Raw genomic sequence first — 55,170 nt, forward strand, 5'->3', positions numbered from 1 at the left:
CCGAGACCCTGGGGTTGCGGGTCGGCTCTATAAAGAGCAGTCAGCTGGAGTGCTCGACGCGGGACCGGATCTTCCTGGAGGCCATGCAGCAATTCTGGCGACACTTCGGCAAGCTGCTGAAGGAACAGCGGCTGATCACCTTCAATACCGCCTTCGCCGTGCTGACGGATCGCCTGGAAAAGAAGCCCAGTCGCGCCCTGATTGCCCGTCTGCAGCCCTTCACCCATTTGCTGATCGATGAATTCCAGGACATCTCGCCGCAGATCGCCCTCTGGCTGCAGCAGGTACAGCGCAGGCTCGCCGAGGAGCAGGCCGCGCCTTCGCTGATGGCCATCGGTGACGACTGGCAATCCATCTATGGCTGGCGGGGCAGCTCGCCGGAGCTGTTCATTCACTTCGACCGCTGGTTTCCAGGCCAGACGCCCAGCCAGACACTGATGCTGGGGACCAACTACCGTTCTTCACCGGACATCGTGGCGGACGGCGAACGCATCCTGACGCAGGTACGCCACAAGCAGCCCAAGAAGACCCAGGCCTTTCACGCGGCGGATGACCAGGGTCATGGGGTCAAGGTCGTGCCGCAATTCGATATCGCCCGCCAGTTGGCTGCGTTGCTGTACGAGATCGAGGCGCAACGGACGTATGCCGCGGAACGAGAGCGGCCGGAGCGGTGCGCGGTCATGGTGATGAGTCGCCTGAACGCGCCCTTGAAAGCCATCAACGAGCAGTTGGGACGTCAGCCAGGCGTACGCACCTGCACCATTCACCGAGCCAAGGGCCTGCAGGCCGAGGTGGCGATCGTGCTGGACGATGGCCAGCCCCAGCAGCCCCATCCGCTGCGCAACGCCCTCTATGCGACCAGCGGACACTTCCAACAAAGCTATGACGACGCCATGGCGGACGAGGCGTTGCGCCTGAGCTATGTGGCGGTGACCCGTGGGGTCAGCCGGGTGCTGTGGTACACCCGGCAGCCACGAGGTGCGGCGGCGATATTGGCGGGTTGAGTCAGGTGGCGTGGCGAGTGCTGTCACCCGCCGCATGAACGCAGGATGGCTGCCGCACAGCACGGGCGGCAGCCAGACCAGACCAGACCACTACTCGATCACATCGAAATCCTTGAGGTGTTCTTCGGACAGTTCCAGGCCCAGGCCGGGTTTGTCGTCGTCGAGTTGCAGGTAGCCGCCGACGGGCTGGGGTTCGCCCTTGAAGACGTAGTAGAAGAGTTCGTTGCCTACCTCCACGTCGAATACCGGGAAGAACTCGGCCATGGGCGACGCGGTGCTGGCCATGGTCAGGTGGTAGTTGTGCATCTGGCCGGCGTGGGGAATGACCGGCACCGACCAGGCTTCGGCCAGGGCGTTGATCTTGCGCGCGGCGGTGATGCCGCCGACGCGGTTGGTGTCGTACTGAATGACGTCCACGGCGCGGCGTTCGAGCAGGTCCTTGAAGCCGTAGGAGGTGAATTCGTGCTCACCGCCGGAGATGGGCATGATGCCCATCTTCTTGAGTTCGACGTAGCCTTCGATGTCATCGGCGATGACCGGCTCTTCCAGCCAGCGCGGTTCGAATTCGGCCAGCTTGGGCAGCATGCGGCGGGCGTATTCCAGGGTCCAGCCCATGTAGCACTCCAGCATGATGTCGACGTCGGGGCCGGCCAGCTCGCGCAAGGCGCGCACCTGCTCGATGTTACGGCGCATGCCGGCGGGGCCGTCCTTGGGCCCGTAACCAAATCTCATCTTGAGGGCGTCGAAGCCCTGGTTGAGATAGCCCTGGGCTTCTTCCAGAAACAGATCCAGATTGTCATTGGCGTAGAGCTTGGAGGCGTAGCAGGGGATCTTTTCCTTGGTCCGGCCACCCAGCAACTTGAACACCGGCTTATCTACCGCCTTGCCCATCAGGTCCCAGAGCGCCAGGTCCACGGCGGAGATGGCGGCCATGCCGATGCCCTTGCGGCCCCAGGCGTGGGTGCGCCGATACATCTTCTGCCAGAGGTATTCGTTGTCGAAGGGATCCTGGCCCAGGACGATGGGGGTCAGGTAGAGGTCGATGATTTCCTTGGCCACCCGCGGCGCCAGGGCGCAGTTGCCGAGGCCGACCAGGCCGCTGTCGGTTTCGATCTCCACCACCAGCCAGCCGTGGAAGCGGAAGGAGCCCATGGCGTCGCCGCGCTCATAGAGGATGTCGGTGGCGTTGGTGCAGAAGTGCGCCTGAGGCGGAACGACCTTGCCCTTCCATTCGAAGACGCGGGTGCGAACGCTGGTAATTTTCATGGTGAGGTTCCTTTTTCGAGCATGAGTAAGGCCGTCCGGCCCCAGGGACCGGTTCGGCGGATTCGGGAGGCGCCTGGACGCCGCGGCAGCTATCAGTGGCGGGAAGCGCCCAGGCGGCAGGCGATCTCGAAGGCCTGACGGGTCGCACCGACATTGGCGCGGCCCTGACCGGCGATGTCGAAGGCGGTGCCGTGGGCGGGCGTGGCGATGGGAATGGGCAAGCCGCCCTGCACCGTGACCCCACGGGAGAAGCCCATCAGCTTGATCGCGATCTGGCCCTGGTCGTGGTACATGGTCACCACGGCGTCGAAGGCGCGGGCGTCGCCCTGGACCTTGAGAAAGATGGTGTCCGCGGGATAGGGGCCGTCGGCGGCGATGCCCAGCGCCCTAGCGCGCTCGACGGCCGGGCCGATGAGGTCGATCTCCTCGCGGCCGAAGCTGCCGTTGTCGCCATTGTGCGGATTGAGGCCGCAGACACCGATGCGCGGTCGCGCCAGGCCGCTGCGCTTGAGTTCGTTGTCGATCAGCTGGATGGCTTCGATCACCCGCTCCTGGCTAAGCAAGCCAGGGACATCCTTCAGGGCGACATGGGAGGTCACCCGCGAGGTCCAGAGATCGTCCAGCACGTTGAATTCGCAAAATGGCCCCTGGTAGCCGAGGTGCTCGGCGAACCAGTGCAATTCGTCGTTGTGGCCCATGCCTGCCAGGTGCAGGGAGGTCTTGTTCAGCGGACCGAAGAGGATGGCGTCGGTGTGGCCCGCCCGGGTCAGGTCGAGGGCGACGGCCAGGGTGTCCAGGCTGTAGCGGCCGCCGACGACACTGGCTTCGCTGCGGGGAAACGCGCCTTCCGCAGCGCCCCGGTAGGGATACAGCAGGGGTACGTCGTCCTGGAAATCGAGGGCGTCCAGGCTATCGATGGGGCGGTAGGGGTATTCGCAACCGGCGATGCGCATGCCGGTGCGGGCCTCCTCCTCGTCGGCGATCAGCACCAGGCGGGCGCGGCTGCGCACCTCGGGATCGGCCAGCAGGCGGGCGATCAGCTCGGGGCCGATGCCGGCCGGATCACCCAGCACCAGGGCCAGGCGGGGAAGCGTGGAATTGCTCATGCGGAAGTCCTCAGGTAGGTGTCCAGGCGAAAGACGTCGGCCACCGGGCGATACAGACGCTGGGCGGTGTCGTGGAAGAGGCGGCGCTGTGCCGTGATGGGCAGGTCGGCCACCAGATGCTTAAAGCCGCCGATGATGGTGTCGTAGCTGCCGCACAGACGATCGACGGGAAAGTTGCTGGCGAACATGGCGCGTTCCGCGCCGAAGACGGCGATGGCCTCGTGCACGATCCAGGCGTTGTCTTCGGCGCGCCACGGCTGGCCGGCGAGGCCCAGCCCGGAGATCTTCAGCGCCACGTTGGGCCATTCGGCGAGGCGGGCCAGGGCCGCGCGCCAGGCGGCCAGACCTTCGGCGCTGCGGTCGGACGGCAGCCCCGTATGGTTGAGGATCAGCTGGGTGGCCGGGAAGTCCCGCGCCAGGCGACAGGCTTCGTCGAGATTCCACCAGGGCGTCTGCAGATCGAAGTGCAGGCCGTGGCGCTGCAGTTCGGCGTAGCCCTGGCGCCAGCGCTCGTCGCTCATCAGGGTGCGCTGGCTGCCCACCTCTTCCGGGCGCGCCGGGCCACCGGGCTTGTGTCTGACGCTGCGCACCCGTTCGAAGGCGGCCTGGGCGGCGAGCAGCTCGGCGGCGTCTGCCGCATCCAGCCAGGCCTGGGCGACCACCGCATGGGGCGCGCCATGGCGGCGTGCCAGGTCATGGACGTAGCGGGTCTCGCCCAGGGGATCACGCGGATCCCACTCGGTCTCGACATAGACCGTCTGGACCACCTGGTGACCGGCCGCGTCGGCCAGGTAGTGCTCGGGCAGATAGTCACCCTTGATGGCGTTGTAGTCGCCATAGCGGAAGGGGATGGTTTCCGTGCCGGACAGCCAGGGGTGGAAGTTGCGCCGGGGCTCCCAGAAGTGATGATGGGCATCGACGATAGGGCCGTCATAGAGCTCAGCCATGCTGCACCTCCCGCTGGTCCAGGACGATCAACAGGGTGCCGAGGATGAACAGGCCCGAGCAGAGAGCGAAGAAGCCCAGCACCGCGGGATAGCCACCCAGGTGCTGCAGCAGCAGGCCGACCAGGATGGGTACGGCGATGCCGCCGAGGCTGCCGGCCAGGTTCATCACCCCACCGATCAGGCCGACGCGTGCCGGCACCGCCAGCAGCGCCGGGAAGCTCCAGTAGAGGCTGCCCCACATGAGGAAGAAGGCGGTGAGCGACAGCAGCGCCACGGCGGCATAGGGATCGCCCAGCCGCGGCAGCAGCAGGAAGGCCGCCAGCGCCACCAGGCCGGAGCAGGACAGCAGTCCCTTGGCGGCGAGGCCACGACGCACGCCCTTGCGCACCAGCAGGTCGCAGAGGAAGCCACCGACCAGGGAGCCGGCCGCCCCGCAGAGGAAGATGACGAAGGTAGCGGCGCCGATGCCCTTGATGTCGAAGCCGCGGGCCTGGGCCAGGTAGCTGGGCCCCCAGGTCAGCAGGCCGAAGAAGACCATGGCCCAGCTGGCGCGACCGATGAGGATGCCGGCCAGGGAGCGACGGGCGATGCCCAGGCCTCGAGCGCCGGCCTTGGCCGCCTGGGCCACCGAGGTGGTGCGACCTTCGTTGATGCGCGCCAGCTCGGCGGCATTGACCCCGGGGTGGGCGGCTGGGTCGTCCCGGAGATAGCGCCAGGCGAGCCAGGCCATGGCCAGGGTGGCGATACCGGCGATGAAGAAGGCGGTGCGCCAGGAACCGAAGACGGCGATCAGGTAGGCGATGAGCAGTCCGCCCAGGGCCACGCCCAGCGGTCCGCCGCAATCCATCAGCACCGCGCCACGGCCGCGCTCGCTGGAAGCCAGCCAGAGGGAATTAAGCTTGCCACCGGCCGGAAACAGCGGCGCTTCGGCAGCGCCCAGGGCGACCCGGACGAAGATCAGCGACAGCCCGCCGGTGGCGAAGGCGGCGAGGGTCTGGAAGACGCCCCAGAGCCCGGTGGACCAGCCGATGACGCGGCGCGGGCCGTAGCGGTCGATCAGCCAGCCGCCGGGAATCTGCAGGAGCGCATAGGCCCAGAAGAAGCTGCTGAGAATCAGCCCCTGGGTGGCCGGCGTCAGCTGGAATTCGCGGGCGATGGTAGGCATGGCGATGGACAGCGACACGCGATCCACCAGATTGATGACCGTAAGACCGAAGATGATGGCGAAGATGCGCCAGCGGACGCGGGAAGCCTGGAGCGCCGTGGGCACGGCGGCTTCGCCGAGGCGTGAGGAACGGGACGTCGAGAGCATGGCATGGACCCCTGGGATTCTTGTTATGGGTGTTCAGCTGCCGGCTGGCGAGGTCGACTATCAGCCGAGGGGCGATAACCGTCTAATCAAATCTGCGCATAGGTGTATAGCCGCAGGATATAGGTCGTTTTTCGCTCGTCACTACAGCCCTTTTGCCGTGCGGAGTCAGATGAAGAGCAGCGCCAGGCATAACCCCAGGCTATAGGTGCATGCCTTCTTTTGACTGGTCAGGATCGCCGGGTGCTGCGCACACTCGGCCCACCCAAAACAACGACAAGAAAGAGGTAGTCCCATGCGCAGCACTTCCCTGCTCGCCGCCCTCCCCCTGTGCCTGGCCGCTGTGGTGGCTCCCGTCGCCGAGGCTGCCTGGCAACCCGAGGGCAAGGTGGAGATCGTGGTCGCCGGTGGTCCCGGTGGCGGCACCGACCAGCTCGGCCGACTGATCCAGTCGATCATCACGCAGCACAGGCTGCTCGACGCCAGCACCGTGGTGATGAACAAGGGTGGCGGCAACGGCGCCGAGGCCTTCCTGGAGATGAAGATGGCCAAGGGCGAGGCGGACAAGCTGGTCATCGCCACCAACAACGTCTATCTGCTGCCGCTGACCGCCAAGCTCGGCTACCAGCTCGCCGACCTCACCCCGGTGGCGGCCATCGCCGAGGATGACTTCATCCTCTGGAGCTACGCCGACGCGCCCTGGAAGGACGCCCAGGGCTACCTCGACGCCATCAAGCAGGATCCGGCCGGCAAGCGCATGGGTGGCAGCCAGTCCAAGGACGTCGACCAGACCCTGACCCTGCTGCTCAATCGCACCGAGGGCACCAAGCTCACCTACATTCCCTTCAAGAGTGGCAGCGAGGCGGCGACCCAGCTGGCCGGCAAGCACATCACTTCCAACGTCAACAACCCCAGCGAGAGCCTGAGCCAGTGGCGCGGCGGCCAGGTGGTGCCGCTGTGCGTGTTCAGCCAGGCGCGCATGACCTATACCGCCAAGGTCACCGAGACCCAGGCCTGGTCCGACGTGCCCACCTGCAAGGAGCAGGGGCTGGGCATCGACCAGTACCGTTTCCCGCGCACCGTGCTCTTGCCGGGCGGGGTCAGCGAGGAACAACGGGCCTTCTATGTGGAACTGCTGCGCAAGGTCAGCCAGACGCCGGAGTTCAAGGCCTACATCGAGCGCAATGCGCTGGTGCCGACCTTCCTCGAAGGCCAGGCGCTGCAAGACTACATCGCCCAGGACACCGCCCGGGTCACCCCGGTGTTCGAGGACGCGGGCTGGCTCAAGCGCTGATCGGCGCACCGACACAGGAGAGACGGCCATGGCCGGAGATTCTCTGATCACCACCCGCTGGGTGGAACTGGGGTTGGCGGCCTTTACCGCTGGCCTTGGCGGCATCGTGATGGTGGGCAGCCTGGAACAGGGTATCGGCTGGGGCGATGCCGGCCCCGAGCCGGGCTACTTCCCCTTCTACATCGGCCTGCTGCTGACCCTGGCCAGTCTGGCCACGGCGCTGCAGACCCTGTGGCGCTGGCAGGCGCTGCGCACCAGCTTCGTCGAACGAGCCGCCTTCGGCCAGGTGCTGCGGGTATTCCTGCCGATGCTGGCCTTCGTCGTCGCCCTGCCCCTGCTGGGCCTCTATCTGACGGCCTTCCTGTTCATCGCCTGGTTCATGGCACGGGATCGCCAGCGGCAAAGGCGCTACGGCGCCTGGCAGATCCTCGCCACCGCCGGCGGCGTGAGCCTGGCCAGCTATCTGATCTTCGCCCTCTGGTTTAAGGTGCCGCTGGATGCCGGGCCCCTGGCCGACCTCGCCCGCCTGCTGAGGAGCCTGTCATGAGCGAATTCGACTCCCTGATGCACGGGATGGGGCTGATCCTGTCCTTCCACCACCTCGCCCTGATGGTGATCGGCGTGCTGCTCGGCATCCTGGTCGGGGTGCTGCCCGGCCTGGGCGCGCCCAATGGCGTCGCCCTGCTGCTGCCGCTGACCTTCACCATGAGTCCGACCTCGGCGATCATCCTGCTCTCCTGCATGTACTGGGGCGCGCTGTTCGGCGGCTCCATCACCTCCATCCTGTTCAACATCCCCGGCGAACCCTCGTCGGTGGCCACCACTTTCGACGGCTATCCGCTGGCGCGCCAGGGTCGTGCCGGCGAAGCCCTGACCGCGGCCTTCACCTCGGCGCTGCTGGGCGCCCTGGTCGGGGTGCTGCTGCTGACCTTCCTCTCCAGCCGCATCGCCGCCTTCGCCATGGAATTCAGCTCGCCGGAGTTCTTCGCCGTCTACCTGCTGGCCTTCTGCACCTTCATCGGCATGAGCAAGAATCCACCGCTGAAAACGGTGGCCGCCATGATGATCGGCTTCGCCATGGCGGCGGTGGGCATGGATACGGTGTCCGGCAATCTGCGCCTGACCTTCGACCAGCCGGCCCTGCTCTCGGGCATCAGCTTCGAGGTGGCGGTGATCGGCCTGTTCGGCATCGGCGAGATCCTCTGCACCGTGGAGGAAGGCCTGGTCTTTCGTGGCGAGCAGGCGCGCATCACCCTGCGCACCGTGCTCGGCACCTGGAAGCAACTGCCGCGCTACTGGCTGACCTGGCTGCGCAGCGCCCTGGTCGGTTGCTGGATGGGCGTGACGCCCGGTGGCCCTACCGCCGCCTCCTTCATGAGCTACAGCCTGGCGCGGCGCTTTTCGAAGAACCGCGAGGGCTTCGGCAAGGGCGAACTGGAAGGGGTGATCGCGCCGGAGACCGCCGACCACAGCGCCGGCACCAGTGCCCTGCTGCCGATGCTGACCCTGGGCATTCCCGGCTCCGCCACCGCCGCGGTGATGCTCGGTGGCCTGATGATCTGGGGCCTGCATCCGGGGCCGACCCTGTTCGCCGAACAGCACGACTTCGTCTGGAGTCTGATCGCCAGCATGTACCTGGGCAACGTGGTCAGCCTGATCGTGGTGCTGGCGACGGTGCCGCTGTTCGCCGCCATCCTGCGCATCCCGTTCTGCATCATCGCGCCGATCATCTTTACCGTCTGCGTGATTGGCGCCTACTCGGTGCACAACAGCCTGTTCGACGTCTGGCTGATGCTCGGCTTCGGCATCCTCGGCTATGCCTTCAAGAAGCTCGGCTATCCCATCGCCCCCTTGGTGCTGGCGGCGGTGCTTGGCGACAAGGCCGAAGACGCCTTCCGCCAATCGATGCTGTTCTCCGATGGCCAGCTGGGCATCTTCTGGTCCAACCCGCTGGTGGGCAGTCTGACCACCGCGGCGTTGCTGATGCTCTGCTGGCCGTTGCTCGCGCGGTGCCTGCAGGCGCTGCGCCTGGGCCAGCCGCGGGCCAAGGTACGGCCGTCGTGAACGCCCCGGCCTGGCGCGGACGCACCCCACCGACGCCAGGCCCGGGCTCATGCGCTACCCTAGCCGGCTCCCCTGCCCCAAGGTCCGCCAGCATGACGCGCATTCCTGATGCCCATACCATCCACAGCCGTCTGCGCCTGCGCCAGTTGCGGCTGGTGCTGGCACTGGCGGAATTCGGCTCGCTGCGCCGCGCCGCCGACGACATCGGCATGACCCAGCCGGCCGCCACCAAGATGCTGCACGAGATCGAGAGTCTGCTTGGCGTGGGGCTGTTCGAGCGGCTGCCGCGCGGCATGCGCGCCACGGCCTTTGGCGACACGGTGATCTACTACGCGCGGATGGTGTTCGCCGAACTCTCGGGCATGCGCGAGGAGCTGGTCGCGCTGGAATCGGGCAATCTGGGCCGGGTTGCGGTGGGCGCCATCCCGGCGCTGGCCTCGGGCCTGCTGACCCGCACCATCGCCACCCTAAAGCAGAGCCATCCGCGGCTGTCCATGTCCATCCAGGTGGATACCAGCGACGTGCTGGTCCAGGCGCTGCTGCAGGACCAGCTCGACGTGGTCCTGGGCCGCATTCCTACCGGGGCCCGCGCAGAAGAGTTGCTGTTCGACAGCCTCGGCGAAGAGGTGCTCTGCGTGATCGCCGGCGCCCAGAATCCCCTTGCCCAGGCCACTCATCTCACCTGGGGCGAATTGCAGGAGCACACCTGGGTGCTGCAACAGCACCCCAGCCCGATGAGGGCCATCATCAACCAGGCCTTCCACGACGCCCGGGTCGACATCCCCGGCAGCATCGTCGAAACCACCTCCATCATGACCCTGCTGGCGCTGCTGCAGCAGACCGACATGCTCGGCGTGACGCCGTTGTCGGTGGTCAACGACTATCCCGGTCGCCATCTGCTGGCGGTGCTGCCCATCGCCTTCGAACCACGACTGCCGCCCTATGGACTGATCCGTCGCCGCCACCGGGTGCAGTCCTCGGCCATGCAGACCTTCATGGCGGCAGTGCGCAGCGAGCATGGGCGACTGCGCCAAGATGACGCCTGAGCGGATGGCGACCGGCCTGGCCGCTGATCGCCCGAAACCCTTTGTTAGACGCCTTGCTTGGCCCGCCCCTTGCAAATTCCCCTGCAAGGCCGACCGCGATCGGCCAAGAACGAGTTCCGCTGCCCACCGACTATCCGCTGACTGCAGCCGCTATCCGCTGGCTGCAATCGGCAGGAAACAAAAGGGTGCGCGGGGCCACGCCTGTGTGCAAGGAGGTAACAATGACCCAAGACGTCACGCCCTCCGAAAGCGGAGAGCGCTTTCGCCAGACCCGGCTGTTCTGTTCGAGCAGCCTGCAATTTCTCGTGGCCGACCGGGATGCGGCCTGTCAGGGCGTCAGCAAGGTGTTCAAGCCCCATGAGCTGAAACCGGTGCAGCGCGGCGAGGTGGTCAGCGCCAGCCTGCACCACATCAGCCGCGGGCGACTGTCGCTCAATCGCCTGGAATACGGCACCGACGTCGATATCGATCCCCAGTGCCTGCAGGACTTCTATCTGGTCCAGATCCCGCTGACAGGAGGCGCCGACATCCATTGCGGCGCGGTGGATTTCCAGTCTTCGCCGCAGGTGGCAGCATTGCTGTCGCCGGAGTTGCCCGTGCGCATGAGATGGTATGGCGGCGCCGCGCAGCTGGTACTGCGCCTGGAGCGCGCCGACCTGGAGCATCACTGCGCCCAGCACCTGCCCCAGCAGGGTCGCCTGCCGCAATTCGATCCGCGGCTGGACCTGGGCCAGGCCGGTGGCGCCTACTTCCTGCAACTGCTCGGCCTGCTCATGGACGGCCTGGCCGATCCGGCGCATCCGATCCACCAGCCGCTGGTGCTCAAGCAATTCGAATCCTCGCTGCTCAATGCCCTGCTCTATGGCCAGCCGCATTCCCTGCACGGCCAGCTGGAAGGCACCCGCGAGCGCAATGTCTCGCCCTACTTCATCAAGCGCATCGAGGCCTATATCGCCGAACACCTGCACGAGCCGCTCAGCGTGGAAACCCTGGCCGAACATGGCGGCGTCAGCGTGCGCACCCTGTTCGCCGGCTTCCGCACCTATCGCGGCACCACCCCCATGCACTATCTGCGCGACCTGCGCCTGGAGCGGGTCAACGAAGAACTGCGCAGCGGCCGGGTGGAATCGGTGACGGACACCGCCTACAAATGGGGCTTCGCCCACCTCGGCAGGTTCGCTCAGGAATACAAGCGCCGCTACGGCGAGTCTCCTTCGGAAACCCGCCGCTTTCGCGGGGCGCTCTCCAGCTAGTTGAGACGCCGTCCCGCCAGGGTCTGCGACGGCGTCTCGCCGAACGCCTGGCGGTAGTCGCTGGCGAAGCGCCCCAGGTGCTCGAAGCCCCAATCCAGGGCGATGCGCGAGACGCTCGCGCCGTCACGACGCGCCAGCAGCAGGCGCCGCACCTCTTCCAGCCGTAGCCGCTTGAGATAGGCCATGGGCGGCTGGCCGTGATAGCGGCGGAAGCTGGCATAGAGCTTGGACCGGGATACGCCGGCCACGCGCTCCAGACTCTCCAGCGAGGGATTCTCCCGCGCATGGGCTTCGAGATAACGCCGCGCCCGCAGGAGAAACTCGGGATAGCCCGTCCCTACGCCTTCCTCCAGAGCCGCGGAGTAGTTGTGCGGCTGGGCCAGCAGCAGGCCCTTGAGCAGCATCACTTCCAGGTCGTTAGCCAGTGCCGGCTGGCCGTAGAGCGCCTGGACAGCGCTCCAGCCGTCCAGCAATTGGCGCACCCCCTGCCACCACGCCGCGACCGCCGGGCGCGCCAGTTCCATCTCGCCGGCAAAGCTCAGGGGCGCCGCCAAAGGCCGGCCCAGCAGGCCCTCCGCCACCTCCTGCAGGGCTTCGCGGCGGATCACCACCTGCAGCTTGAGGCAGTCGGCAGCCATGTCCAGCCGCTGCCATTCGTGGGGCGCGACGACCATTCCGCACTGGCTGTCGGAACGTATGCGCGCGCCGCGTCTGGCCAGCGACTGGCGCCCCTGCAGCGGCAGGCTGAGGCTGTAGGCATCCAGGGCGTCGATGCCGATCTGCACCGCGGCGCCATAGCCGATCCGCCCCAGCACCGTGGCTCGGCCCGGCAGTCGCAGTCCTTGGTGATGGAAACTCAATTCGGCGCCGCTGCGGGTTTCCAGGCGATGCGGACCGGCCACCGCGCTCATCCAGCGACACACCTCGGCGACCTGGCCACTGTGCGTCTGCACCTCGAAATTCGTCTGCTGCATGCTGGGCTCCTCCGCTGGCTGGTTCCATGCTGCACGCCGCGTGCCGCCGCCACTATCCGCAGAGTGCAGGCCAGTCCGGCGAGCGAAAAAATTCGGCTAGCGATCAGTGAAAAAGCGGATAGAGGGGTTGGGGTGGCGGGGCTTCAATCGAGGTGAGTCTCACCCTAGAGGACACCCCTGATGAGCACCCGCAGCATTGCCCAATGGCAGGATTACATCCAAGGTTGCCTGGACTTCCGTCCGGCCGACGGCGTCTATCGCATCGCCCGCGACCTGTTTACCGAACCCGAGTTGTTCGAACTGGAAATGGAGCTGATCTTCGAGAAGGTCTGGATCTACGCCTGCCACGAAAGCGAGATCGCCAAGCCCCACGACTTCGTCACGATGCGCGCCGGCCGCCAGCCGCTGATCATCACCCGTGACGGCAACGGCGAGCTGCACGCGCTGATCAACGCCTGCCAGCACCGTGGCGCCACCCTTACCCGCGTGGCGCGCGGCAACCAGTCCACCTTCACCTGCCCCTTCCACGCCTGGTGCTACAAGAGCGACGGCCGCCTGGTGAAGGTCAAGGCGCCGGGCGAGTACCCTGATGGCTTCGACAAGGCCACCCGCGGCCTGAAGAAGGCGCGCATCCAGAGCTACAAGGGCTTCGTCTTCGTCAGCCTGGACACCCAAGGCAGCGATTCCCTGGAAGACTACCTAGGCGACGCCAAGGTCTTCTTCGACATGATGGTGGCCCAGTCGCCGACCGGCGAGCTGGAGATCCTGCCGGGCAAGTCCACCTACACCTACGACGGCAACTGGAAGCTGCAGAACGAGAACGGCCTCGACGGTTATCACGTCAGCACCGTGCACTACAACTACGTCTCCACCGTGCAGCACCGCCAGCAGGTCAACGCCGAGAAAGGCGGTGCCAGCAGCACCCTGGACTACAGCAAGCTCGGCGCCGGCGATGCCGAGACCGACGATGGCTGGTTCTCCTTCAGGAATGGCCACAGCCTGCTGTTCAGCGACATGCCCAACCCCACGGTGCGCCCCGGCTACGCCAGCGTGATGCCGCGCCTGGTCGAGGAATACGGCCAGGCCCGCGCCGAGTGGATGATGCATCGCCTGCGCAACCTCAACATCTACCCCAGCCTGTTCTTCATGGACCAGATCAGCTCCCAGCTGCGCATCGTGCGGCCGGTGGCCTGGAACAAGACCGAGATCATCAGCCAGTGCATCGGCGTCAAGGGCGAGGCGCCCGCTGACCGCACCAACCGCATCCGCCAGTTCGAGGACTTCTTCAACGTCTCCGGCATGGGTACGCCCGACGATCTAGTGGAATTCCGTGAAGCCCAGCGCGGCTTTCAGGCCCGCCTGGAGCGCTGGAACGACATCTCCCGCGGCCATCATCGCTGGACCGCCGGCCCCACCGTGAACAGCGAGGCCCTGGGCATCCAGCCGGTACTCACCGGTACCGAATTCACCCATGAAGGCCTCTATGTGAACCAGCACGGCGCCTGGCAGCGCTTCCTGCTCGACGGCCTGGCCAACAAAGCCCTGCAACCGACGGAGGTGTCGGCATGAACCCAGATCTGCAATACGCCGTGGAACAATTCCTCTATCGCAAGGCGGCGCTCTGCGATGCCCAGGACTGGGACGCCTATCTGGCGCTGTTCGAGGCCGACAGCGTCTTCCACCTGCCGCAATGGATCAGCGAGCACGAGTACGTGACCGATCCCACCCAGGGCCTCTCCTATATCTACTACGCCGACCGCTCCGGCCTGGAGGACCGGGTGTTCCGCCTGCGCACCGGCAAGTCGGCCGCCTCCACGCCACTGCCGCGCACCCTGCACCAGATCAGCAACGTACGCGTCGCCCGGGCTGACGACGGTCTGCTGGAGGTGCGCGCCGGCTGGCTGACGCTCTATGCCCGCCACGGGGTGTCCGAGCAGTTCTATGGCCAGGTGACCTATCACCTGCGCGAGGTGGACGGCGACTTCCGCATCACCCGCAAGCAGGTGCTGCTGCTCAACGACACCATCAACTCCGTGCTCGACTTCTACCACCTCTGAGGCCACCGCCATGAGCCACAACGTCGCTCTGAGCTTCGCCGACGGCAAGACGCTGTTCATCGCGGTGAAGCCCAACGAACTGCTGCTGGACGCGGCCCTGCGCCAGGGCATCAGCCTGCCGCTGGACTGCCGCGAAGGCGTCTGCGGCACCTGCCAGGGGCGCTGCGAAGCCGGCGCCTACAGCCAGGATTACGTCGACGAGGAAGCCCTTTCCGAGCGTGACCTGGCGCAGCGCAAGATGCTCGCCTGCCAGACCCGGGTGACGTCCAACGCCGCCTTCTACTTCGACCACGATTCCAGCCTCTGCCATGCCGAAGAGCCCGAGCGCATCAGCGCCCAGGTGACCTCGGTGGAGCTGGTCTCGGCCACCACCGCCATCCTGCACCTGGACGCCAGCACCGCGCCGCGCCAATTGCAATTCCTACCCGGCCAGTACGCCCGGTTGCGCATCCCCGGCACCGACGACTGGCGCGCCTACTCCTTCGCCAACCGACCCAATGCGCAGAACCAGCTGCAATTCCTCATCCGCCTGCTGCCGGACGGGGCGATGAGCAACTTCCTGCGCGAGCGCTGCCAGCCGGGCCTGACCCTGGAGCTGGAAGCCCCGCTGGGCAGCTTCTACCTGCGCCAGGTGGAGCGGCCGCTAGTGCTGGTGGCGGGCGGCACGGGCCTGTCGGCCTTCCTCGGCATGCTCGACGAGATGGCCGAGAAAGGCGGCTGCGGCCAGCCGGTGCGGCTGTTCTATGGCGTCACCCAGGAGCAGGATCTCTGCGAGGGCGCCCGGCTGGAGGCCTACCGCGCGCGCATCGCCGACTTCGACTACCAGCCGGTGGTCAGCCAGCCGGGTCCGGCGTGGCAGGGCCTCAGCGGCTATATCCCCGAGCATTTCGACCGGCGCTTCCTCACCGACCAGGCCTGCGACCTCTATCTCTGCGGCCCGCCGCCCATGGTCGAGGCGGTCAAGACCTGGCTCGACCAGCAGGGGTTGGGCGAGGAGACGCGGCTGTATAGCGAGAAATTCCTGCAGAGTGCGTCTACGCGTTAACGCTGCGCTGCCTCTTTCAATAAGCCCGACAGCTCGCCTGCCGGGCTTATTGCTTTTTAAGGTTGGGCTGAGACAGCCTTGCCGTCGAAACCCAACAGGCACGAATCTTCCTGCAGCCTCTATCTGGTTCCACCGCTTGGCCCGGAGCGCCCGGCGAACCCTTTCTGTTGAGCTTCGTTGCGCTCACCCGACTGGCCGCGACCCATGGCAGTTCTGAGAAAGCTGTTACCAAGGTGAGGGCTTCAGATTGATCTGGATCTTGCTAAAACCTTGAAAGACGAACACCTGCTCCGATAGCCCCCTCTCCCCTCGGGAGAAGGTTGGGGTGAGGGCACGCATCGCGACGGATTCCAGTGGAAAAGGCTGCGCCGTTTTCCACGCTACGGTTATCGACGTCTACAGAGGTGAGTGATGCCGTAGAAGCGGTCGCAACGGCGGAACGCTATAGCCTCAATGAGCCGGAGGTTGGAATGAGACGGCGCAACCGTCCAAGACCAATAGGACCATAACCTCCGGCGCCACCCCGCATCGTCTGCCGCTATATCTGAACCACCTGGACACGCCCTTGGTTGAGCTTACCGCCCAAACGCCGTGCAAAAAAAAGCCTGCCATCCCCGGCAGGCTTGAAAGTGGACGAAGGGAGCTGAACTCCGTCCGGTCAGAAGTGGTGGATGTAGCGCACCTGCACCCGGCTGCCTTCAGGACGATTCTCCGCGTCCTGCTCGAAATAGGCGTTGGCCACCAGGTGGTCGTTCTTGGAGAAGCTGTACATGCCGCCTGGACCGATGGCCCAGACCTTCTCCCGGCGTCCGGAGACGTCGTGACCGTCGACCTGGGTGTCGGTGATCTGCTTGAGCCAGTAGCCGTTGATGCCCAGGCGCAGTTGCGGGGTGACGGCATATTCGGTGGCGAAGTTGGCGTGCAGCGCCTGGCCGGCCTGGATGTCGGAGACGTCGCCGAAGGCATAGCTCGGCTTGTCGTTCTTGAAGTTGTAGAGGTAGTGGGCGCGCACCGAGACGGTCCAGTTGGGGGTGAACCAGTAGGTGCCCGCCCAGTAGGGATTGAACGACCAAGCGTGGTTGCCGGGATTGATGTCCTTGTCGCGGTCGTATTCACCGGTGGGGATATTCACCTGCAATTCGACGCGCTGGACGAAGCGCGGCCCGTTCGGCCCCATCACCGGATCGAACTGGATGAACGGCCCCACCAGCAGGTCGCCCATGCCGCCCTGGTCCTTGAGGGCGGCGTTGTCTAGGCCATCGTCGACCTTCATCCGCGTCACCACCGGCAGCAACATGTTCAGACCCAGGTTGCCGTTGCCCAGGCGCAGGTCCGATACGTAGCTGAGCTGGGTCACCGAGACCTGGTAGTCCAGCTTGGTTTTCGGCAGCCCCAGCTTGTCGCCGTTTTGATCGGTCAGCCGATGGCTGCTGTAGTTCTGGAAATACTGTTGCAGGTACCAGCCGTTACCGGCGGGCAGACCGCCGTCAAGAAAGCTGGTGAGGCCGAGGTTGACCACCGGCAGGTCAAAGGCCTGAGTGGTTCCGGCGACCAGGGCACCGGCGAGGGAAAGATAGCGAATCCGGGTCATGCAAGGCTCCTTGAATACGGCTGTTCGTGCTCGCGAAAGGCAGATTCGAAAGGGCAGCGCCCGCCGACCGAGTGGCATCGACGGGCGCCGCCAAGTCTCAGGCGCCCAGTGCGGGATGGGCGCTGGCGACCCGGTACTGGCCGGCGTGGAAGACCAGCGGTTCGCCGCCGCTGTGTCGGTAGTGCTCGATTTCACCGAGGAAGATCAGGTGGTCGCCGCCCTCGTACTGGACGTGGTTGCGGCAGATCAGGGTCGCCACGGCCTCCTCCAGCAACGGCACGCCAGCGGTGCCCTCGACGTGGGCGATACCGGCGAACTTGTCCTCCGCCGGCCGCGCGAAGTGGCCGGAAAGCTGGTGCTGGTCGCTGCCCAGCACATGGATGGCGAAGTGGCTGGCGGCGAGGAAGTCCGGCAGGCTCGGCGCCTGGCGGGCCAGGCTCCAGAGCACCAGCGGCGGCTCCAGGGACACCGAGGAGAAGGAATTGGCGGTCATCCCTACCTTGCGCCCGTCACGGCCGCGGGTGGTGATCACCGTGACGCCGGTGGCGAATTGCCCCAGCAGGTTGCGCAGCGCCCGCGGGTTGGCCGGGTCGGCGGCGATGAGATCCAGCGCGTCTATCGTCATGGTGGGCTCCTCAGGCAGCCTGGTTCAGGTGTTCACGCAGGAAGCCCTGGCAGGCCTCCGCTTCGAACCACCAGGGGGCGAAACGGCGGGGATCGTCGAAGGCGTTGACGATGCGCGAGGCGATGGCGTGGGACTGGCTGGCGGCGCCGAGCAGATCGAGGATGTGCGGTGGTGGCGGGGTCAGCAGGCTGTTGGTCCATTTCACTACCTGGCCGGCGTAGTCCCAGTAGCGCTCGAAGGTCTGGTGCATCCAATCCGGGGTGAAGGCGGCATCGCCCTGGGCGAGGATGGCCTCCAGATAGACCTTGCTGCATTTGGCGGCATTGTTGGAGCCCTGGCCGGTGATGGGATCGTTGACCACCAGGGCGTCGGCCATGCCGAACACCGGCCGGCCCGAAGGCAGGCGCAGCACCGGCTTGCGCACCATGGGCGTGAAGCGCCCGGCCAGCACGCCGCCGGCATCGGTGAGCTCCAGGTTCTGGCAGCGCTCGGCCTCCCAGGGCGCGAAGCGGCGGACGATCTCCAGGCTACGCTCCAGGTGCTGCTCCGGCGAGGTGACGTCCTGCCAGCAGTCCATGGGGCCGCCGGGCACGCCTTCGAATACCATGATCTCGCAGGGTCCGTTCAGGGTCAGGGCCGGGAAGACGAAGTATTCGCCCACACCGGGGATAAGGTTGAAGGCCACCCGCGAATAGGGCGACATGGGCGTCATGCCCTTCACATAGGTCAGCGCCAGGGCACGCTGGGGATGCTGGAAGACGGTGCGTTCGGTGTCACGGGCGAACAGGTTGACGATCTCGCCCTTACCGGCGGCGAGCAGGGTCAGGTCATGGCTGGCGGCCAGGGTTTCCAGTTCGGGCAGGCCGACGTCCTGGATCACCAGTTCGCCGCCGCGCCGCTCGAACTCCTCCATCCAGGCCGGCATCTTCAGGCGCTGGTCCACCGCCTGGGCATAGCGCTCCAGGCGCGCGCTCCACTGAAAGGCCGGGCGCTCGGGATGGGCAGGATCGGGGACGGCCAGGCCGATGCCCTCCACCGCCGGGCACTGGTCTTCCCAGAAATTCAGCCCCAGGTCGCGCTCGGTCTGCAACGAGGTGTTGAACATGCACTGGCTGGACATGACCTTGCCAGCGCGCACCTGCTCGCCGGTGCGGTTGGTGGTGAGGGTGACATGATAGCCCTGGGCGAGCAGGCCCAGGCCCAGTTGCAGGCCGGCCTGGCCGGCCCCGACGATGGCGATACGGCGCATGGAGGTTCTCCGGGGAGTCGAGTTGCGGGTGGGGGTGAAGCCGTTGAACAGGCGCCAGAAGGGGTTGTGCATGGCATCACTCCCGTTCGGCGAGGCGGGGAATGGCCGGCTGGTTGCGCTCCGGTCCCATGACCGAATAACCGCCGTCCACGGCATAGTCGGCGCCGGTGACGAAACTCGCCGCCGGTGACAGTAGAAAGGCGACCACCTGGGCGACCTCTGCCGGCTCGCCGAGGCGGCCGAGCAGATGGAAGTCGGCGGCGACGCGGTCGGCGTGGGCGCGATCCCCACCGCTGACCTCGGCGATCACCCGCGACCAGGTCCAGCCCGGCGACACCGAGTTGACGCGAATGCCGTCCGGCGCCAGATCCAGCGCCATGCTGCGGGTTAGCTGCTTGAGTGCGGCCTTGGAGACGGGATACAGCCAGCGCCCGGTCTGGGCGCAGTCGGCGGAGATGGAGGTGAAGTTGACCACCGCCCCCCGCCGCGCCTTGAGATCCGTGTGCAGTGCCTTGGCCAGCATCACCGCCGACACCAGGTTCACGTCCAGCGCCTTGAGCCAGTCGCCGCGCGACGACTCCAGGCCATCGTCGAGATAGGTACAGGCCAGGTTGACCAGGCCAGCCACCGCGCCGAAGCGTTCGCGGATGGCGGCTATCGCGAGCGCCAACGCCGCATCGTCGGTCAGGTCCACGGTCAGGAAGAACGCCGCTTCGCCGAGCACCTCGGCACCGGCCGCGCCGTTCGGGTCGATGTCCAGCAGGGCCACCCGAGCGCCTGCCGCGACCAGTGCCTCGGCCACCGCCTGGCCGATCAGGGTGGCACTGCCGCTGATGACCACCGTCTTGCCATCGAGGGAATGCAGACTCATGGCCTCACTCCTCGATGGACTTGCCGGCGCTGGAAGCCCAGCTCGGCATCAGGGTGTTGGATGGCAGCGTCTCGTCGAGCAGCTTGTGCGCGGTCTCCACACCGACCACCGGCAGGCCCTCGGGGTCGAGCAGGCCGATCTGCACCAGCACGCTGGCCTGATCCCAATAGATGTGCTCGTGGTAGAGCTTGGGCCCGCGGAACTTCACCACCCCCAGCATGGGGATCTCGACATGGCGACCGGTGGGCGCCACGCCCGGCAGCATCCAGTCGATGGCCTCGTCGTGGGTGAAGCTCATGACGAATTCGTCGACGATCTGCGAGGCACCCACGGTGCGCGAGATCGGCGTGAGCTTCATGTCCTTGGGATTGCCATGCACGAAGTGATAGCGATAGAAGCGCGCTAGCTCGCGATAGCCGACCCCGCCGGTCATCGTCGGGATATGGTTGACGTAGGGCTCGGGCACCATGGTGGCCATGGTTGCCGGCACGTCGCGGGTATCGAATTCGTGGCGGATGTGCTCTTCCCACAGCGCCGACAGGTTGTAGTCGGGGCCAAGGGTGCGGCGCAGCGCGGCGATGGTGCGCTCATGGGCCAGCAGCGCGGCGGGCTTGTCGTAGTGATGGCCGGCGGGCCGGGCGAAGGCATGGTCGACGCCGGGGTAGACGTAACCCTCGGTACCCGGCCGCTCGGCCAGGGCCGCCAGGATGGCTTCCCGCGCCGGCGCCGGACAGAATTGGTCGGCCTCGGCGAAATGCAGCACCAGGCGCCCACTCAAGCCTTCCAACTCGCCCAGGGCCTTTTCGATACCGACTCCGTAGTAGCCGACGGCGCAAGCCACTTGGCGCAAGCGGCAGGCGGCCAGGTAGGCCAGCTTGCCACCCAGGCAGTAGCCCACCACGCCGAGCCCGGCTTCGCTCACTTCGGGCAGGCTACGCAAATGGTCGAGGGCGGCACCGATGTCCACCACCCCCAGGTTCTCGTCGAAGGCCTGGTAGTGGCCGTAGGCCTTTTCGAAATCCTCCGGGGTGTAGCCCAATTCGATGCGCGGCGCCTGACGCCAGTAGAGATCGGGCACCAGCACGCTGTAACCCTCCTCGCCCAGTTGGTCGGCCACGGCGCGCATGGCGGCGTTGACGCCGAAGATCTCCTGGCACAGGACGATGCCCGGACCGCGACCGTCGATGGAGGGCACGAAGTAGGCGTCGAAGGCGCCGGACGGCGCAGGTACGTGGATATAGGATCCGGTCATCGCAAGAGACTCCAGGTTGCTCAGGTCTGGAATCATCTTCGGCGTGGTTCCCGCTGCGGGGCTGTCCGCAGACTGCCGCGACCATCCCCTTGGCGCAGCTAATTACGCGGCGGCCGCCACCCGGGCGTCGGGCGAATCCCGCCCAGGCCACGGCTGGCCGGGACTTCAGGCCTGTTGCGCAGCGGTCTCCTGCACCAGCGCCAGACAATGCGCCAGCAGCGGCGAGCGATCGCCGGCCCGGTAGCTGATGACGATGGGCGAGACCGCCTGAGTATCGCTCAGGGAGACGTAGTCGATGTCGTCGCGGTGCAGCCGGCGCACCGAGGCCGGCACCAGGGTGATCCCCAGTCCGGCCGCCACCAGGCCGATGGCCGTCTGCAATTCGTTGGCCCACTGCGCCACGCGAATGTTCAATCCTTCGCGGGCGAACAGCGCCAGCACATGGTCGGCGTAACTGGGTCGCGGCGCGGAGGGATAGAGCACGAAGGGCTCTTGCGCCAGGCGTGCCAGACTCACCGGCGCGCCCAGCAGCGGATGCCCGGCCGGCAGCACCGCCACCAGCGGATCCTCGTGCAATACCTCCTGCACCACCGCGGCATCCTCGATGCGGATGCGACCGAAACCGATGTCGATGCGTCCGCTCTTGAGCGCCTCGACCTGCTGCAGGGTGATCAGCTCGGACAGCCCCAGCTCCAGCCCGGCATCGGTGCGCAGTCGGCGGATCAGTTCCGGCAGGGCGCCATAGAGCGTGGACGGCGCGAAGCCGATGCCCAACCAGCGCTTGCGCCCCTCGGCCACCCGCCGGGTGCCGTCGCGCACCTCGTCCAGCTGCGCCAGCAACCTACTGCCGTGTTCCTGGAAATAGCGCCCGGCCTCGGTGAGGCGCAAGGGCCGGCCGCGCTCCAGCAGGCTCACCCCCAGCTCTTCTTCCAGTTGCTGGATCTGCCGGCTGAGGGGCGGCTGGGCCATGTGCAGGCGTTCGGCCGCGCGGGTGAAGTTGAGGGTCTCCGCCAGGACCAGGAAGTACCTCAGATGCCGCAGCTCCATCATACCTCCAGGGTATCGTAGAACACGCAACGGATATTGGACTGCCGGGGAGGCAACTCGCAAGCTGAAAGCCGTCCCTACAAGAACGCGCGGCAACGACCGCCCCTGATGGATTCGGCCCATGATCAGCATCGAACGCCTGGACACCTGCCTCGTCGACCTGCCCACCATCCGCCCGCACAAGCTGGCCATGCATACCCTGCAGCGGCAGACCCTGGTGCTGTTGCGCCTGACCTGCAGCGACGGCAGCCAGGGCCTCGGCGAAGCCACCACCATCGGCGGCCTGGCCTACGCCGGGGAGAGCCCAGAAAGCATCAGGACCAACCTCGACACCTATCTGGCGCCCCTGGTGATCGGCCAGGACGCCGACAACCTCAATGCCGTGATGCAGCGCGTGGAGCGCAGCGTGCGCGCCAATACCTTCGCCAAGTCGGCCCTGGAGACCGCCCTGCTCGATGCCCAGGGCCAGCGTCGCGGCTTGGGCCTCGCCGAACTGCTCGGCGGCCGGGTGCAACAGGGGCTGGAGGTGGCCTGGACCCTGGCCAGCGGCGACACCGCCAAGGACGTCGCCGAAGCCGAACGCATGCTCGAGCTGCGCCGCCATCGCCATTTCAAACTCAAGATCGGCGCGGCCGAACCGGCCCGGGACATCGCCCACGTGGCAGCCATCAAGCGCGCCCTGGGCGATCGCGCCAGCGTGCGGGTCGACGTCAACCAGGCCTGGAGCGAAGGCGTGGCCTTGCGCGCCTGCCAGGCCCTGGCCGACGCCGGGGTGGAGTTGATCGAACAGCCGGTGCCGCGCCATGACGTCCAGGCCCTGGCGCGGGTCAGCGCCCGCAGTCCGGCGCCGGTGATGGCCGACGAAGCCATCGAGAGCCTCCCCGACGCCTTCGCCCTGGCCCGTGCCGGTGCCGCCCCGGTATTCGCGCTCAAGATCGCCAAGACCGGCGGTCCGCGGGCGGTGCTCAAGGTCGCCCACCTGGCGCAGGCGGCCGGCATCGGCCTCTATGGCGGCACCATGCTCGAAGGCAGCATCGGCACCCTGGCCTCGGCCCATGCCTTCGCCACCCTGGAGCGGCTGGACTGGCACAGCGAGTTGTTCGGTCCACTGCTGCTCACCGAGGACATCCTCGTCGAGCCGCCGACCTATCGCGACTTCCAGCTGCTGCTACCCCAGGGTCCCGGCCTCGGCGTCAGCCTCGACGAAGACCGCCTCGCCCATTTCCGTCGCGATCGCAGCAGCCTCGCCGTCGCCACCGCCTGATCACGCCCCGTGGAGGATTCACCATGCTGTTCATGGTCCGCATGACCGTCAAACTGCCCCACGATCTGCCCGCCGCCGACGCCACGCGACTCAAGCAGGCGGAAAAGGAACTGGCCCAGGAGCTGCAGCGCCAGGGCACCTGGCGCCACCTCTGGCGGATCGCCGGGCTCTACGCCAACGTCAGCATCTTCGACGTGGCCGATACCCAGGCGCTGCACGATACCCTGCTGCAACTGCCGCTCTACCCCTATATGGAGATCGAGGTCACCGCCCTGTGCCGGCACCCCTCCTCCATCCACACCGACGACCGCTGATTGGCCACCCATAACAACAACACCGAGGATCGCTCCATGACCCTAGCCCTTTCCCAGACCGCCGATGTGCAGAAGTTCTTTGAAGTCGCCAGCGGCTTCGAGCAGGACGCCGGCAATCCGCGCCTCAAGACCATCGTGCACCGTATCCTCACCGACAGCATCCGCATGATCGAGGACCTGGAGGTGACGCCCGAGGAATTCTGGCAGGCGGTGAGCTACTTCAACGACCTGGGCGCGCGCCAGGAAGCCGGACTGCTGGTCGCCGGCCTCGGCCTGGAGCACTATCTGGATCTGCTGCTGGATGCCCAGGACGAACAGGCCGGCCGCACCGGTGGCACCCCGCGCACCATCGAAGGCCCGCTCTATGCGGCCGGTGCCCCTCTGTGCGAAGGCGAAGCCCGGCTCGATGATGGCCAGGACGCCGGCGTGCCGCTGTTCATGACCGGCCAGGTGCGCGACACCGAGGGTCGCCCGCTGGCCGGCGCCCTGGTGGACGTCTGGCACGCCAACACCGGCGGCACCTATTCCTACTTCGATCCGGCGCAGTCCGAATTCAACCTGCGCCGACGCATCCGCACCGACGCCGAGGGCCGCTACGCGTTCCGCAGCATCGTGCCCTCCGGCTATGGTTGCCCGCCGGACGGCCCCACCCAGCGCCTGCTCGACGGCCTCGGCCGCCATGGCCAGCGCCCGGCGCACATCCACTTTTTCATCTCCGCTCCCGGCCATCGCCACCTGACCACCCAGATCAACCTGGCCGGCGACAAGTACCTGCACGATGACTTCGCCTACGCCACCCGCGACGAACTCATCGCCGACATCCACTTCCACGACGACGCCAACGCCGCCCGCGCCCGTGGCCTCGACGGCAGCCAGTTCGCCGAAATCGACTTCGACTTCGAATTGCAGCCCGCCGAAGAACCCACCGCCGAGCAGCGCAGTGCCCGCCCGCGCGCCCTCGAAGAAGCCTGAAGGCACCCTGTCCTCATCGGTCCGCCGGTGAGGACAGGTCCATCGATTGCCCCACCTGTCCTGCTTGGGCATAGTGAACCGGCCTGCCAGACGCCGGAGTCACCCACCATGCCCGTCCTGTCGCCCCTCGTCCGCCCCGCTGCCTGCCGGGGTCGCCCATGACCCAGCGCACCATGCTGCTCACCGGCGCCAGTCGCGGAATCGGTCACGCCACGGTCAAGCTGTTCCGCAGCCTGGGCTGGCGTCTGCTCACCGTCTCCCGCCAGCCGTTCTCCGAAGAATGCGCCTGGCCGGAAGCCCGCGACGCGCACATCCAGGCCGATCTCGCCGACCTCACCCAGATCGATCGCCTGGTCGCCACGGTCCGCGAGCGCCTGCCCAGCGGCAAGCTGGATGCCCTGGTCAACAATGCCGGCATCTCGCCCAAGGGGCCGGATGGCGGTCGCCTCGGGGTAGCCGCGTCGGATGCCGAGACCTGGACCCACGTCCTCAACGTCAATCTGGTTTCCACCGCCCTGCTGGCCCGCGCCCTGCTGCCGGAGCTTGAAGCCGCTCGAGGCAGCATCGTCAACGTCACCTCCATCGCCGGTTCGAGAGTGCATCCCTTCGCCGGAGTGGCCTATGCCGCCTCCAAGGCAGGCCTGGCCGCGCTGACCCGGGAACTGGCCCATGAATTCGGTCCCCGTGGCATCCGCGCCAACGCCATAGCACCGGGCGAGATCGCCACTTCCATCCTCTCGCCCGGTACCGATGGCCTGGTGGAAGCCGAGGTCCCGCTCAAGCGCCTGGGTACCCCCGACGAAGTGGCCGAGACCATCTACTTCCTCTGCAGCGAACGCTCCTGCTACATCAACGGTGCCGAGATCCATATCAACGGCGGTCAGCACGTCTAGTTGGCGCCTGTGACCGAGGGCAGTCCGCCTGGATCAATGGCGGGCGGCTCGAGTCACCCACCCGGTTAGCTGAAGAAGACGCCGTGCAGGGAACAGGTCCGTCCTTAACCTGCACTAAATGTTATGTTATAACGTGTTATAAAGTTCTGGAGCATCCCCTACAGGGACGCGCCCGCCCTACGACCTACCCTAGCCGTGATGACCATGACGACCCCAGCCAGCCTCCCCAGCCAGAAACTCCCTGTCACCGTGCTGTCCGGCTTTCTCGGCGCCGGCAAGACCACCCTGCTCAACCATATTCTCAACAACCGCGAAGGCCGGCGGGTGGCGGTCATCGTCAACGACATGTCCGAGGTCAACATCGACGCCGCCCTGGTCCGCGACGGCGGCGCCGAGCTGTCGCGCACCGAGGAAAAGCTGGTGGAGATGAGCAACGGCTGCATCTGCTGCACCCTGCGCGAAGACCTGCTGCTGGAAGTCGAACGCCTCGCCCGCGAGGGCCGCTTCGATCAGCTGGTCATCGAATCCACCGGGATCTCCGAGCCCCTGCCCGTGGCCGAAACCTTCACCTTCGCCGGCGAAGACGGGCGCTGCCTGGGCGACGTCGCCCAGCTCGACACTCTGGTCACCGTGGTGGATGCCTTCAACTTCCTGCGCGACTACGCCTCCAGCGATCTGCTGGAATCCCGTGGCGAATCCCTCGGCGAGGAAGACGAGCGCACCGTGGTCGACCTGCTGATCGAGCAGATCGAATTCTGTGACGTCCTGGTGGTGAACAAGCTGGACCTCATCGAACCGGCGGAACGCGATCGGCTGCTGGCCATCCTGCGCAGCCTCAATCCCCGCGCACGACTGGAACTGGCCAGCTTTGGCGCCGTACCGCTGGAGCGGGTGCTGCAGACGGGACTCTTCGACTTCGACAAAGCCGCCCAGGCGCCGGGCTGGCTGCAGGAGCTGCGCGGCGAACATACCCCCGAGACAGAGGAATACGGCATCTCGAGTTTTGTCTATCAGGCCCGCCGCCCCTTCCATCCCGAGCGCTTCTTCGCCCTGGTCGAGGGGGAATGGCCTGGCGTGATCCGCTCCAAGGGCTACTTCTGGCTGGCCAGCCATCCCGCCCATGCCGGCACCTGGTCCCAGGCCGGCGCCGTGGCCCGCCATGGCGTGGCCGGGCGCTGGTGGGCCGCGGTACCGCCCGAGCAGTGGCCGGAGGATGAAGAAACCGTCGCTTTCATCAAGGAAAAATGGCACGAGGGCGTCGGCGATGCTCGCCAGGAACTGGTACTCATCGGCATGGACATGGACGAAGCCGCCCTGCGCGCCCGCCTGGATGCCTGCCTGCTGACCGACGAGGAGCTCGCCGCCGGCCCCGCGGCCTGGATGTGCCTGCGCAACCCCTTCAGCGACTGGCCCCAGGCCACCGATCCGCACTGAAGCGAGCCCTGCCCATGAACGCCATCCTCCCCGATGTCTCCCTCAGCGAGACCGCCACCCTGCCCGCCGCCCTCGACTGGGTCGGCATGCAGGGTATCGACCTGCCGATCCGCCTCGGCCACGCCGATCTCGGCGGCCTGTTGCCCGCCAGGGCCGACGTCCAGGTCGACCTGCCCGCGGCCACCGCCAAGGGCATCCATATGTCCCGGTTGTATCAACTGCTGGATCGGCTGGGCGGCGAAGCCCTCCTGACGCCCGAGCGCCTGCGTCTGCTGCTGAGCGACATGGTCGCCAGCCACCGCAGCTGCGACTCCCGCGCCGCCCGCCTGCGGCTGGATTTCGCCCTGCTGATCCGCCGCCCCGCCCTGGTGACCGCCGAGCTAAGTGGCTGGAAACGCTATACCGTACGCCTGGAAGCCAGCTGGGTAGCCGGCGCTTTCAAGCTCAGCGCGCGCGTCGAGATCCTTTACGCCTCCACCTGTCCCTGCTCCGCCGCCCTGTCCCGGCAACTGATCGAACGGGCCTTTCTGGCCGAACACGGGACCACCACGCAGCTCGATCCCGCCACCGTCGCCCACTGGCTGAGCCGTCACGCCTCCCTGGCCACCCCGCACAGCCAGCGCAGCCTGGCCCGGGTACGGATCAGCCTGCCGGCCGGGGCAGTCGACTTCGGCTTGCTGCCCCTGATCGACCAGTGCGAACAGGCCCTGGGCACGCCGGTGCAAACGGCCGTGAAGCGCGCCGACGAACAGGCCTTCGCCGCGCTAAATGGCAGCAACCTGATGTTCGTCGAGGACGCCGCCCGCCGCCTGCTGGTCGCCCTGCGTGAAAGCTACCGGGACGTGAGCCTCCAGGTGCGCCATTTGGAGAGTCTGCATCCGCACGATGCGTCCGCCTGGGCCTCCAGCTCGCCCGCTTGAACAGGGCGTCTCTGCAGCTTTCCTTTCAAAACGGCCGCTTTACCGCTTTACTGCAAACGAAGCGGTCGCTCTGGACGGCCACTCCCTCTCTCTCGATTCAGGAGCGCTTCTCGATGAAATCCCGCCTTACCGCAGCAGCCATGACCGTTCTGCTGAGCGTCCTCGGCACGGGCGTCGCACTGGCCGAAAGCCCGGTGGAAAAGAGCATCCGCCAGGACGGTCGTGACGTGAGCAAGGACGCCCGCCACGACCGCAAGGAAGTCGACAAGGGCGCGGCCCATGCCGCCGACGAAGCCGACCGCACCGATACCCATCTGGACAAGGAACGCCACCGCGAAGACAAGAAGGTGGACAAGGAATACAAGAAGACGCTGTAGCCCGCCCGGGTCGGGGCAGAGCCCGGGGACTGTCTTATCATTGAGCGCTGTGCCTTCCCTTGAGGCTGCGTGAGTCCCCGCCACTGAAAGGCAGGTAATCCCCTGGCCTGCCTACCCCACTGATAAGCGTGCCAGGCGCATCCACCCGGCTGCGGAGCCCGGCAATCGACTCGTGGCCATCCAGATATTTAGTGACCTGCATCACATTATTTTGGCATGACGGAGCTGATGGCTTAGACTGCGCGCCTCTCGAAAAAGGAGTTTCGCATGAAGCCGTCCCATCTCTTGTTCATCACCTTCGCTGCGCTGCAACTGGCCGGTTGCGCCATCGGCCAGAAGATCGACTACCGCCAGACCGCCCCGCAACTCACCGTCAAGGCCGACAAGCCGGTCGCCGTCGCGGTACTCGATGAGCGCCCCTATGTGGTCGCCCAGAACAAGGACGCCACCTACGTCGGCAACATCCGCGGTCTCTACTACAACCCCTGGAGCGTCCGCACCTACAGCGGTAGCCCCCTCTCCGCCGACCTGCAGGACGCCGTGCAAAAGGCCCTGGCCCGCGCCGCCATCACCGCCATGCCCAGCCAGGCCAGCGACCGCGCGCCCCAGGGCCAGAAGCTGCTGGTGCTGAAACTGCGGGAGTGGAAATCCGACGCCTACATGCGCGTCCGCTTCGACTATGACGTCATCACCCAGGTCCTCGACGACCAGGGCAAGCTACTCGCCAGCGACGAGATCAAAGGCAGCGGCCCGACCAACAACGTCATCCTTTCGGGCACCCAGGTCCTGACCAACGCCATCGACGCACCGGCCATCGCTGCCGCCCTGGCCAAGGGCAACACGCCCTGACTGGGACGCTGCTCCTCGGTCTGGAAAAAGCCCGCTTCGCGCGGGCTTTTTCATGTCCAGATACTGGAACTGGATCCGCAGCGGAGCATATCGCACCGCCATCGATACGAACGCCGGGGCGCACGAGGGGTTTCAGCCGAGTTGCAGTCATCGGCGGCGGTGGCATGTGGGAGCAGGAAGACCGGAGTACAAAGTCGTCAGACAGGATACCGGTTTCGCGCTGAATAGCGACGCCTTACCGCGGTGACGGGAGCCAGGGTTGATCGTGAAAACCTAATGCCTCCGCACTTCTGCCGCCTGCGGTTGTCAGACCACCTCATTCGACGTGGACCCGGGCTAAACAAGCAACATGAATGCGCCTGTGAAAGAACAGAAGGTAATCAATGCGATTGCCATAGGAACTTGCGTAGCAGCAATGGTCTTGCTGTTGAGCTTCGCTGAAGCCACAATCGCGGCCAATAGCTGGGTGCCGCAGCCCAGTACCGAAACTGAAAAGGATATTTCAGTTGCGCTATCAATTGACAAGGACAGTGACGCTCTTCGAGTCGAGGCCCCACAGCCGGCTAAATAGCGTCCCGCTCAAATCTGCACTCATTCGTCCACGATCGCTGGCCAGCGATCAGGGCCTACTGGCGCTCACCCTGGGTGCCATGTGTATCGGGTTGGCAACCATCTTCGTGGTGGCCATGGTGGCCTGCTGACGATGGCGCGTGACCAGGGTCGTCAGCTTCAGCGGATGACCGATAGTTTGACGATGCTTGGCACGTCCTGACTCAGGCCGTTCTGCCTGCTCATCTCAAAAGGCAGTTCCCCACGATCGCACTCAGCTCAGCCCTGGCTCTCGTTCGGGGGCCAGGGTTGCCGCGATGCTCACCCTCATCAAGTCCAGGGCTATAGAAGGTCAGGCATCGGCGCTGTTCCGAAAGAACTTCGGAACTGCTCTTTTTTCTCGCCCGAGTGCTCTTGAAATCCGACCATACAGACAGCAAAAAGCCCCGTAAGAACGGGGCTTCGCAGATGGCGGAAGCGCAGAGATTCGAACTCTGGGACCCTTGCGAGTCGGCGGTTTTCAAGACCGCTGCCTTAAACCACTCGGCCACACTTCCGTAAGAGGGGCGCATAGTACCTGATGGCAACACACTGTCAAACAGTCGCAAGCGATCCTTAAGCAACATTTGCTATCTTCGGGGTCGTACGGTACATCACACCGTTAATTTAGCTTTGGAGTACACCATGAACGAGCGTCAATACGCCTACAACCCTGCTATCGCGCAACCGCGGGACGTCAGCCGTGTATTGCGCAACACCTATGCCCTGCTGGCCATGACTCTGGCGTTCAGCGGCCTGGTCGCCTTCGTCTCGCAGCAGATGCGGCTGCCCTACCCCAACATCTTCGTGGTCCTGATCGGCTTCTATGGCCTGTTCTTCCTGACCGTGAAGACCCGCGACAGCGGCTGGGGTCTGGTCAGTACCTTCGCCCTCACCGGCTTCATGGGCTACACCCTGGGCCCGATCCTGAACATGTACCTGGGCCTGCCCAACGGTGGCAGCGTGATCGCCTCCGCTGCCGGCATGACCGCCCTGGCCTTCTTCGGCCTGTCGGCCTACGCCCTGATCAGTCGCAAGGACATGAGCTTCCTCAGTGGCTTTCTGATGGCGGGCTTCTGGATCCTGCTGGGCGCCGTGGTGCTGTCCTTCTTCGTCCAGATCAGCGGTCTGCAACTGGCCATCAGCGCGGGCTTCGTGCTGTTCGCCGCGGCGGCCATCCTGTTCCAGACCAGCGCCATCGTGCACGGTGGTGAAGACAACTACATCATGGCTACCATCACCCTGTACGTCTCGATCTACAATATGTTCATCAGCTTGCTGCAGATCTTCGGATTCGCCAGCAACAACGATTGATTACGAGCGGTAGCCCAAGAGGCCCGCTTCGGCGGGCCTTTTTACATTCATGAAATTTGCCATCGTTGTCCTTTCTCCACCCCAGGCGCCTTCGGCGCGTCGGGCCCTGCGCTTCTGCGAGGCGCTGCTGGCCGGGGGTCACGAGCTGTCGCGCCTCTTTCTTTACCGCGACGGCGTCCATAACGCGTCTCACGCCCTGGTCAGTGGCCAGGACGAATCCGATCTGCCCGCCCGTTGGCGCGAGCTGATCGAACGCCACCAGATCGACGCCGTGGTCTGCATCGCCGCCGCCCTCAAGCGGGGGCTGCTGGACGAGAACGAAGCGCGGCGCTACGAACGTGAGGGCGCGGTGAACGTGCGGGCGCCCTGGCAGCTGTCCGGCCTGGGCCAGTTGCACGAGGCGGTGCAGGACGCCGATCGCCTGCTCTGCTTTGGAGGCGACTAGCATGGCCAGGAGTACTCTCGTCATCTCCCGCCAACCGGCCCTGAGCGGCCCCGGTCCGCGCGAGGCGCTGGATATGGTACTGGCCGGTGGTGCCTTCGAATTGCCCCTGGCGCTGCTGTTCGCAGGTCCTGGCGTGACCCAGCTGCTGGCGGCCGACAGCGCTGCCCTCGAGCAGAAGGACCTGAGCGCCAACCTCTCTGCGCTGCCGCTGTTCGGTGTCGAGGCCATCTACGCTGAAGCCGCCGCCCTACACCGCCTGGGCATCACGCCGGAGCAGTTGCCCGCCTGGGTGACGCCGCTGGAGCCCGAGGGGCTGATGGCGTTGATCCACGACCATGACCAGGTGATTTCCATTTGACTACCCTGCACCTGTTTTCCCGCTCGCCGCTACTGGACGCCGGTGCCCTGGACGGCCTGAGCTGGGTCCGCGGCGAGGACACCGTTCTGCTCACCGGCGCTGCCGTCGAGGCCCTGCGCCCCGGCAGCGCGGCGGCGGAGTTGTTGACGCAACTCCCGGCCGAGGCGGCCCTCTATGCCCTGGCGGAAGACGTCCAGGCGCGTCGCCTGCAACCCGAGCGGGCCGTGACCCTGATCGACTACCCCACCTTCGTCGACCTGAGCGTGAGCTGCGCCAAGGTCATCAGCTGGACCTAGCCATGCCTCTCGACCTCGACCCCGAAGGCTATCTGCGCGACCTCTCCCAGTGGAGTCCCGAAGTAGCCCAGCAACTGGCACTCAAGGAAGGCATCGAGCTGACCGAACGCCACTGGCAGGTGCTGCAGGCGCTGCGTGACTTCTACGCACAATTCCAGCTTTCACCAGCCAATCGGCCGCTGATCAAGTACATTGCCCAGACGCTGGGCTCGGATCTGGGCACCAGTCTGCAGCTCAACCTGCTGTTCAAGGGCGCGCCGGCCAAGCTCGGCGCCAAACTGGCCGGCCTGCCGAAACCGGATAATTGCCTATGACCCTCACCACGCCCGAAGAACACCCCTTCGCCGTCTATGTCCGGGCCCTGGGCAAGGGCAAGCGCGGCGCCCGCAGTCTGACCGAGGCCGAGGCGGAAATGGCCATGGGCCTGATCCTCGACGGCCAGGTGACCGAAGCCCAGCTCGGCGCCTTTCTCATGCTGCTCAGACACAAGGAAGAGAGCGCCGAGGAACTGGCTGGCTTTACCCGCGCCGTCCGGGCGCGGCTGCAGCCGCCAGGTTTCGCCGTCGATCTCGACTGGCCGTCCTACGCGGGCAAGAAGCGTCACCTGCCCTGGTACCTGCTGGCGGTGAAATGCCTGGCCGGCAGTGGCGTGCGGGTGGTCGTGCATGGCGGTGGTACCCACACCGCGGGCCGGCTCTATACCGAACAGTGCCTGGCCGACCTGGGGATGCCGACCGCCACTGACTGGCAGGACGTCGACGCCCTGCTCGATCGCGGTCAGCCGGCCTTCCTGCCGCTGGCCGCCTGGATGCCGGCCCTGCAGCGGATGATCGATCTCAAAGCCGAGCTCGGCCTGCGCTCGCCGATCCACTCCCTGGTCCGGCTGCTCAACCCCAGCCAGGCGCGCTGCATCCTGCAGAGCATCTTCCATCCGGGTTACCAGGAGGTGCACCGCGAGGCCAGTCGTCTGCTGGGTGATGACAGCATCGTCATCAAGGGCGAAGGCGGTGAAGTCGAGCGCAATCCCGATGTCATCGCCCACCTCTACGGCACCCGTGGCGGCGAAGCCTGGGACGAAAGCTGGCCGGCGCTGACCGAGCGTCGCCAGGTCAAGCCGGAGCGCCTCGATCCGGTCCTGCTCGCCTCCACCTGGCGGGGGGAAGCGGAAGACCCCTATGGGCGCCTGGCGGTCATCGCCACCCTGGCCGTGGCCCTGCGCGCCCTGGGCCAGGACCAGGCCAGCGCCCAGCGCGAAGCCGAGCAACGCTGGGAAGCGCGCGACCGGACGCTCTGACGTCGCCTCAGGAACCCGGAGCGGCTCCCCGGGTTCCTAACCGCAACGCAGCGGAGGATGACGATATGGGCTTGTTGGTCGATGGGCAATGGCAGGACCGCTGGTACGACAATGGCAAGGATGGCCATTTCAAACGGGAAGAGGCCCAGCGTCGGGACTGGATCGCCCGCCCCGAGCAAGCCATTCCGCAAGGCGCCTCGCGCTATGCCCCGGAAGCCGGGCGCTACCACCTCTATGTGTCCCTGGCCTGTCCCTGGGCCCACCGCACCCTGATCTATCGCCAGCTCAAGGGCCTCAGGGACCTGATCGGCGTCTCGGTGGTCAGCTGGCTGATGCGCGAGGAAGGCTGGACCTTCGACCTGGCCAAGGGCTCCAGTGGTGACGACCGCTATCACCTTGAGCGTCTCTACCAGCTCTATCAGCGCGACCAGGCCGACTACACCGGCCGAGTTACCGTGCCGGTGCTCTGGGATCGCCAGGAGGAGCGCATCGTCAGCAACGAATCCGCCGAGATCATCCGCATGTTCAACGGCGCCTTCGACGAGCTGACCGGCAATCGCCTGGACCTCTACCCGGAGGCCCTGCGCGGGCGCATCGACGCCCTCAACGAGCGCATCTATCCGACGGTCAACAACGGCGTCTACCGGGCTGGCTTCGCTACCACCCAGGAGGCCTACGAAGAGGCCTTCGACGAGGTCTTCGCCACCCTCGACGACCTGGAAAAGCTGCTGCAGACCCAGCGCTATCTCACCGGCGAATGGCTGACGGAAGCCGATTGGCGCCTGTTCACCACCCTGATTCGCTTCGACGCCGTTTACCACGGCCACTTCAAATGCAATCTGCGGCGCATCCGGGACTATCCGGCGCTACAGGGCTGGCTGAGGGAGCTGTATCAGTGGCCGGGGATCGCCGAGACCGTGGACTTCGAGCACATCAAGCACCACTACTACGGCAGCCATGCGCAGATCAATCCGACCGGTATCGTGCCCAAGGGGCCGGCCCTGGAGCTGGATCTGCCCCATGGCCGCGAGGCCCTGAGCAGTGCCGGCATCCAGGGCGCGGTCTAGGTGTCAGACCGTCGTCTGGGCGCCTTCGAACCAGGCCAGCTTCTCGCGTAGTGCCACCACTTCGCCGACGATCACCAGCGTCGGCGCGTGGACCTCATGCTCGGCAACCAGCTGCGGCAGATCCTGCAGGGTACCGGTGAATACCCGCTGATTGAGCGTGGTGCCCTGTTGCACCAACGCCGCCGGCGTTGCCGGATCCTTGCCATGGGCGATGAGTTGCTCGCAGATGGTGGGCAGTCCCACCAGGCCCATGTAGAACACCAGGGTCTGCCCCGGCGCCACCAGATCGGTCCAAGGCAGATCGGCCGAGCCGTCCTTGAGATGACCGGTGACGAAGCGCACCGACTGGGCGTGGTCCCTGTGGGTCAGGGGAATGCCGGCATAGGCCGCACAGCCACTGGCCGCAGTGATGCCCGGCACCACCTGGAAGGGAATGCCCTCGGCCGCCAGCTCCTCGATCTCCTCGCCGCCGCGACCGAAGATGAAGGGATCGCCTCCCTTCAATCGCAGGACCCGCTTGCCCTCCCGGGCCAGCTTGACCAGCAGGCGATTGAGATCATCCTGAGGCACCGCATGCTCGGCGCGACGCTTGCCGACATAGATGCGATCGGCATCGCGCCGGCACATGTCGAGGATGGTTGGGGCCACCAGGCGGTCGTAGAGCACTACGTCGGCCTGCTGCATCAGCCGCAGGGCGCGGAAGGTCAGCAGATCCGGATCGCCGGGACCGGCGCCGACCAGATAGACCTCGCCGCGGAAGGTGGCGGTCTCGCTGGTCAGCTTGGCTTCCAGCAGCTGTTCGGCCGCCTGGGGCTGGCCGGAAAAGACCTTTTCCGCGACCTCGCCCTGGAACACCTCTTCCCAGAAGATCCGCCGTGCCTGCAGATCGGCGAAGCGCGTCTTCACCCGGGCGCGAAAGCGCTGGGCCAGTTGCGCCAGCTGCCCGTAGGTCGCCGGGATCCAGCTCTCCAGCTTGGCCCGCACCAGGCGCGCCAGCACCGGGGCGTCACCGCCGCTGGAGATGGCGATCACCAGGGGCGAGCGATCGACGATGGCCGGGAAGATCACGGTGCACAGCTTCGGCGCATCCACCGCGTTGACCGGCAGGCCCAGGGCCTGGGCGTCGTGGGACACCCTCTCGTTGACCTCGTCATCGTCGGTGGCCGCGATCACCAGGCAATGCCCGGCGAGATGGTCCGCCGCATAGCGCTCGACCCGGCAACTGCCGCCCCGCGCCTCGACGAAGGCGCGCACCTCAGGCTCGATCTCCGGCGCCACCAGGGTGATGAGCGCGCCGGCTTCGGCCAGCAGCACGCTCTTGCGCAGGGCGATATCGCCCCCGCCGATCACCAGTACCGGACGGCCGTCGAGCTTGTGGAAGAGCGGCAGGTAGTCCATCAGCCGATGACCTCGAGGCCACCCATGTAGGGCTTGAGGACGTCGGGAACGCGGATGCTGCCATCGGCCTGCTGATAGTTCTCCAGCACGGCGACCAGGGTACGACCCACGGCCAGGCCGGAGCCGTTGAGGGTATGCACCAGCTCGGGCTTGCCCTCGGCATTGCGATAGCGGGCCTGCATGCGGCGCGCCTGGAAGTCACCGCAGTTGGAGCAGGACGAGATCTCGCGATACTTGCCCTGGCTCGGCACCCAGACTTCCAGGTCGTAGGTCTTGGTGGCGCCGAAGCCCATGTCGCCGGTGCACAGCGACAGCACCCGGTAGGGGAGCTCCAGGCGCTGCAGTACGGTTTCGGCGTGGCCGGTCAGCTCTTCCAGGGCCTGGAAGGAGGTGCTCGGCTCGACGATATGGACCATCTCCACCTTGTCGAACTGGTGCTGACGGATCATGCCGCGGGTGTCGCGCCCCGAGGCCCCGGCTTCGCTGCGGAAGCAGGGGGTATGGGCGGTGAACTTGAGCGGCAGACGCTTGGCGTCGAGGATCTGGCCGGCGACCAGGTTGGTCAGGGTGACCTCGGCGGTGGGGATCAGGTAGAGATCGCTCTCGCCTTCGCGGCCGATCTTGAACAGGTCTTCCTCGAACTTGGGCAGCTGACCGGTGCCCTGCAGGGTTTCGGCCTGCACCAGGTAGGGCGTATAGGTCTCTTCGTAGCCGTGCTCGCCGGTGTGCAGGTTGAGCATGAACTGCGCCAGCGCCCGATGCAGGCGGGCGATGGGGCCACGCATCACGGCGAAGCGGGCGCCCGAGAAACGTGCGGCGGTCTCGAAGTCCAGCCAGCCGTGGGTCTCGCCCAAGGCGACGTGATCCTTGATCTCGAAGTCGAACTCACGCGGCGTGCCCCAGCGACGGACTTCGACGTTGTCGTCTTCGTCCTTGCCGACCGGCACCGAGGCGTCGGGCAGGTTGGGCAGGCCCAGCAGCAGGGCATCCAGCTCGCCCTGGACCAGATCCAGCTCGCGCTTGGCTTCTTCCAGTTCGCTGCCCATGCGATCGACCTCGGCCAGCAACGGCGCGATGTCTTCACCGCGCGCCTTGGCCTGGCCGATCCCCTTGGAGCGGGCATTGCGCTCGGCCTGCAGGGTCTCGGTGCGGGTCTGCACGGCCTTGCGACGAGCTTCCAGCGACTCCACCAGGCTGACGTCCAGGACGTAGCCACGGGTCGCCAGACGTGCGGCCACCTCCTCGGTTTGGGTGCGAACCAGTTTCGAATCAAGCATGTCCGTTTCTCTTGCTTAGGAATGGGGGCAACGGCGCGGGCGGGGGGTCAGGAACGCCGCCGGCGCTGGCGCGGGCTGGACCGGTCGAGGTCCGCCAGATGCTGCAGTTTATCGCGGATCTTCAGCTCCAGCCCACGGGGAACCGGCTCATAGTAACGGCGCGGCTCGAGCTCTTCGGGAAAGTAGTCCTCGCCCGCGGCATAGGCCTCAGGCTCATCGTGGGCATAGCGGTATTCGTCGCCGTAGCCGAGATTCTTCATCAGTTTGGTCGGTGCGTTGCGCAGGTGCAGCGGCACCTCGCGCGAGCCGTTCTGGCGCACATCGGCCAGGGCGGCCTTGTAACCCATGTAGACGGCATTGCTCTTGGGCGCGCAGGCCAGATAGACGATCGCCTGGGCGATGGCCAGCTCGCCTTCCGGACTGCCCAGGCGCTCCTGGACGTCCCAGGCGTCCAGGCACAGGCTCAGGGCGCGCGGATCGGCGTTGCCGATATCTTCGCTCGCCATGCGCACCACGCGCCGGGCGATGTACAGCGCATCGCAGCCACCGTCGATCATCCGCGCGAACCAGTAGAGGGCACCATCGGGATTCGAGCCCCGCACCGATTTGTGCAGCGCGGAGATCTGGTCGTAGAAGGCCTCGCCTCCCTTGTCGAAGCGCCGGCGTTGATCGCCCAGCAGACTCTGGAACAGCTCGGCATCCAGGACACCACCGTCCTCGGCCAGGTCCGCAGCGTTCTCCAGCAGGTTAAGCAGTCGGCGACCGTCGCCATCGGCGGCGGCCAGCAGCAGCGCCAGGGCGTCGTCGGGCAGGCTCAGCTGGCGCTCGCCCAGTCCCTTGGCGCTGGTCAGCGCCCGGTGTGCCAGGCCGGCGAGGGCCTCGTCGTCCAGGCTCTTGAGCACATAGACCCGCGCCCGCGAGAGCAGCGCGTTGTTGAGTTCGAAGGAGGGATTCTCGGTGGTCGCCCCGATGAAGATCAGGGTGCCATCCTCGACATAGGGCAGAAAGGCGTCCTGCTGCGACTTGTTGAAGCGATGCACCTCGTCGACGAAGAGAATGGTGCGGCGGCGATACTGAGCGGCCTGCTGCCTGGCCACCTCCACCGCGTGGCGGATCTCCTTGACCCCGGAGAGCACCGCCGACAGCGTTTCGAAATGGGCATCGGAGACCTGCGCCAGCAGCCGCGCCAGGGTGGTCTTGCCCACCCCGGGCGGCCCCCAGAAGATCATCGAATGCAGCGCACCCTGCTCCAGCGCCTCGCGCAGGGGCTTGCCCCGCGCCAGCAGGTGCTGCTGACCCGCGTATTCATCGAGGGTCTCGGGACGCATGCGGGCAGCCAAGGGCTGCCCGACGGGTGCGGTGCTGAAGAGATCCATGGGGTGCGATCACTCCTGGATGACGTCGGCTCCCTTGGGCACCTGGAAGGTGAACTGGGACGCGGCCACCGGCTCGTTGAGCTTGACGTTGAAGAAGAGGATGTTGGTTCTCTGACCGGCACCGTCGATCAACTGCATGTCGTTGATCACGCCGTTGCGGAAGGACAGCCGCAGGCTGTCGAACAGGGTGTCCTTGGTCTTGGGCTTGAGCACGAAGTCGACGACGTTGCCGGCGTCCTTGCTGGTGACGTCGAAGCTGCTCTCGATCTTGGAGATGTCGCCCGACAGGAGCAGCGCCGGCGTCTGGGTCAGGCGCAGGTCCAGCTTGCGAATGGTGACCTGCTCCAGGTCCGGGTCGTACAGCCAGACCTGCTTGCCATCGGACACCAGCAGCTGCTCCTGGGGGGCATCGGAATGCCAGCGGAACAGCCCGGGACGCTTGAGGCTCATGTTCCCGGCGGTTTCCTGCAGGCGGGTACCCGAGCCATCCAGGGTCAGTTGCGAAAAGCGCGCGGTCAGGGTCTGGGCCTTGTCCAGCAGTTGCGACAGGCGACCCACCGACGCCTGGTCGGCATGGGCGGAAAAGCTTACGGCGGCCAGGGCGGCCAGGGCGAAGCAACGCAGCTTGTGCATCGAGGTCCTCATGGATGTCAGTCTCTCACCGGAGCAGGCGCTGTGACCTCACGCGAGCCGTTGGTGTTCATGGGCGATACGACACCGGCCATTTCCATGGTTTCGATCATGCGTGCCGCCCGGTTGTAACCGATCTTGAGCTTGCGCTGGACCGCGGAGATGGAAGCCCGGCGACTCTCGGTAACGAAGCGCACCGCTTCGTCGTAGAGCGGATCGTCCTCGTCGCTCTCGCCGCCTTCGCCACCACCCCCCTCGAAGCCTGCCCCGCCGCCCTCGTCCGGGCCGCTGAGGATGTCTTCGATGTAGTCGGGGGCGCCGCGCTCCTTCCAGGCCTCGACCACGCGATGGACCTCGTCGTCGGACACGAAGGCGCCGTGGACGCGAATCGGCAGGCCGGTACCCGGCGGCAGATAGAGCATGTCACCGTGACCAAGCAGCTGTTCGGCGCCGCCCTGGTCGAGAATGGTCCGGGAGTCGATCTTGCTCGACACCTGGAAGGCCATCCGCGTCGGGATGTTGGCCTTGATCAGACCGGTGATGACGTCCACCGAGGGACGCTGGGTGGCCAGGATCAGGTGGATGCCGGCCGCTCGCGCCTTCTGCGCGATCCGCGCGATCAGCTCTTCGACCTTCTTGCCGACGATCATCATCATGTCGGCGAATTCGTCCACCACCACCACGATGGTCGGCAGGGTCTTCAGCAGCGGCGCCTCGTCGTCCATGCTCTCGCGACGATAGAGCGGATCGGTCAGCGGAGTGCCCGCTTCCTCGGCGTCCTTCACCTTGCGGTTGAAGCCGGCCAGGTTACGCACGCCCATGGCCGCCATCAGCTTGTAGCGCCGCTCCATCTCCGCCACGCTCCACCGCAGAGCGTTGGCGGCCTCCTTCATGTCGGTGACCACCGGACAGAGCAGGTGCGGAATGCCCTCGTAGATCGAGAGTTCCAGCATCTTGGGATCGATCATGATCAGCCGCGCGTCTTCCGGGCTGGACTTGAACAGGATCGACAGCAGCATGGCGTTCACGCCCACCGACTTACCGGAGCCGGTGGTACCGGCGACCAGCAGGTGCGGCATCTTGGCCAGGTCGGTGATGACCGGCTTGCCGCCGATGTCGTGACCCAGGGCCAGGGTGACGGGCGACTTGGCCGCGGCGTACTCGGGCGATTCGAGCACCTCGGAGAAGCGCACCATCTGGCGATCCTCGTTGGGAATCTCGATACCCACGGTGGTCTTGCCGGGAATGACTTCCACCACCCGGACGCTGAACACGGCGAGGGAGCGCGCCAGGTCCTTGGCCAGGTTGGAGATGCGACTGACCTTGACCCCGGCCGCCGGCTGAATCTCGAAGCGGGTGATCACCGGGCCGGGATGGACGCTTTCGACCAGTACCTCGACGCCGAACTCCTTGAGCTTGACCTCCAGCAGGCGCGACATGTTTTCGAGGAATTCCGGCGAGTAGCTCTGCTGTTTCTTCTCGGCGCGATCCAGGATCGACAGCGGCGGCAGGGTGCCCTCCAGGTCCGCATCGACACGGGTGACGGCGGCTGCCGGCGCATAAGGCGCAGGGGCTGGCGCCGGCGCAGCCTTGCGCGGCGGCGGGCTGGGCATGGCCACGCTGGCAGCCGCCGCGACGGGTGCGACTGCAACTGGTGCGGACTCCGCCGGCTCGGCAACGAAGCGACTGGGCGCCGGCATCTCGATGCGCGGCGCGGCGCGCTCGACCCGTGGCGGGGGCGCGATGTCGAGCAGGTCGTCGAGGTCTTCGTCGGCGACCGGAACCGGCACGTCACGCGCCTTGCTCTTGCGGGCCACCGGCGGTGACACCGGCTCGTCGAAGACGTCCAGCTCCGGCGCCTGACGGCGACCGCCGGCCAGGCGGCTGAAGCCACCCTGCACCAGATCCAGCAGATCGAGCACGACCTTGCCGGTGAAATCCATCACCTTGAACCAGGACAGGTCGGTGAAGACGGTGAGCCCCAGCAGGAACAGCGCGAGGAACAGCAGCGTGCTGCCCTGGACATTGAGGGCGGCGACCGACAGCTGCCCCAGGCTTTCGCCCAGCGCGCCGCCGGCGGACGCCGGCAGCGCCGAAGCCGCATGGAAATGGATATAGGCCAGTACCGAACCCGAGATCACCAGCAGCACCAGGCCGGTCAGCCGCCAGGAAAACAGCCAGCCGCTCCATTCCCAGGGCAGATGCCGCTTGCGGAAGATCTGCCAGGTCTTGACGGCGAGCAGTACGGGAAACACAAAGGCGAAATAGCCGAGGGCCATGAACAGCACGTCGGCCAGCCAGGCGCCGGCGCGGCCCGCAGTGTTATGGACCTGATCGATGCGACTGGTGTGGGTCCAGCCCGGATCTGAGGGGTCGTAGCTCAGCAGAGCCATGAGCAGATACAGGCACAAGGCGGCCAGTGCGATGAGCACCACCTCCTTGAGACGATAATGCAGATGCTCACGCCATTGGTTGACGTGGCTGACAGAACTGGATTGCTTCAAGCGCGCTTTTCCCGCACACGGAACGTGTGACCGTGAATCAAAAACAGTGCGCCATTCTAGATCGCCCGGGCCCTGCTTCTACAGTCCCACGGCGAAACATGGCACGATAGCGGCCGGCCGTACCGGAACCGCCTTCAGGCACAACATTGGAGCATTCTTTCGTTGTCCTGACAAAGAGTTATGACGATTTCTTGAGCTTGTTACGCACAAGCGGCACAGCTTCGGCTCCACCCATCAGAAGGCGCCCTCCCCTACCATGGTGAAATGGCTGACCCGCGAAAGCCCTGACTTTCCGCCGCTGCAGCAGGCGCTACGCGAACCCAACGGCCTGCTGGCCATCGGCGGCGACCTGAGTGCGGCGCGCCTGATCAGCGCCTATCGACATGGCTGCTTTCCCTGGTACCAGGCCGGCCAGCCCCTGCTCTGGTGGTCGCCGGATCCGCGGACGGTGCTTTTTCCGCCGGATCTGCACGTCTCTCGCAGCCTGGCCAAGACTCTGCGCAAGACGCCGCTGCGGGTCACCTACGACCAGGCGTTCGAGCGGGTGATCCTGGCCTGCGCCGGTCCGCGCCGCGATGCGGACGGCACCTGGATCACCGCGGAGATGCGTCAGGCGTACCAGCAGTTGCACACCCAGGGCTGGGCCCACTCCGTGGAGGTCTGGGACGGCGACCAGCTCGTCGGCGGGCTCTATGGCATCGCCATGGGCAAGCTGTTCTTCGGCGAATCCATGTTCAGCCACGTCGACAACGCCTCCAAGATCGGCTTCGTGACCCTGGTCCGGGACCTGGCGGCCTGGGGCTTCGTGATGATCGACTGCCAGATGCAAACCGCACATCTGCAGAGTCTCGGTGCGAGCAGTCTCTCTCGGGAACGCTTTGCCGAATACCTGGCCAAATACCTGGATCAGGCCAGCATGGCCGCCTGGCCTACCTCCTGCGGGTGACTTACACTCAGGCTAGGCTTATGTAGAGGTTCGACATGACCGAGCTGGCGAGACTCAAGTTCTACGCAACCCAGCCTCACGCTTGCAGTTACCTGCCCAACGAGCAGGCGACCACGCTGTTTCTCGACCCCTCGCAGCCCATGAACGGCCAGATCTACGCGGAGTTGTCCGAACTGGGCTTCCGCCGCAGTGGCGACCACCTCTATCGTCCTCACTGCCAGCTCTGCAAGGCCTGTGTCCCCGCCCGCATTCCCGTCGCCCGCTTTCGCCCCAGCCGCAAGCAGAATCGCGTCCTCAAGCGCAACCTCGACATCAAGGTCAGCCGCTGTGACCCGGGCTTCACCGAAGAACGCTATCAGCTGTACGCCCGCTACATCAGCGAGCGGCACGCCGACGGCGACATGTTCCCGCCGAGTCGCGGCCAGTTCTCCACCTTCCTGGTCAGCAACCTGCCCTACGCCTTCTTCTATGAGATGCGGGTGGAAGATCGTCTGATCGGGATCGCCGTCACCGATGTCCTGCCCAACGGCATGTCGGCCGTCTATACCTTCTACGATCCCAGCGAGGAGAAGCGCAGCCTCGGCGTCTTCGGCATCCTCTGGCAGATCGCGGAATCCCGGCGCCTCGGCCTGGATGCGGTTTATCTCGGTTACTGGATCAAAGGGTGTCGCAAGATGTCCTATAAGACCGAGTATCGCCCCATCGAGCTCTTCGTCAATCAGCGCTGGGTCGCCCTGGCCTGACGAAATAGCGCTTTTTCTGAATTTCTGTCAGAATATGGGCCTTTTTCGCCCGGACTGCTCTGGGCCTATCTTGTCACCGAGGGCTTTTCTATATATGTCGAAAGAAGACAGCTTCGAAATGGAAGGTACTGTCGTCGACACCCTGCCCAACACCATGTTTCGCGTGGAGTTGGAAAATGGGCACGTCGTCACCGCGCACATCTCCGGAAAGATGCGTAAGAACTACATCCGCATCCTCACGGGGGACAAGGTTCGCGTGGAGCTGACGCCTTACGATCTGAGCAAGGGCCGGATCACCTACCGCGCGCGCTAAGCGAATCCTTTCATGAAAAAGCCCGGCGATGCCGGGCTTTTTCATGAGCGATTGTAAACCGCGACCTGCCCTCAGGCAGGTTCGGCCGTGGTCTCGAACTCGAACTCCAGCTCGTCGTTCACCGCATCGATGTGCACGATACCACCATGGTCAGCCAGGTCGCCAAACAGGATCTGCTCGGCCAGCGGCCGCTTGATCTTGTCCTGGATGAGGCGCGCCATGGGACGAGCACCCATCTGCACGTCATAACCACGCTCTGCCAGCCAGCCACGGGCCGCATCGCTGACCTCGAGCTGCACACGCTTGTCCTCGAGTTGCGCCTGGAGTTCGGTGAGGAACTTGTCGACGATGCTCTTGATGACTTCGGTGCTCAGTCGGCCGAACTGGATGATCGTGTCCAGACGGTTGCGGAACTCCGGCGTGAAGCTCTTCTTGATGACTTCCATGGCATCCGTGGTGTGATCCTGCAGCGTGAAGCCGATGGAGGCACGGGATGCGGTTTCGGCACCGGCGTTGGTGGTCAGGATCAGGATCACGTTGCGGAAGTCGGCCTTGCGACCGTTGTTGTCCGTCAGGGTGCCATGGTCCATGACCTGCAGGAGCAGGTTGAACACCTCGGGGTGGGCCTTCTCGATCTCGTCGAGCAGGAGCACGCAGTGCGGTGTCTTGGTGATGGCCTCGGTCAGCAGGCCACCCTGGTCGAAACCGACATAGCCGGGGGGCGCACCGATCAGCCGGGACACGGTATGCCGCTCCATGTACTCGGACATGTCGAAGCGCACCAGCTCCACACCCATGGCCTTGGCCAGCTGCCGCGCCACCTCGGTCTTGCCCACGCCGGTGGGACCTGCGAAGAGGAAGGAACCGACCGGCTTGTCCGGCGACTTCAGACCGGCACGGGACAGCTTGATGGCAGTGGACAGGGATTCGATCGCCAGGTCCTGACCGAACACGGTCAGCTTGAGGTCACGCTCCAGGTTGCGGAGCAGCTCCTTGTCGGAACTGTTGACGGTCTTGGGGGGAATCCGCGCGATCTTGGCGACAATGTCCTCGACCTGCTGCACGTCGATGCGCTCGGCGCGACGATCCTCGGGCTGCAGGCGCTGATAGGCGCCGGCTTCGTCGATGACGTCGATGGCCTTGTCAGGCATGTGGCGGTCGTTGATGTAGCGGGCGGCCAGCTCGGCTGCCGCACGCAGCGCCTCATCGGTGTACTCGATATGGTGATGCTGCTCGAAGCGCCCCTTGAGGCCACGCAGGATGCCGTAGGTGTCGTCCACCGAGGGCTCGACCACGTCGACCTTCTGGAAGCGCCGAGCCAGTGCCCGGTCCTTTTCGAAGATGCCGCGGAATTCCTGGAAGGTGGTGGAGCCGATGCAACGGATCTCGCCGGAGGACAGCAGCGGCTTGAGCAGGTTGGAGGCATCCATCACTCCGCCCGAGGCCGCGCCGGCACCGATGATGGTGTGGATCTCGTCGATGAAGAGCACGGCATGGGGCCGCTTCTTCAGCTCGGCCAGCAGCGCCTTGAATCTCTTCTCGAAGTCGCCACGGTACTTGGTGCCGGCCAGCAGGGCACCGAGGTCCAGGGAGTAGACCACGCTGTCCGCCAGCAGGTCGGGGACCTGACCGTCGACGATGCGCTTGGCCAGGCCTTCGGCGATGGCGGTCTTGCCGACCCCGGCCTCACCCACCAGCAGCGGATTGTTCTTGCGACGCCGGGCGAGGATCTGGGCAACGCGCTCGACTTCGTGCTCGCGGCCGACCAGTGGATCGATGCGGCCCTGCCGCGCCTGCTCGTTGAGGTTGCTGGCGTAGGCTTCGAGCGGATTGTTGGAGGAACTAGGCTCGGCACCCTCCTCCTCGGCGGCGTCCTGATCCTGTTCGGCTTCAGGGGCGGCGCCGGGCACCTTGGAGATGCCGTGGGCGATGAAGTTGACCACGTCGATCCGCGCCACGCTCTGCTGCTTGAGCAGGAACACCGCCTGGCTTTCCTGTTCGCTGAAGATGGCCACCAGGACGTTGGCCCCGGTCACTTCGCGCTTGCCCGAGCTCTGCACGTGGAAGACCGCACGCTGCAGGACCCGCTGGAAGCCCAGCGTCGGTTGCGTTTCGCGCTCGTCATCCTGCTGTGGAATCAGGGGCGTGGTGGAATCTATGAATTCCAACAGATCGCGACGAAGGCGATCGATGTTGGCGCCGCAGGCTCTCAACACGGTGGCGGCCGCTTCGTTGTCCAGCAGCGCCAGCAGGAGGTGCTCAACGGTCATGAATTCATGACGCTTCGTCCTCGCCTCCTTGAAGGCGAGATTCAGGGTGACTTCGAGCTCACGATTCAACATAGCTTCACCTCATAGCCCAAGCAGCACAGTAGCCCAAGCAGCACAGATCTAACTTTCGATTTCGATTTCACACAGCAGCGGGTGGTTGCACTCCCTCGCATATTGATTGACTTGCATGGCCTTGGTTTCAGCGACATCGCGAGTAAATGTTCCGCAGACCGCCTTTCCCTGAGTATGCACAGTGAGCATCACCTGGGTAGCCGCTTCGCGGTTCATGCTGAAGTAGCGTTCCAGCACCTCGACGACGAACTCCATCGGGGTGTAGTCATCGTTATACATCAGAACGCGATATCTGGCTGGCCGTTTTAGTGCAGGTTTGGCTTCCTGCACCGCCAGGCCACCGTTGTCGCCGTCCTGATGTTCGTTGTCGTCCGCCGCCAGTCGGATGGGGTCGATTACACGCATTCTGATCGATTCCGAATTACGGGATGAATAGCAGGAAAAAAAGAGCTTGATCCACGTCTCAGCCGCCTAGTGCCTTGCCTTGACTAAGACTGAAAGGGTGTTACAAACATCCTGTACCCGACGAGGTACCAAGGGTTCCGTTGTAGTGGCGTCTGTGTGGATTCACTGGAACTGTAGTCGAATGATACTCCAGGCTTGGAGTCCTTTGCAGAGGGAGCCGGTATGCTCAGTGGCAAGGTCAAATGGTTCAACAACGCCAAAGGATATGGCTTCATCGTTGCAGATAACAGTGATGAAGACCTATTCGCTCATTACTCGGCCATTCAGATGGACGGTTACCGCACACTCAAGGCGGGCCAGGCGGTCAACTTCAATATCGTTCAGGGTCCCAAGGGCCTGCACGCCGTCGAGATTCGCGCGGCCGAAGTGAGCGCACCCGCCGCAGCGCCAGTCACCAATACCCTCGATGTACGGGATACGGTCAGCTCGGAAGCCTGATCTCACGCCCCTTCGGGGGCGCCATCCCCGCCTTCGCGCCGCTGTCCCTCGCCGTGCCCCAGATCGCGCTCCGGAAACACCAGGTCCCTGACCCGGTTCTTCAGCGTTCTGGCATCGGGAAAGCCGCCATCCCGCTTGCGCTCCCAGAGCACCTCCCCGCCACAGGCGATCTCGAACACACCACCGGTCCCCGGTAGCAGCGTCACCCCACCCAGATCGGTACCAAAGGTGCTGAGCAGCTCCTGAGCCAGCCACCCCGAGCGCAGCAGCCATTGGCACTGGGTGCAGTAATGGATGGTGATGACAGGTTTGGCGTTCGCCACGGTACACCTCGCAAGGCCTGGGCTCCCTATAATACGCAGCCCTCGATCCCGTCCGCCATGTGGTCCGTCCTATGCGCCTGTTGCTGCCCGTAGTCTGCCTTCTGCTGTCCGCCCTGGCCTGGGGTGCGCCACCGCCCAAGGTGGGACTGGTGCTGTCCGGCGGCGCGGCCCGGGGGCTGGCGCATATCGGCGTGCTCAAGGCGCTGGAGGAACAGGGCATCCAGGTCGACGCCATCGCCGGCACCAGCATGGGCGCGGTGATCGGTGGTCTCTATGCCGCCGGCTACAGCGCCGAGGAACTGGAACGCATCGCGCTGGACATGGATTGGGGCCAGGTGCTTTCCGACCAGCCGCCACGCAAGGACGTGCCCTTCAGGCGCAAGCAGGATGACCGCGATTTCCTGGTCAAGCAGAAGCTGAGCTTTCGCGACGATGGCACCCTGGGCCTGCCGATCGGGGTGATCCAGGGCCAGAACCTGGGGATGATGCTGGAAAAGCTGTTCGTGCATACCAGCGACACCCGGGATTTCAACCAGTTGGCCATCCCCTTCCGCGCCGTGGCCACGGACATCACCACCGGCGAGAAGGTGGTGTTCGACCACGGCCACCTGCCCCGGGCCATCCGCGCCAGCATGTCGATTCCGGCGGTGTTCGCCCCGGTGGAGATCGACGGCCGGCTGCTGGTGGACGGCGGCATGGTCGACAACATCCCCATCGACGTGGCGCGGGACATGGGCGCGCAGCGGGTGGTGGTGGTCGACATCGGCACCCCGCTGCTCAAGCGCAAGGACCTGACCACGGTGCTGGACGTGCTCAATCAGTCCACCACCCTGATGACCCGCAACAACTCCCAGGCGCAACTGGCGACCCTGGGCAAGCAGGACCTGCTGATCCAGCCGCCGCTGGCCAGCTATACCAGCGCCGACTTCAGCGAGGTCAAGGCGCTGATCGATGCGGGCTACCGGGCGACGATGGCCATGGCCGGCGAGCTCGCGGTGCTGCGCAAGGACGCGAAGAACGAACGCACCACCGCGGTGGCGGCCGCGCGTGCGCCCAGCAGCCGCACCCCGGTCATCGACGCCATCCGCATCGAAAACGATTCCAAGGTCGAGGACGAGGTCATCCGCCACTACATCCGCCAGCGCCTGGGCGAACCCCTTAACGTGGAGCGCCTGCAGGATGACATGAGCACTCTCTATGGCCTGGACTACTTCGACCAGGTGGAATACCGCATCCGCCGGGATGGCCCCGGTGACAATGTGCTGGTGATCTACGCCCGCGGCAAGCGCAGCGGCACGGACTTCCTGCGGCTGGGCCTGAATCTGTCGGATGACCTGCGAGGCGACAGCGCCTTCAACTTCGGTGCCAGCTATCGCATCAATGGCCTCAATCGCCTGGGTGGCGAATGGCTGACGCGGGTGCAGATCGGCGATCACCAGGAGCTCTACAGCGAGTTCTACCAGCCGCTGGACGTCGGCTCACGCTATTTCATAGCCCCCTATATCGGCGGCGAGGCGCGCAACATCGAGCAGCTGGAACGCAACGACCCCATCGCCGAATACCGCCGCGAACGCTATGGCTTCGGCCTGAACGTAGGGCGGCAGATCGGCAACAAGGCCGAGATACGCCTGGGCATCGGCCACGACTGGGGCAGCACCAAGGTGCATGTCGGCCCGCGAGAGACACCCGAGGAATCCTTTACCGAAGGCTTCTACGAATTGCGCTATTCGCTGGACGATCTGGACGACGTGAACTTCCCGCGGGAGGGCCAGGATCTGGCCTTGACGCTCAAGCAATTCGATCCGAGCCTGGGCTCGGATTCGCGCTATCGGCAGCTGGATCTGCACCTGAACAAGGCGCTTAGCTACGGCTACAACACCTTCGTGCTGGGTGGCGGTCTGGGCCGCACCCTGTCGACCGACAGCGACACCAATGTGGTGACCAGCAGCTTCCTGCTGGGCGGAGCCTGGCAGCTCTCGGGCTATCGGCAGGACGCCCTGTCCGGCCAGAACTACGGTCTGGCGCGGCTGATCTATTACCACCAGCTCACGCAACGCTCGCTGTTCCCACTGGACACCCCGGTGTACCTGGGTGGCAGCCTGGAGCAGGGGCGGATCTGGAACCGCGACGACGACTACGACAGCGGCAACATCAGCGCAGCCAGCCTGTTCCTCGGCCTGGATACGCCACTGGGGCCGCTCAAGTTCACCTATGGCCTGAGCGACCAGGGCGAGCACGCCTTCTACATCAACCTGGGCAACAGCTTCTGATCAGGCTATGCGGGACAGCAGGATCTCGGCCCGCTCGCGCTGACTGTCGCTGCCCTCGCTGACGATCTCCTGCAGCAACGAGGTCGCGTGCTGGACGTCGCCCTGGTCGAGACAGGCCTCGGCCTCGGCGAACCGCCGGGCGATGGTGTCGGCCATGAAGTGCTCGTCGAGACTCAGGTCCAGCTCCATGACCGCCGGCAACTCGCCCAGGCCTTCGGGGAAGTCGTCCTCGAGGCTGACCTCCAGGGCATCGACCTGCTTCCACCCGGAATCGGCATCCAGCTCCTCGGTCAGGGCAATGGCCTCATCGAGACTGAGGTCGGCCAGATCCAGGTCATAGTGCTCTTCGGTCACCGGGGCAGGCGCTGCCGGCTCGGCGAATTGCAATTCCGCCGACCACTCGCTCGCTGGCGCGTCGAACGCCGGCAGGTCGAGGTCCAGATCATCTTCCAGCAGGGGGTCCACCGGTTCGGCGGACATCCCGGGAAACTGGGCATGCAGCACTGCCAGGCTCGCCGCCACGCCACCCAGCGCGAGAAAGCGCTGTTCGTGCTGCCGGAACGCCTGGGCCTCGCCCAGGGTGGCCAGTACCCGGAGCAGCAGCAGCCGCAGATCCTGCCGCCGATCGTCTTCGGCGAGACCGCTTTCCAGCACTTCTCGCGCCTGGCCGTAACGGCCATAGGCGATGTAGATCTCCGCACGACCGGCATGATCGTCGACCGGCGCCGGGCTGGCGACGGTCGCCGGCCTGGCCTTGGCAGGCACCGGCTGGGTAGCGGCCAGAACGGGCTCGGGCAGGGGCTCCGCCCTGTCGAGCTGCTCGACCTCGTCCTCCACGTCGACAGCAGCCTCTTCGGCCTGGCGCCGACGCCACCAGAGCACCCCGGCCAGGGCCAGAATGGCCGCGGCGCCAGCCAGCAACAGCGAGCGCAGGGACAGCAGGCCTTCGTCGGCGCTGTCGGACGTGGAACCCACAACGGGTGCCGCCTGCGGCGCTGGCGTTGCAGGTGCCGCGGGGGTGCCTACCGGCGTCGGCGCGGCCAGGGCCACCGAACGCGCCTGCTTCAACTGCTGCTGCAGACCGTCACGGTCCTGCTGAAGCTGTTCGATCATCGCCTCTTTCTGCGCCAGCAGCGCGTCGTAGCGCTCCTGCAGCTGGGTGAGCTGACCCTCCAGATCGCCGACCTGCCGACCCAGGTCCTGGGTCACCAGCAGCGGCTTGGTGTCCTCGGCAGGGCTTGCGGCGGGCTGCGGCGCCGTTACGGGTGGCGCCGCCCCTTCGCTTGCCGGGGCTGGGGCCGCGACGGGCGCTGGTGCGGCTGCCGAGGCCGCGGGTGCAGGTGCCAGCACCGGCGCGGCGGCGACCGGTGCCGCGGGCACCGGGGTGGGCGCCGGCGATGGGGCGGCCCTGGCCACCACGGGTTGCCGCGGGGCAGGCTCGCTGACCCCCACCGGCAGCCGCAGGCGCTGCCCGGCCTTGAGTCGCCCGGGATCGTTGTTGGCGAAGGACGCCGGATTGAGCGCGAACAGATCGGCCATGAGCTGCTCCGCCGACCGGTTCGCCATGGGCCCCAGGCGCTTGGAAATGCTCCAGAGGGTGTCCTTGGGACGCGTCTGGTAGACGCCTTCCCCGGCAGCCAGATCCGGCGAGGGTGCCAGCCCCTGGCGCGGCGCTGAAACGGCTTGTCGAGCCATCGATCCCGTGGCGGGGGCCGCAGCGGCGGCGCGGGTGGGTGCAGGCTGGACGCGCGCCGGCGCCGTACTGGCGACGCTGGTAGGGGCGCCACCGCTGCGCGGGGGATCCACCAGCAGGGTGAATTCGCGCAGCTGCTTGCCGCCTGGCTGTTCCAGCTGAACGATGAAGCCGAGATAGGGCTCGACCAGCGAGCGGCGCGAGGTGACCTCGATGTAGCTGCCGGCCGCCGTGCGCAGATGCGGGGTGAATACCAGGTCATCGAGGAACTGGGTGCGGTCCACGCCAGCCTGGGCGAACGCCTCGTTCGCCGCCAGGTGGATGCGGAAGTCCCCGGCATCGGCATCGCCGATATTGACCAGCTCGATCCGCGCGCGCAGGGGCTCGTTCAGAGCGGACTGCAGGGTGATGCCCCCCAGGCCGAGCGCGAACGCCGCTTGAGGAAGAGTGGTCAGCGCGGCGGCCGACAGGATGACAAAGGCAAGGGGACGGCGTTTCGCGACCATGGATACCGCTGCGTCAGGTATTCGAGTAAACCGGTGTTTTAGCGCGGTGGCTCACAAAAATCGCCTCCGCTACGCTGGAACGTAGCATCGATACCGACAGACGGCAAACCGATGGCCGCACGCGCCGAAAAGCCCACCGCGAAGGCGACCGGGCGCGATAGGCGATCCCAGACGCCTCGGCCGAAGCGGGTGTTGATGGCGGGGGGCGCTACCGCGCGGGGCAAGCCGCCAGACGGCAGTCAACCGCGCTCGAGATTGGCCAGGACGCGCTGGTGGACCTGTTGGCAGATGGCGATCTCTTCGTCGTCCAGGCCGCTGAGCAGCTCCTTGCGCAGGGCTTCGGCGATGGTCTCGATCTTCTCGATCAGCGGACCGGCCTCCTGGGTCAGCATGATGCGCTTGGCACGCCGGTCCTCGGTGACCGCCAGGCGCTTGACCAGCCCCTGCTTTTCCAGACCGTCCAGCAGCCGTGCCAGGGTCGGCCCCTCGATGCTGATGCTCTGGGCGAGCTCACGCTGGGTGGGCTGGACGCCCTTCATCCGCGCCAGGTTCAGCAATACCTGCCAACGCGCCTGAGACAGCCCCAGATGACTCAGGCGCCGGTCGAGCTCGGCGCGCCAGGCACGGGACACGTGGAAGATCTGGCGGCCAAACAGGTGTGGATCGGTAGGGGTCATTCAGGCTAAACCTTGTACTTGGATTTTCTCATTATTCTGTTTACCGGCATGGCGGGGCAACCGCCGCGCCTCGCTAGTCCGCCAATTCCGCCTGCAGGGCTGCCCGCACGCAGTACAGCGCACCCGCCGCCACCCGCCCTTCGAAGCGCGCGGCGACCTGGGCTACCGGCGGCAATTCGCCCTCATCTTCGAGGAAGGCATCCTGGATTTCCGCCAGCAGATCCTCTGGCAGGTCCAGGGCCTGCTCCAGGGCGATCTGCTGCCCGGCGATGGCCTCGGCCAATAGTGCATAGACATTCTTTTCCGAGCAATTGAGCTGGCGCGCCGCCTGCTCGGGCGTCATCCCGGCGCCTACCAGGGTCAGCACCTCGTGGCGCACGTCGGCGACCGGCGCGGGCGCGGCGTCGCCGTCATTGAGCGCGTCGAGAAAGGCCTGGCCATAGCGCTCCAGCTTGCGCGCGCCCACGCCGCTGACCCGGCTCATCTCGTCCAGCGAGCGCGGCTGGCTGCGCAGCATCTCCAGCAGGGTGGCGTCGGGGAAGATCACATAGGGCGGTACCGAGTGCTCCTCGGCCAGCTTGCGTCTCAGGGTGCGCAAGACCTCCCAGCGTTCGCGTTCGTCGGCGCGCACCAACTGGCTGGCGGCACTGGCCGAACCACTGCCACTGCTGCCCCGCCCGCGCTGGGGCTTGGGATCACGGCGCAATTCGATGCGCACTTCGCCGCGCAGCAGGGGGCGGCAGCTTTCGGTCAGGCGCAGGCCGCCGAAGCCGTCGACATCCACCTCGGCCAGGCCACGGGCGACCAGCTGGCGGAACAGGGTGCGCCATTCGTCTTCGCCGCGGGCCTTGCCCAGGCCGAACACGGCCAGGCGCTGATGGCCGAGGCTCACGATCTTTTCGGTTTCCCGACCGAGCAGGATGTCGACCAGGTGCCCTACCCCATAGCGCTGACCGCTGCGGTAGATGGCCGACAGCGCCTGGCGCGCCGGTTCGGTGGCGTCCCAGGTCTCCACGGTGTCGATGCAGTTGTCGCAATGGCCGCAGGGCTGGGGCAGGTGCTCGTCGAAATAGGCCAACAGCACCTGTCGCCGGCAGCGGGTTTCTTCGCACAATGCCAGCATGGCTTCGAGCTTGTGCCGCTCGATGCGTTTGTGGCGCTCGTCGCCTTCGGAGTTCTGCATCATCTGCCGCAGCAGCAGCACGTCCTGCAGGCCGTAGGCCATCCAGGCGTCGGCCGGCAGGCCGTCACGGCCGGCACGCCCGGTTTCCTGGTAGTAGGCTTCCAGGCTCTTGGGCAGATCGAGGTGGGCAACGAAGCGCACGTTGGGCTTGTCGATGCCCATGCCGAAGGCGATGGTGGCGACCATGATCAGCCCTTCCTCGTTGAGGAAACGCTTCTGGTTGGCGGCGCGCACGTCATTGGGCAGGCCGGCGTGATAGGGCAAGGCCGGAAAACCCTGGTTGCTGAGCTGCTCGGCCACCTCCTCCACCTTCTTGCGCGACATGCAGTAGACGATGCCGGCATCGCCGCGACGCTCGGCCAGAAAGGCCAGCAGCTGCTTGCGTGGCGACTCCTTGGGCACGATGCGATAGAAGATGTTGGGTCGGTCGAAGCTGGAGAGAAAGCGCTCGGCCTGCTCCAGGTGCAGGCGGCTGGCCATCTCTTCGCGGGTTCGGGAATCCGCGGTGGCGGTGAGCGCCAGGCGCGGCACGCCGGGAAAGTGTTCGGCCAGCTGACCGAGCTGCATGTATTCCGGGCGGAAGTCATGGCCCCACTGGGACACGCAGTGGGCTTCGTCGATGGCGAACAGGGCGATCGGCAGGCGCTTGAGGAAATCCAGCATGCGCGGCTGGACCAGGCGCTCGGGTGCGAGATAGAGCAGCTTGATCTCGCCGCGCTCCAGCTGCGCAGCGACGGCTCTTTGCTGTTCGCCGGTCATGGTGGAGTTGAGCGCGGTCGCCGACACGCCCAGTTCCAGCAGGGTGGCGACCTGGTCGTCCATCAGCGCGATCAGCGGCGAGACCACCACGGCCACGCCGGGCCGCAGCAGGGCCGGCACCTGGTAGCACAGGGACTTGCCGCCGCCCGTGGGCATCAGCACCAGCGCATCGCCACCGCTGGCCACGCGCTCGATGATCCGGGCCTGGTTGCCACGGAACGCGTCGTAGCCAAAGACGTCTTTAAGGATGCGCAGCGCAGGTTCTGACATGAAGCCTCCTCGAATGGAACGGCCATTATACGGATGCCGAGGTCGCTGCGGCGGTGCTTTTCCGTCGGCCGGCGCCGGGCCGTCAGGTTCGACGTGACCGGGGCGCTCGTCTACAATTCCGGCCGTTCTGCCCTTTCGAATCCTTTCCGAGGTAAGTAGCCGATGTCCTTCGCCGAACAATTGACCCGTCTGCGCGATTTTCTCGATGCAGACGATCTGCACGAAGAAGCGCTCGACTACGTAGCCGCCCATGGCTACCTGACCGCCCTGTCCATCTGCCCGGAAGAGGTTCCCGAACGCGAGTGGATCGACGCCCTCTTCGCCGAGCCGCCGCAGTATCGCGACGCCGCCCAGCAGGAGGAGATCGAGCGCTCCCTGGTGCAGCTCAAGGCGCATATCCTGCGCGTGCTGGGCAGTGACGAAGAGCTGGACCTGCCCTGCGACCTGGATCTCGGCCCCGAGCCGGACGACTCCGAACTGCGCGGCTGGTGCATCGGCTTCATGGAAGGCGTGTTCCTGCGCGAAGCCGTGTGGTTCGAAGACGCCGAAGACGAGGTCAGCGAGCTGCTGCTGCCGATCATGGTGGGTTCGGGTCTGTTCGACGAACAGCCGGAGTTCTCCGAGATCGCCCAGGACCGTCGCCTGGTCGCCGACATGATGGTGCAGATCCCG

52 protein-coding genes and 1 tRNA gene (2 of these 53 running past the window's edge) are annotated in these 55,170 nt (G+C 65.8%); 30 read left to right on the forward strand and 23 right to left on the reverse strand.

Annotated features, from left to right (window positions below; all coding sequences use genetic code 11):
- Positions 1-1,004 carry the 3' portion of a UvrD-helicase domain-containing protein gene (locus ACZ5R1_RS12790; protein WP_077173018.1) on the forward strand. Its footprint begins 919 nt before the window's first position, so 1,004 of the gene's 1,923 nt are visible here — the last part of the coding sequence; its start codon lies off the left edge, out of view; its stop codon occupies positions 1,002-1,004.
- Positions 1,005-1,094: 90 nt separating this feature from the next.
- Here the strand turns inward: ACZ5R1_RS12790 and ACZ5R1_RS12795 are convergent, their stop codons facing one another.
- The 4 genes from ACZ5R1_RS12795 to ACZ5R1_RS12810 form a co-directional block, all read right to left on the reverse strand.
- Positions 1,095-2,270 carry an L-rhamnonate dehydratase gene (locus tag ACZ5R1_RS12795; RefSeq protein ID WP_027597829.1) on the reverse strand — a complete coding sequence of 392 codons (1,176 nt, stop codon included), beginning with the start codon at positions 2,268-2,270 and terminating at the stop codon, positions 1,095-1,097.
- Positions 2,271-2,362: 92 nt separating this feature from the next.
- Positions 2,363-3,376 (reverse strand): 4-hydroxythreonine-4-phosphate dehydrogenase PdxA, encoded by a 1,014-nt coding sequence (locus ACZ5R1_RS12800; protein WP_044342358.1) that lies wholly within the window; start codon positions 3,374-3,376, stop codon positions 2,363-2,365.
- Positions 3,373-4,323, reverse strand: coding sequence for an amidohydrolase family protein (locus tag ACZ5R1_RS12805; protein ID WP_464712349.1), 951 nt, complete (start codon positions 4,321-4,323; stop codon positions 3,373-3,375). The genes ACZ5R1_RS12800 and ACZ5R1_RS12805 overlap by 4 nt, the downstream gene beginning before the upstream one ends.
- Positions 4,316-5,635: an MFS transporter gene (locus ACZ5R1_RS12810; protein WP_464712350.1), complete on the reverse strand. Its 1,320-nt coding sequence runs from the start codon at positions 5,633-5,635 to the stop codon at positions 4,316-4,318. Before ACZ5R1_RS12810 ends, ACZ5R1_RS12805 begins: the two co-directional genes overlap by 8 nt.
- A 292-nt stretch (positions 5,636-5,927) precedes the next feature.
- Here ACZ5R1_RS12810 and ACZ5R1_RS12815 point away from each other — a divergent pair, with 292 nt between their 5' ends.
- The 5 genes from ACZ5R1_RS12815 to ACZ5R1_RS12835 all read left to right on the forward strand — a co-directional run bounded on the left by ACZ5R1_RS12815 (position 5,928) and on the right by ACZ5R1_RS12835 (position 11,289).
- A complete protein-coding gene (locus ACZ5R1_RS12815; RefSeq protein ID WP_464712351.1) occupies positions 5,928-6,926 on the forward strand; it encodes a tripartite tricarboxylate transporter substrate binding protein in 999 nt (332 codons plus the stop codon).
- Between the two features lie 28 nt (positions 6,927-6,954).
- Positions 6,955-7,473 carry a tripartite tricarboxylate transporter TctB family protein gene (locus ACZ5R1_RS12820; RefSeq protein WP_044342354.1) on the forward strand — a complete coding sequence of 173 codons (519 nt, stop codon included), beginning with the start codon at positions 6,955-6,957 and terminating at the stop codon, positions 7,471-7,473.
- On the forward strand, positions 7,470-8,990 hold the full coding sequence (locus ACZ5R1_RS12825; protein WP_108582179.1) for a tripartite tricarboxylate transporter permease: 1,521 nt from the start codon (positions 7,470-7,472) through the stop codon (positions 8,988-8,990). Before ACZ5R1_RS12820 ends, ACZ5R1_RS12825 begins: the two co-directional genes overlap by 4 nt.
- 92 nt (positions 8,991-9,082) lie before the next feature.
- Positions 9,083-10,036 (forward strand): LysR family transcriptional regulator, encoded by a 954-nt coding sequence (locus tag ACZ5R1_RS12830; protein WP_027597822.1) that lies wholly within the window; start codon positions 9,083-9,085, stop codon positions 10,034-10,036.
- A 221-nt stretch (positions 10,037-10,257) separates the two neighbouring features.
- Entirely contained in the window at positions 10,258-11,289 is a 1,032-nt protein-coding gene (locus ACZ5R1_RS12835) for an AraC family transcriptional regulator (protein WP_042136465.1), read from the forward strand.
- On the opposite strand, the gene ACZ5R1_RS12840 is transcribed toward ACZ5R1_RS12835, so the two are convergent.
- Entirely contained in the window at positions 11,286-12,263 is a 978-nt protein-coding gene (locus tag ACZ5R1_RS12840) for an AraC family transcriptional regulator (protein WP_464712352.1), read from the reverse strand. The two genes, ACZ5R1_RS12835 and ACZ5R1_RS12840, sit on opposite strands and share 4 nt — an antisense overlap.
- 180 nt (positions 12,264-12,443) lie before the next feature.
- Here ACZ5R1_RS12840 and antA point away from each other — a divergent pair, with 180 nt between their 5' ends.
- The 3 genes from antA to antC are packed head-to-tail and all read left to right on the forward strand — an operon-like array spanning position 12,444 to position 15,365.
- Positions 12,444-13,832 (forward strand): anthranilate 1,2-dioxygenase large subunit, encoded by a 1,389-nt coding sequence (gene antA, locus ACZ5R1_RS12845; protein WP_037007555.1) that lies wholly within the window; start codon positions 12,444-12,446, stop codon positions 13,830-13,832.
- Entirely contained in the window at positions 13,829-14,320 is a 492-nt protein-coding gene (gene antB / locus ACZ5R1_RS12850) for an anthranilate 1,2-dioxygenase small subunit (RefSeq protein WP_464712353.1), read from the forward strand. The genes antA and antB overlap by 4 nt, the downstream gene beginning before the upstream one ends.
- 10 nt (positions 14,321-14,330) lie before the next feature.
- The gene (antC, locus tag ACZ5R1_RS12855; RefSeq protein WP_144960711.1) at positions 14,331-15,365 is read left to right on the forward strand and encodes an anthranilate 1,2-dioxygenase electron transfer component AntC; all 1,035 of its coding nucleotides are present in this window, start codon (positions 14,331-14,333) and stop codon (positions 15,363-15,365) included.
- A 658-nt stretch (positions 15,366-16,023) separates the two neighbouring features.
- On the opposite strand, the gene ACZ5R1_RS12860 is transcribed toward antC, so the two are convergent.
- The 6 genes from ACZ5R1_RS12860 to ACZ5R1_RS12885 form a co-directional block, all read right to left on the reverse strand.
- Entirely contained in the window at positions 16,024-16,956 is a 933-nt protein-coding gene (locus tag ACZ5R1_RS12860) for a SphA family protein (protein WP_464712354.1), read from the reverse strand.
- Between the two features lie 97 nt (positions 16,957-17,053).
- Complete coding sequence (locus tag ACZ5R1_RS12865; protein WP_027601130.1) at positions 17,054-17,581, reverse strand: flavin reductase family protein; 528 nt, start codon at positions 17,579-17,581, stop codon at positions 17,054-17,056.
- Positions 17,582-17,591: 10 nt separating this feature from the next.
- Complete coding sequence (locus ACZ5R1_RS12870) at positions 17,592-18,830, reverse strand: styrene monooxygenase/indole monooxygenase family protein (protein WP_144960755.1); 1,239 nt, start codon at positions 18,828-18,830, stop codon at positions 17,592-17,594.
- 76 nt (positions 18,831-18,906) lie between these two features.
- The gene (locus ACZ5R1_RS12875) at positions 18,907-19,701 is read right to left on the reverse strand and encodes an SDR family oxidoreductase (RefSeq protein WP_144960706.1); all 795 of its coding nucleotides are present in this window, start codon (positions 19,699-19,701) and stop codon (positions 18,907-18,909) included.
- A 4-nt stretch (positions 19,702-19,705) separates the two neighbouring features.
- Positions 19,706-20,953, reverse strand: a complete 1,248-nt coding sequence (locus ACZ5R1_RS12880) for a dienelactone hydrolase family protein (protein ID WP_144960704.1) — start codon at positions 20,951-20,953, stop codon at positions 19,706-19,708.
- A 165-nt stretch (positions 20,954-21,118) separates the two neighbouring features.
- A complete protein-coding gene (locus tag ACZ5R1_RS12885; RefSeq protein ID WP_144946627.1) occupies positions 21,119-22,000 on the reverse strand; it encodes a LysR family transcriptional regulator in 882 nt (293 codons plus the stop codon).
- Between the two features lie 121 nt (positions 22,001-22,121).
- Between ACZ5R1_RS12885 and ACZ5R1_RS12890 the strand changes: the two genes are divergently transcribed.
- The 8 genes from ACZ5R1_RS12890 to ACZ5R1_RS12925 all read left to right on the forward strand — a co-directional run bounded on the left by ACZ5R1_RS12890 (position 22,122) and on the right by ACZ5R1_RS12925 (position 29,023).
- Entirely contained in the window at positions 22,122-23,264 is a 1,143-nt protein-coding gene (locus tag ACZ5R1_RS12890) for a muconate cycloisomerase family protein (RefSeq protein WP_288473189.1), read from the forward strand.
- A gap of 23 nt (positions 23,265-23,287) precedes the next feature.
- Positions 23,288-23,578, forward strand: a complete 291-nt coding sequence (catC, locus tag ACZ5R1_RS12895; RefSeq protein ID WP_027597809.1) for a muconolactone Delta-isomerase — start codon at positions 23,288-23,290, stop codon at positions 23,576-23,578.
- A 36-nt stretch (positions 23,579-23,614) separates the two neighbouring features.
- Entirely contained in the window at positions 23,615-24,550 is a 936-nt protein-coding gene (gene catA / locus ACZ5R1_RS12900) for a catechol 1,2-dioxygenase (protein ID WP_464712355.1), read from the forward strand.
- 158 nt (positions 24,551-24,708) lie between these two features.
- Positions 24,709-25,443, forward strand: coding sequence for an SDR family NAD(P)-dependent oxidoreductase (locus ACZ5R1_RS12905; RefSeq protein WP_007162330.1), 735 nt, complete (start codon positions 24,709-24,711; stop codon positions 25,441-25,443).
- A gap of 198 nt (positions 25,444-25,641) precedes the next feature.
- The gene (gene zigA / locus ACZ5R1_RS12910; protein WP_288477228.1) at positions 25,642-26,877 is read left to right on the forward strand and encodes a zinc metallochaperone GTPase ZigA; all 1,236 of its coding nucleotides are present in this window, start codon (positions 25,642-25,644) and stop codon (positions 26,875-26,877) included.
- Between the two features lie 14 nt (positions 26,878-26,891).
- Entirely contained in the window at positions 26,892-27,797 is a 906-nt protein-coding gene (gene folE2 / locus ACZ5R1_RS12915) for a GTP cyclohydrolase FolE2 (protein ID WP_464712356.1), read from the forward strand.
- A gap of 113 nt (positions 27,798-27,910) precedes the next feature.
- Positions 27,911-28,174 carry a hypothetical protein gene (locus tag ACZ5R1_RS12920; protein ID WP_044342341.1) on the forward strand — a complete coding sequence of 88 codons (264 nt, stop codon included), beginning with the start codon at positions 27,911-27,913 and terminating at the stop codon, positions 28,172-28,174.
- A gap of 267 nt (positions 28,175-28,441) precedes the next feature.
- Positions 28,442-29,023, forward strand: a complete 582-nt coding sequence (locus tag ACZ5R1_RS12925) for a YajG family lipoprotein (RefSeq protein WP_027601141.1) — start codon at positions 28,442-28,444, stop codon at positions 29,021-29,023.
- 1,018 nt (positions 29,024-30,041) lie between these two features.
- On the opposite strand, the gene ACZ5R1_RS12930 is transcribed toward ACZ5R1_RS12925, so the two are convergent.
- Positions 30,042-30,129 (reverse strand) — tRNA-Ser (locus ACZ5R1_RS12930).
- A gap of 127 nt (positions 30,130-30,256) precedes the next feature.
- Between ACZ5R1_RS12930 and ACZ5R1_RS12935 the strand changes: the two genes are divergently transcribed.
- The 7 genes from ACZ5R1_RS12935 (at position 30,257) to ACZ5R1_RS12965 (ending at position 34,385) form a co-directional block, all read left to right on the forward strand.
- Entirely contained in the window at positions 30,257-30,925 is a 669-nt protein-coding gene (locus ACZ5R1_RS12935; RefSeq protein WP_007162313.1) for a Bax inhibitor-1/YccA family protein, read from the forward strand.
- Between the two features lie 49 nt (positions 30,926-30,974).
- The gene (gene tusD, locus ACZ5R1_RS12940) at positions 30,975-31,370 is read left to right on the forward strand and encodes a sulfurtransferase complex subunit TusD (protein ID WP_007162312.1); all 396 of its coding nucleotides are present in this window, start codon (positions 30,975-30,977) and stop codon (positions 31,368-31,370) included.
- Position 31,371: 1 nt separating this feature from the next.
- Positions 31,372-31,728: a sulfurtransferase complex subunit TusC gene (gene tusC, locus ACZ5R1_RS12945; protein ID WP_464712357.1), complete on the forward strand. Its 357-nt coding sequence runs from the start codon at positions 31,372-31,374 to the stop codon at positions 31,726-31,728.
- Positions 31,725-32,024, forward strand: a complete 300-nt coding sequence (tusB, locus tag ACZ5R1_RS12950; RefSeq protein WP_115946887.1) for a sulfurtransferase complex subunit TusB — start codon at positions 31,725-31,727, stop codon at positions 32,022-32,024. Before tusC ends, tusB begins: the two co-directional genes overlap by 4 nt.
- A gap of 2 nt (positions 32,025-32,026) precedes the next feature.
- Positions 32,027-32,338 carry a TusE/DsrC/DsvC family sulfur relay protein gene (locus ACZ5R1_RS12955; RefSeq protein WP_464712358.1) on the forward strand — a complete coding sequence of 104 codons (312 nt, stop codon included), beginning with the start codon at positions 32,027-32,029 and terminating at the stop codon, positions 32,336-32,338.
- Positions 32,335-33,318: a glycosyl transferase family protein gene (locus tag ACZ5R1_RS12960; protein ID WP_464712359.1), complete on the forward strand. Its 984-nt coding sequence runs from the start codon at positions 32,335-32,337 to the stop codon at positions 33,316-33,318. The genes ACZ5R1_RS12955 and ACZ5R1_RS12960 overlap by 4 nt, the downstream gene beginning before the upstream one ends.
- Positions 33,319-33,383: 65 nt before the next feature.
- Positions 33,384-34,385: a glutathione S-transferase family protein gene (locus ACZ5R1_RS12965; RefSeq protein ID WP_464712360.1), complete on the forward strand. Its 1,002-nt coding sequence runs from the start codon at positions 33,384-33,386 to the stop codon at positions 34,383-34,385.
- A gap of 3 nt (positions 34,386-34,388) precedes the next feature.
- On the opposite strand, the gene cysG is transcribed toward ACZ5R1_RS12965, so the two are convergent.
- The 5 genes from cysG to ACZ5R1_RS12990 are packed head-to-tail and all read right to left on the reverse strand — an operon-like array spanning position 34,389 to position 41,570.
- On the reverse strand, positions 34,389-35,783 hold the full coding sequence (gene cysG / locus ACZ5R1_RS12970) for a siroheme synthase CysG (RefSeq protein WP_007162306.1): 1,395 nt from the start codon (positions 35,781-35,783) through the stop codon (positions 34,389-34,391).
- Positions 35,783-37,060, reverse strand: coding sequence for a serine--tRNA ligase (gene serS, locus ACZ5R1_RS12975; protein WP_027597797.1), 1,278 nt, complete (start codon positions 37,058-37,060; stop codon positions 35,783-35,785). The genes cysG and serS overlap by 1 nt, the downstream gene beginning before the upstream one ends.
- A gap of 47 nt (positions 37,061-37,107) precedes the next feature.
- Positions 37,108-38,436, reverse strand: coding sequence for a replication-associated recombination protein A (locus ACZ5R1_RS12980; protein ID WP_115946883.1), 1,329 nt, complete (start codon positions 38,434-38,436; stop codon positions 37,108-37,110).
- A gap of 9 nt (positions 38,437-38,445) precedes the next feature.
- Complete coding sequence (gene lolA / locus ACZ5R1_RS12985; RefSeq protein ID WP_007162303.1) at positions 38,446-39,069, reverse strand: outer membrane lipoprotein periplasmic chaperone LolA; 624 nt, start codon at positions 39,067-39,069, stop codon at positions 38,446-38,448.
- A 17-nt stretch (positions 39,070-39,086) separates the two neighbouring features.
- Positions 39,087-41,570: a DNA translocase FtsK gene (locus tag ACZ5R1_RS12990; protein WP_464712361.1), complete on the reverse strand. Its 2,484-nt coding sequence runs from the start codon at positions 41,568-41,570 to the stop codon at positions 39,087-39,089.
- 256 nt (positions 41,571-41,826) lie between these two features.
- On the opposite strand from ACZ5R1_RS12990, the gene aat reads away from it, so the two are divergent.
- The 3 genes from aat (at position 41,827) to infA (ending at position 43,572) form a co-directional block, all read left to right on the forward strand.
- Positions 41,827-42,516, forward strand: coding sequence for a leucyl/phenylalanyl-tRNA--protein transferase (aat, locus tag ACZ5R1_RS12995; RefSeq protein ID WP_044342335.1), 690 nt, complete (start codon positions 41,827-41,829; stop codon positions 42,514-42,516).
- 35 nt (positions 42,517-42,551) lie between these two features.
- Positions 42,552-43,259, forward strand: a complete 708-nt coding sequence (locus tag ACZ5R1_RS13000) for an arginyltransferase (protein ID WP_007162300.1) — start codon at positions 42,552-42,554, stop codon at positions 43,257-43,259.
- 94 nt (positions 43,260-43,353) lie between these two features.
- Positions 43,354-43,572 carry a translation initiation factor IF-1 gene (gene infA, locus ACZ5R1_RS13005; protein WP_002553999.1) on the forward strand — a complete coding sequence of 73 codons (219 nt, stop codon included), beginning with the start codon at positions 43,354-43,356 and terminating at the stop codon, positions 43,570-43,572.
- Positions 43,573-43,643: 71 nt separating this feature from the next.
- Here infA and clpA read toward each other — a convergent pair whose 3' ends face one another.
- Entirely contained in the window at positions 43,644-45,914 is a 2,271-nt protein-coding gene (gene clpA, locus ACZ5R1_RS13010; RefSeq protein WP_007162299.1) for an ATP-dependent Clp protease ATP-binding subunit ClpA, read from the reverse strand.
- A 48-nt stretch (positions 45,915-45,962) separates the two neighbouring features.
- Positions 45,963-46,319, reverse strand: a complete 357-nt coding sequence (gene clpS, locus ACZ5R1_RS13015; RefSeq protein WP_007162298.1) for an ATP-dependent Clp protease adapter ClpS — start codon at positions 46,317-46,319, stop codon at positions 45,963-45,965.
- Between the two features lie 222 nt (positions 46,320-46,541).
- Here clpS and cspD point away from each other — a divergent pair, with 222 nt between their 5' ends.
- Complete coding sequence (gene cspD, locus ACZ5R1_RS13020; RefSeq protein WP_007162297.1) at positions 46,542-46,817, forward strand: cold shock domain-containing protein CspD; 276 nt, start codon at positions 46,542-46,544, stop codon at positions 46,815-46,817.
- Positions 46,818-46,819: 2 nt separating this feature from the next.
- Here cspD and ACZ5R1_RS13025 read toward each other — a convergent pair whose 3' ends face one another.
- On the reverse strand, positions 46,820-47,140 hold the full coding sequence (locus ACZ5R1_RS13025; RefSeq protein WP_042136403.1) for an Rdx family protein: 321 nt from the start codon (positions 47,138-47,140) through the stop codon (positions 46,820-46,822).
- A 71-nt stretch (positions 47,141-47,211) separates the two neighbouring features.
- Between ACZ5R1_RS13025 and ACZ5R1_RS13030 the strand changes: the two genes are divergently transcribed.
- Positions 47,212-49,410 carry a patatin-like phospholipase family protein gene (locus tag ACZ5R1_RS13030; RefSeq protein ID WP_074585126.1) on the forward strand — a complete coding sequence of 733 codons (2,199 nt, stop codon included), beginning with the start codon at positions 47,212-47,214 and terminating at the stop codon, positions 49,408-49,410.
- Here the strand turns inward: ACZ5R1_RS13030 and ACZ5R1_RS13035 are convergent, their stop codons facing one another.
- From ACZ5R1_RS13035 to recQ, 3 genes are all read right to left on the reverse strand, one after another.
- Positions 49,411-51,609, reverse strand: a complete 2,199-nt coding sequence (locus ACZ5R1_RS13035) for a FimV/HubP family polar landmark protein (protein WP_288449650.1) — start codon at positions 51,607-51,609, stop codon at positions 49,411-49,413. It lies immediately after the preceding gene.
- Positions 51,610-51,848: 239 nt separating this feature from the next.
- Positions 51,849-52,286: a MarR family transcriptional regulator gene (locus ACZ5R1_RS13040; RefSeq protein WP_007162293.1), complete on the reverse strand. Its 438-nt coding sequence runs from the start codon at positions 52,284-52,286 to the stop codon at positions 51,849-51,851.
- A gap of 73 nt (positions 52,287-52,359) precedes the next feature.
- The gene (gene recQ / locus ACZ5R1_RS13045) at positions 52,360-54,498 is read right to left on the reverse strand and encodes a DNA helicase RecQ (protein ID WP_464712362.1); all 2,139 of its coding nucleotides are present in this window, start codon (positions 54,496-54,498) and stop codon (positions 52,360-52,362) included.
- Between the two features lie 162 nt (positions 54,499-54,660).
- Between recQ and ACZ5R1_RS13050 the strand changes: the two genes are divergently transcribed.
- On the forward strand, positions 54,661-55,170 hold the 5' portion of the coding sequence (locus ACZ5R1_RS13050; RefSeq protein ID WP_007162291.1) for a UPF0149 family protein. 75 nt of this gene lie beyond the right edge of the window; 510 of the gene's 585 nt are visible here — the first part of the coding sequence; its start codon is at positions 54,661-54,663; the stop codon falls past the right edge of the window.

The organism is Pseudomonas sp. Pso3 (assembly GCF_055393275.1).

Excerpts from the sequence above, each read along its gene's own strand:
- ACZ5R1_RS12825 (WP_108582179.1), top strand. The coding sequence starts at position 7,470 with ATGAGCGAATTCGACTCCCTGATGCACGGGATGGGGCTGATCCTGTCC.
- ACZ5R1_RS12955 (WP_464712358.1), top strand. The coding sequence starts at position 32,027 with ATGCCTCTCGACCTCGACCCCGAAGGCTATCTGCGCGACCTCTCCCAG.
- ACZ5R1_RS13000 (WP_007162300.1), top strand. The coding sequence starts at position 42,552 with ATGACCGAGCTGGCGAGACTCAAGTTCTACGCAACCCAGCCTCACGCT.
- aat (WP_044342335.1), top strand. The coding sequence starts at position 41,827 with ATGGTGAAATGGCTGACCCGCGAAAGCCCTGACTTTCCGCCGCTGCAG.
- ACZ5R1_RS12890 (WP_288473189.1), top strand. The coding sequence starts at position 22,122 with ATGATCAGCATCGAACGCCTGGACACCTGCCTCGTCGACCTGCCCACC.
- ACZ5R1_RS13040 (WP_007162293.1), bottom strand. The coding sequence starts at position 52,286 with ATGACCCCTACCGATCCACACCTGTTTGGCCGCCAGATCTTCCACGTG.
- ACZ5R1_RS12830 (WP_027597822.1), top strand. The coding sequence starts at position 9,083 with ATGACGCGCATTCCTGATGCCCATACCATCCACAGCCGTCTGCGCCTG.
- ACZ5R1_RS13035 (WP_288449650.1), bottom strand. The coding sequence starts at position 51,609 with ATGGTCGCGAAACGCCGTCCCCTTGCCTTTGTCATCCTGTCGGCCGCC.
- ACZ5R1_RS12840 (WP_464712352.1), bottom strand. The coding sequence starts at position 12,263 with ATGCAGCAGACGAATTTCGAGGTGCAGACGCACAGTGGCCAGGTCGCC.
- ACZ5R1_RS12815 (WP_464712351.1), top strand. The coding sequence starts at position 5,928 with ATGCGCAGCACTTCCCTGCTCGCCGCCCTCCCCCTGTGCCTGGCCGCT.
- catC (WP_027597809.1), top strand. The coding sequence starts at position 23,288 with ATGCTGTTCATGGTCCGCATGACCGTCAAACTGCCCCACGATCTGCCC.
- ACZ5R1_RS12865 (WP_027601130.1), bottom strand. The coding sequence starts at position 17,581 with ATGACGATAGACGCGCTGGATCTCATCGCCGCCGACCCGGCCAACCCG.
- lolA (WP_007162303.1), bottom strand. The coding sequence starts at position 39,069 with ATGCACAAGCTGCGTTGCTTCGCCCTGGCCGCCCTGGCCGCCGTAAGC.
- tusC (WP_464712357.1), top strand. The coding sequence starts at position 31,372 with ATGGCCAGGAGTACTCTCGTCATCTCCCGCCAACCGGCCCTGAGCGGC.
- ACZ5R1_RS12800 (WP_044342358.1), bottom strand. The coding sequence starts at position 3,376 with ATGAGCAATTCCACGCTTCCCCGCCTGGCCCTGGTGCTGGGTGATCCG.
- ACZ5R1_RS12980 (WP_115946883.1), bottom strand. The coding sequence starts at position 38,436 with ATGGATCTCTTCAGCACCGCACCCGTCGGGCAGCCCTTGGCTGCCCGC.
- ACZ5R1_RS12810 (WP_464712350.1), bottom strand. The coding sequence starts at position 5,635 with ATGCTCTCGACGTCCCGTTCCTCACGCCTCGGCGAAGCCGCCGTGCCC.
- ACZ5R1_RS12880 (WP_144960704.1), bottom strand. The coding sequence starts at position 20,953 with ATGACCGGATCCTATATCCACGTACCTGCGCCGTCCGGCGCCTTCGAC.
- cspD (WP_007162297.1), top strand. The coding sequence starts at position 46,542 with ATGCTCAGTGGCAAGGTCAAATGGTTCAACAACGCCAAAGGATATGGC.
- ACZ5R1_RS12875 (WP_144960706.1), bottom strand. The coding sequence starts at position 19,701 with ATGAGTCTGCATTCCCTCGATGGCAAGACGGTGGTCATCAGCGGCAGT.
- ACZ5R1_RS12965 (WP_464712360.1), top strand. The coding sequence starts at position 33,384 with ATGGGCTTGTTGGTCGATGGGCAATGGCAGGACCGCTGGTACGACAAT.
- ACZ5R1_RS12920 (WP_044342341.1), top strand. The coding sequence starts at position 27,911 with ATGAAATCCCGCCTTACCGCAGCAGCCATGACCGTTCTGCTGAGCGTC.
- ACZ5R1_RS12860 (WP_464712354.1), bottom strand. The coding sequence starts at position 16,956 with ATGACCCGGATTCGCTATCTTTCCCTCGCCGGTGCCCTGGTCGCCGGA.
- clpS (WP_007162298.1), bottom strand. The coding sequence starts at position 46,319 with ATGCGTGTAATCGACCCCATCCGACTGGCGGCGGACGACAACGAACAT.
- ACZ5R1_RS12960 (WP_464712359.1), top strand. The coding sequence starts at position 32,335 with ATGACCCTCACCACGCCCGAAGAACACCCCTTCGCCGTCTATGTCCGG.
- tusD (WP_007162312.1), top strand. The coding sequence starts at position 30,975 with ATGAAATTTGCCATCGTTGTCCTTTCTCCACCCCAGGCGCCTTCGGCG.
- catA (WP_464712355.1), top strand. The coding sequence starts at position 23,615 with ATGACCCTAGCCCTTTCCCAGACCGCCGATGTGCAGAAGTTCTTTGAA.
- cysG (WP_007162306.1), bottom strand. The coding sequence starts at position 35,783 with ATGGACTACCTGCCGCTCTTCCACAAGCTCGACGGCCGTCCGGTACTG.
- ACZ5R1_RS13030 (WP_074585126.1), top strand. The coding sequence starts at position 47,212 with ATGCGCCTGTTGCTGCCCGTAGTCTGCCTTCTGCTGTCCGCCCTGGCC.
- ACZ5R1_RS12820 (WP_044342354.1), top strand. The coding sequence starts at position 6,955 with ATGGCCGGAGATTCTCTGATCACCACCCGCTGGGTGGAACTGGGGTTG.
- ACZ5R1_RS12835 (WP_042136465.1), top strand. The coding sequence starts at position 10,258 with ATGACCCAAGACGTCACGCCCTCCGAAAGCGGAGAGCGCTTTCGCCAG.
- ACZ5R1_RS12885 (WP_144946627.1), bottom strand. The coding sequence starts at position 22,000 with ATGGAGCTGCGGCATCTGAGGTACTTCCTGGTCCTGGCGGAGACCCTC.
- ACZ5R1_RS12935 (WP_007162313.1), top strand. The coding sequence starts at position 30,257 with ATGAACGAGCGTCAATACGCCTACAACCCTGCTATCGCGCAACCGCGG.
- antC (WP_144960711.1), top strand. The coding sequence starts at position 14,331 with ATGAGCCACAACGTCGCTCTGAGCTTCGCCGACGGCAAGACGCTGTTC.
- ACZ5R1_RS12870 (WP_144960755.1), bottom strand. The coding sequence starts at position 18,830 with ATGCGCCGTATCGCCATCGTCGGGGCCGGCCAGGCCGGCCTGCAACTG.
- infA (WP_002553999.1), top strand. The coding sequence starts at position 43,354 with ATGTCGAAAGAAGACAGCTTCGAAATGGAAGGTACTGTCGTCGACACC.
- ACZ5R1_RS12925 (WP_027601141.1), top strand. The coding sequence starts at position 28,442 with ATGAAGCCGTCCCATCTCTTGTTCATCACCTTCGCTGCGCTGCAACTG.
- recQ (WP_464712362.1), bottom strand. The coding sequence starts at position 54,498 with ATGTCAGAACCTGCGCTGCGCATCCTTAAAGACGTCTTTGGCTACGAC.
- clpA (WP_007162299.1), bottom strand. The coding sequence starts at position 45,914 with ATGTTGAATCGTGAGCTCGAAGTCACCCTGAATCTCGCCTTCAAGGAG.
- folE2 (WP_464712356.1), top strand. The coding sequence starts at position 26,892 with ATGAACGCCATCCTCCCCGATGTCTCCCTCAGCGAGACCGCCACCCTG.
- antB (WP_464712353.1), top strand. The coding sequence starts at position 13,829 with ATGAACCCAGATCTGCAATACGCCGTGGAACAATTCCTCTATCGCAAG.
- ACZ5R1_RS12795 (WP_027597829.1), bottom strand. The coding sequence starts at position 2,270 with ATGAAAATTACCAGCGTTCGCACCCGCGTCTTCGAATGGAAGGGCAAG.
- zigA (WP_288477228.1), top strand. The coding sequence starts at position 25,642 with ATGACCATGACGACCCCAGCCAGCCTCCCCAGCCAGAAACTCCCTGTC.
- antA (WP_037007555.1), top strand. The coding sequence starts at position 12,444 with ATGAGCACCCGCAGCATTGCCCAATGGCAGGATTACATCCAAGGTTGC.
- ACZ5R1_RS12805 (WP_464712349.1), bottom strand. The coding sequence starts at position 4,323 with ATGGCTGAGCTCTATGACGGCCCTATCGTCGATGCCCATCATCACTTC.
- serS (WP_027597797.1), bottom strand. The coding sequence starts at position 37,060 with ATGCTTGATTCGAAACTGGTTCGCACCCAAACCGAGGAGGTGGCCGCA.
- ACZ5R1_RS12905 (WP_007162330.1), top strand. The coding sequence starts at position 24,709 with ATGACCCAGCGCACCATGCTGCTCACCGGCGCCAGTCGCGGAATCGGT.